The 51,455-nt window shown below is 72.5% G+C and carries 47 protein-coding genes and 1 pseudogene; 23 read left to right on the forward strand and 25 right to left on the reverse strand.

Features of this window, described 5'->3' with window-relative positions:
• Positions 1-256 precede the first annotated feature (256 nt).
• From rbsK to AAT21_RS04275, 5 genes are all read right to left on the reverse strand, one after another.
• Positions 257-1,192: a ribokinase gene (gene rbsK / locus AAT21_RS04255; protein ID WP_046775294.1), complete on the reverse strand. Its 936-nt coding sequence runs from the start codon at positions 1,190-1,192 to the stop codon at positions 257-259.
• Positions 1,189-2,724: an ADP-ribosylglycohydrolase family protein gene (locus AAT21_RS04260; protein WP_079025417.1), complete on the reverse strand. Its 1,536-nt coding sequence runs from the start codon at positions 2,722-2,724 to the stop codon at positions 1,189-1,191. Before AAT21_RS04260 ends, rbsK begins: the two co-directional genes overlap by 4 nt.
• Positions 2,721-3,866: an ADP-ribosylglycohydrolase family protein gene (locus tag AAT21_RS04265; protein WP_046775295.1), complete on the reverse strand. Its 1,146-nt coding sequence runs from the start codon at positions 3,864-3,866 to the stop codon at positions 2,721-2,723. The genes AAT21_RS04260 and AAT21_RS04265 overlap by 4 nt, the downstream gene beginning before the upstream one ends.
• A gap of 7 nt (positions 3,867-3,873) precedes the next feature.
• On the reverse strand, positions 3,874-5,244 hold the full coding sequence (locus tag AAT21_RS04270; RefSeq protein WP_235438691.1) for an ADP-ribosylglycohydrolase family protein: 1,371 nt from the start codon (positions 5,242-5,244) through the stop codon (positions 3,874-3,876).
• 305 nt (positions 5,245-5,549) lie between these two features.
• Positions 5,550-6,545, reverse strand: coding sequence for an ADP-ribosylglycohydrolase family protein (locus tag AAT21_RS04275; protein WP_046775296.1), 996 nt, complete (start codon positions 6,543-6,545; stop codon positions 5,550-5,552).
• A 273-nt stretch (positions 6,546-6,818) separates the two neighbouring features.
• Here AAT21_RS04275 and AAT21_RS04280 point away from each other — a divergent pair, with 273 nt between their 5' ends.
• The 5 genes from AAT21_RS04280 (at position 6,819) to AAT21_RS04300 (ending at position 15,226) form a co-directional block, all read left to right on the forward strand.
• Positions 6,819-7,550 carry a VIT1/CCC1 transporter family protein gene (locus AAT21_RS04280; RefSeq protein ID WP_046775297.1) on the forward strand — a complete coding sequence of 244 codons (732 nt, stop codon included), beginning with the start codon at positions 6,819-6,821 and terminating at the stop codon, positions 7,548-7,550.
• Between the two features lie 427 nt (positions 7,551-7,977).
• Complete coding sequence (gltB, locus tag AAT21_RS04285) at positions 7,978-12,534, forward strand: glutamate synthase large subunit (RefSeq protein ID WP_167350557.1); 4,557 nt, start codon at positions 7,978-7,980, stop codon at positions 12,532-12,534.
• Entirely contained in the window at positions 12,527-13,987 is a 1,461-nt protein-coding gene (locus AAT21_RS04290) for a glutamate synthase subunit beta (RefSeq protein ID WP_046775299.1), read from the forward strand. Before gltB ends, AAT21_RS04290 begins: the two co-directional genes overlap by 8 nt.
• A 217-nt stretch (positions 13,988-14,204) precedes the next feature.
• Positions 14,205-15,044, forward strand: coding sequence for a helix-turn-helix domain-containing protein (locus AAT21_RS04295; protein WP_046775300.1), 840 nt, complete (start codon positions 14,205-14,207; stop codon positions 15,042-15,044).
• Positions 15,029-15,226, forward strand: a complete 198-nt coding sequence (locus AAT21_RS04300; RefSeq protein WP_046775301.1) for a DUF397 domain-containing protein — start codon at positions 15,029-15,031, stop codon at positions 15,224-15,226. Before AAT21_RS04295 ends, AAT21_RS04300 begins: the two co-directional genes overlap by 16 nt.
• A gap of 40 nt (positions 15,227-15,266) precedes the next feature.
• Here the strand turns inward: AAT21_RS04300 and AAT21_RS04305 are convergent, their stop codons facing one another.
• The 9 genes from AAT21_RS04305 to AAT21_RS04340 form a co-directional block, all read right to left on the reverse strand.
• The gene (locus AAT21_RS04305) at positions 15,267-16,496 is read right to left on the reverse strand and encodes a hypothetical protein (protein WP_046775302.1); all 1,230 of its coding nucleotides are present in this window, start codon (positions 16,494-16,496) and stop codon (positions 15,267-15,269) included.
• Between the two features lie 58 nt (positions 16,497-16,554).
• Positions 16,555-16,803: a hypothetical protein gene (locus tag AAT21_RS37350; protein WP_157879621.1), complete on the reverse strand. Its 249-nt coding sequence runs from the start codon at positions 16,801-16,803 to the stop codon at positions 16,555-16,557.
• Positions 16,804-17,003: 200 nt separating this feature from the next.
• Entirely contained in the window at positions 17,004-17,720 is a 717-nt protein-coding gene (locus AAT21_RS04310) for a sulfite exporter TauE/SafE family protein (RefSeq protein WP_046775303.1), read from the reverse strand.
• Between the two features lie 167 nt (positions 17,721-17,887).
• The gene (locus tag AAT21_RS04315; protein ID WP_046775304.1) at positions 17,888-18,670 is read right to left on the reverse strand and encodes a GntR family transcriptional regulator; all 783 of its coding nucleotides are present in this window, start codon (positions 18,668-18,670) and stop codon (positions 17,888-17,890) included.
• A complete protein-coding gene (locus tag AAT21_RS04320; RefSeq protein WP_046775602.1) occupies positions 18,667-19,209 on the reverse strand; it encodes a GntR family transcriptional regulator in 543 nt (180 codons plus the stop codon). Before AAT21_RS04320 ends, AAT21_RS04315 begins: the two co-directional genes overlap by 4 nt.
• 156 nt (positions 19,210-19,365) lie before the next feature.
• The gene (locus tag AAT21_RS34330; protein ID WP_052757634.1) at positions 19,366-20,064 is read right to left on the reverse strand and encodes a DUF4232 domain-containing protein; all 699 of its coding nucleotides are present in this window, start codon (positions 20,062-20,064) and stop codon (positions 19,366-19,368) included.
• 193 nt (positions 20,065-20,257) lie between these two features.
• The gene (locus AAT21_RS04330) at positions 20,258-20,776 is read right to left on the reverse strand and encodes a pyridoxamine 5'-phosphate oxidase family protein (RefSeq protein WP_046775305.1); all 519 of its coding nucleotides are present in this window, start codon (positions 20,774-20,776) and stop codon (positions 20,258-20,260) included.
• Between the two features lie 35 nt (positions 20,777-20,811).
• Positions 20,812-21,540, reverse strand: coding sequence for a vWA domain-containing protein (locus tag AAT21_RS04335; protein ID WP_046775306.1), 729 nt, complete (start codon positions 21,538-21,540; stop codon positions 20,812-20,814).
• Between the two features lie 34 nt (positions 21,541-21,574).
• On the reverse strand, positions 21,575-22,978 hold the full coding sequence (locus AAT21_RS04340) for a hypothetical protein (RefSeq protein WP_157879622.1): 1,404 nt from the start codon (positions 22,976-22,978) through the stop codon (positions 21,575-21,577).
• A 179-nt stretch (positions 22,979-23,157) separates the two neighbouring features.
• Here AAT21_RS04340 and AAT21_RS04345 point away from each other — a divergent pair, with 179 nt between their 5' ends.
• The 3 genes from AAT21_RS04345 (at position 23,158) to AAT21_RS04355 (ending at position 24,788) form a co-directional block, all read left to right on the forward strand.
• Positions 23,158-23,358, forward strand: coding sequence for a hypothetical protein (locus tag AAT21_RS04345; protein ID WP_157879623.1), 201 nt, complete (start codon positions 23,158-23,160; stop codon positions 23,356-23,358).
• An 84-nt stretch (positions 23,359-23,442) separates the two neighbouring features.
• The gene (locus tag AAT21_RS04350; RefSeq protein ID WP_046775309.1) at positions 23,443-24,177 is read left to right on the forward strand and encodes a glucose 1-dehydrogenase; all 735 of its coding nucleotides are present in this window, start codon (positions 23,443-23,445) and stop codon (positions 24,175-24,177) included.
• A 59-nt stretch (positions 24,178-24,236) separates the two neighbouring features.
• Entirely contained in the window at positions 24,237-24,788 is a 552-nt protein-coding gene (locus tag AAT21_RS04355) for a hypothetical protein (RefSeq protein ID WP_157879624.1), read from the forward strand.
• Positions 24,789-24,832: 44 nt separating this feature from the next.
• Here AAT21_RS04355 and AAT21_RS04360 read toward each other — a convergent pair whose 3' ends face one another.
• The gene (locus AAT21_RS04360) at positions 24,833-25,309 is read right to left on the reverse strand and encodes a hypothetical protein (RefSeq protein ID WP_046775311.1); all 477 of its coding nucleotides are present in this window, start codon (positions 25,307-25,309) and stop codon (positions 24,833-24,835) included.
• Between the two features lie 68 nt (positions 25,310-25,377).
• Here AAT21_RS04360 and AAT21_RS04365 point away from each other — a divergent pair, with 68 nt between their 5' ends.
• Complete coding sequence (locus AAT21_RS04365) at positions 25,378-26,106, forward strand: class I SAM-dependent methyltransferase (RefSeq protein WP_046775312.1); 729 nt, start codon at positions 25,378-25,380, stop codon at positions 26,104-26,106.
• Here AAT21_RS04365 and AAT21_RS04370 read toward each other — a convergent pair.
• Together AAT21_RS04370 and AAT21_RS04375 are read right to left on the reverse strand one after the other, a co-directional pair.
• Complete coding sequence (locus tag AAT21_RS04370) at positions 26,093-27,088, reverse strand: acyl-CoA dehydrogenase family protein (protein WP_046775313.1); 996 nt, start codon at positions 27,086-27,088, stop codon at positions 26,093-26,095. The genes AAT21_RS04365 and AAT21_RS04370 overlap by 14 nt on opposite strands.
• Entirely contained in the window at positions 27,088-28,233 is a 1,146-nt protein-coding gene (locus AAT21_RS04375; RefSeq protein WP_046775314.1) for an acyl-CoA dehydrogenase family protein, read from the reverse strand. The genes AAT21_RS04370 and AAT21_RS04375 overlap by 1 nt, the downstream gene beginning before the upstream one ends.
• Before the next feature lie 218 nt (positions 28,234-28,451).
• Between AAT21_RS04375 and AAT21_RS04380 the strand changes: the two are divergent.
• From AAT21_RS04380 to AAT21_RS04390, 3 genes and pseudogenes are all read left to right on the forward strand, one after another.
• Positions 28,452-29,185: pseudogene (locus AAT21_RS04380) on the forward strand (SDR family oxidoreductase); the annotation flags it as partial.
• A 102-nt stretch (positions 29,186-29,287) separates the two neighbouring features.
• The gene (locus AAT21_RS04385; RefSeq protein WP_046775316.1) at positions 29,288-29,878 is read left to right on the forward strand and encodes a TetR/AcrR family transcriptional regulator; all 591 of its coding nucleotides are present in this window, start codon (positions 29,288-29,290) and stop codon (positions 29,876-29,878) included.
• A gap of 25 nt (positions 29,879-29,903) precedes the next feature.
• Positions 29,904-31,061 (forward strand): acetyl-CoA C-acetyltransferase, encoded by a 1,158-nt coding sequence (locus AAT21_RS04390; RefSeq protein WP_046775317.1) that lies wholly within the window; start codon positions 29,904-29,906, stop codon positions 31,059-31,061.
• A 29-nt stretch (positions 31,062-31,090) separates the two neighbouring features.
• Here AAT21_RS04390 and AAT21_RS04395 read toward each other — a convergent pair whose 3' ends face one another.
• Positions 31,091-31,732 (reverse strand): SIMPL domain-containing protein, encoded by a 642-nt coding sequence (locus AAT21_RS04395; RefSeq protein ID WP_046775318.1) that lies wholly within the window; start codon positions 31,730-31,732, stop codon positions 31,091-31,093.
• Between the two features lie 238 nt (positions 31,733-31,970).
• Between AAT21_RS04395 and AAT21_RS04400 the strand changes: the two genes are divergently transcribed.
• Together AAT21_RS04400 and AAT21_RS04405 are read left to right on the forward strand one after the other, a co-directional pair.
• Positions 31,971-32,174 carry a cold-shock protein gene (locus AAT21_RS04400; RefSeq protein ID WP_008743912.1) on the forward strand — a complete coding sequence of 68 codons (204 nt, stop codon included), beginning with the start codon at positions 31,971-31,973 and terminating at the stop codon, positions 32,172-32,174.
• Positions 32,175-32,275: 101 nt separating this feature from the next.
• Positions 32,276-33,955: a DEAD/DEAH box helicase gene (locus tag AAT21_RS04405; RefSeq protein ID WP_046775319.1), complete on the forward strand. Its 1,680-nt coding sequence runs from the start codon at positions 32,276-32,278 to the stop codon at positions 33,953-33,955.
• A gap of 61 nt (positions 33,956-34,016) precedes the next feature.
• On the opposite strand, the gene AAT21_RS04410 is transcribed toward AAT21_RS04405, so the two are convergent.
• The 5 genes from AAT21_RS04410 to AAT21_RS04430 form a co-directional block, all read right to left on the reverse strand.
• Positions 34,017-34,958, reverse strand: coding sequence for a tyrosine-protein phosphatase (locus AAT21_RS04410; protein WP_046775320.1), 942 nt, complete (start codon positions 34,956-34,958; stop codon positions 34,017-34,019).
• 29 nt (positions 34,959-34,987) lie between these two features.
• Entirely contained in the window at positions 34,988-36,079 is a 1,092-nt protein-coding gene (locus AAT21_RS04415; RefSeq protein ID WP_046775321.1) for an NAD(P)H-dependent flavin oxidoreductase, read from the reverse strand.
• A gap of 4 nt (positions 36,080-36,083) precedes the next feature.
• A complete protein-coding gene (locus AAT21_RS04420) occupies positions 36,084-36,782 on the reverse strand; it encodes a CoA-transferase subunit beta (protein WP_046775604.1) in 699 nt (232 codons plus the stop codon).
• A 119-nt stretch (positions 36,783-36,901) separates the two neighbouring features.
• Positions 36,902-37,753 (reverse strand): CoA transferase subunit A, encoded by an 852-nt coding sequence (locus tag AAT21_RS04425; RefSeq protein WP_046775322.1) that lies wholly within the window; start codon positions 37,751-37,753, stop codon positions 36,902-36,904.
• Entirely contained in the window at positions 37,750-38,499 is a 750-nt protein-coding gene (locus tag AAT21_RS04430) for an enoyl-CoA hydratase family protein (RefSeq protein ID WP_046775323.1), read from the reverse strand. Before AAT21_RS04430 ends, AAT21_RS04425 begins: the two co-directional genes overlap by 4 nt.
• Before the next feature lie 56 nt (positions 38,500-38,555).
• Here AAT21_RS04430 and AAT21_RS04435 point away from each other — a divergent pair, with 56 nt between their 5' ends.
• Both AAT21_RS04435 and AAT21_RS04440 read left to right on the forward strand, forming a co-directional pair.
• Entirely contained in the window at positions 38,556-39,320 is a 765-nt protein-coding gene (locus tag AAT21_RS04435; protein ID WP_046775324.1) for an SDR family oxidoreductase, read from the forward strand.
• A gap of 1 nt (position 39,321) precedes the next feature.
• On the forward strand, positions 39,322-40,233 hold the full coding sequence (locus AAT21_RS04440; protein ID WP_046775325.1) for an SDR family oxidoreductase: 912 nt from the start codon (positions 39,322-39,324) through the stop codon (positions 40,231-40,233).
• A gap of 464 nt (positions 40,234-40,697) precedes the next feature.
• On the opposite strand, the gene AAT21_RS04445 is transcribed toward AAT21_RS04440, so the two are convergent.
• Complete coding sequence (locus AAT21_RS04445) at positions 40,698-41,375, reverse strand: HAD family acid phosphatase (protein WP_046775326.1); 678 nt, start codon at positions 41,373-41,375, stop codon at positions 40,698-40,700.
• A gap of 142 nt (positions 41,376-41,517) precedes the next feature.
• Complete coding sequence (locus AAT21_RS04450) at positions 41,518-42,411, reverse strand: zinc ribbon domain-containing protein (RefSeq protein ID WP_046775327.1); 894 nt, start codon at positions 42,409-42,411, stop codon at positions 41,518-41,520.
• Between the two features lie 172 nt (positions 42,412-42,583).
• Here AAT21_RS04450 and AAT21_RS04455 point away from each other — a divergent pair, with 172 nt between their 5' ends.
• The 7 genes from AAT21_RS04455 to AAT21_RS38295 form a co-directional block, all read left to right on the forward strand.
• Complete coding sequence (locus AAT21_RS04455; RefSeq protein ID WP_030963933.1) at positions 42,584-43,336, forward strand: S1 family peptidase; 753 nt, start codon at positions 42,584-42,586, stop codon at positions 43,334-43,336.
• A gap of 163 nt (positions 43,337-43,499) precedes the next feature.
• Entirely contained in the window at positions 43,500-43,673 is a 174-nt protein-coding gene (locus tag AAT21_RS35140; protein WP_107081193.1) for a response regulator, read from the forward strand.
• Between the two features lie 264 nt (positions 43,674-43,937).
• Complete coding sequence (locus AAT21_RS04465; RefSeq protein ID WP_046775605.1) at positions 43,938-44,297, forward strand: chorismate mutase; 360 nt, start codon at positions 43,938-43,940, stop codon at positions 44,295-44,297.
• 37 nt (positions 44,298-44,334) lie between these two features.
• A complete protein-coding gene (pepN, locus tag AAT21_RS04470; protein WP_046775329.1) occupies positions 44,335-46,851 on the forward strand; it encodes an aminopeptidase N in 2,517 nt (838 codons plus the stop codon).
• Between the two features lie 580 nt (positions 46,852-47,431).
• Positions 47,432-48,817 (forward strand): pyridoxal phosphate-dependent decarboxylase family protein, encoded by a 1,386-nt coding sequence (locus tag AAT21_RS04475; RefSeq protein ID WP_046775330.1) that lies wholly within the window; start codon positions 47,432-47,434, stop codon positions 48,815-48,817.
• On the forward strand, positions 48,814-50,223 hold the full coding sequence (locus AAT21_RS04480) for a lysine N(6)-hydroxylase/L-ornithine N(5)-oxygenase family protein (protein WP_046775331.1): 1,410 nt from the start codon (positions 48,814-48,816) through the stop codon (positions 50,221-50,223). Before AAT21_RS04475 ends, AAT21_RS04480 begins: the two co-directional genes overlap by 4 nt.
• Before the next feature lie 101 nt (positions 50,224-50,324).
• On the forward strand, positions 50,325-51,455 hold a 1,131-nt coding region (locus tag AAT21_RS38295), incomplete at its 3' end, for a peptidase M16 family protein (protein WP_459543212.1).

Raw genomic sequence — 51,455 nt, forward strand, 5'->3', positions numbered from 1 at the left:
ACGTGGTCGGCCCCGGGCGAGCCGGAAGGCGCGGCTGTGGTGCGTTCGGGGTTCTGCGGGGATCGCTCCGGTACGTGGTCGGCCTTGGGGGAGGCTGATGGTGCGGCTGTGGTGCGTTCGGGGTCCTGCGGGGATCGCTCCGGTACGCGGTCGGCCCCGGGGGAGGCGGAAGGTGCGGCTGTGGTGCGTTCGGCGTTGTGCGGGGATCGCCCCGGCACACTCCCGGCCCCAGCGGAGCCGGAAGGCGTGGCGGGGGTCATGAGGCGGCTCCGGTGTCGGGGCGGTGGTTCGCCTGCCAGCCGGCCAGGGCGAAGGCGTCGGTCTCGGCGCGGGTCGGCATCGAGTCCTGGGCGCCGTGGCGCTGCACGGAGAGCGCGGCCGCCGCCGAGGCCCAGCGCAGCGCCTCCGGCATCGGGCGGCCCTCGCCCAGGGCCACGGCCAGCGCGCCGACGAAGGTGTCCCCGGCCGCGGTGGTGTCCACGGCCCGGACCCGGGGCGCGGGCACGTTCAGCGGGTCCCGGCCGCGTGCCGCGTAGAGGACTCCGGCCGCGCCGAGGGTGATCACCACCTCCGGCACGGTGGCCAGCAGTGCCTCGGCGGCCTGCCGGGGGTCGGTCAGGCCGGTCAGGGCGGCCGCCTCGTGCTCGTTGGGCACGAGGAGGTCGGTGGCGGCGAGGAGTTCCGCGGGCAGCGGTTGGACGGGGGCCGGGGTGAGTACCGTACGGACGCCGTGCGCGCGGGCCGCGCGGGCTCCGGCGAGTACGGCGGGCAGGGGCAGTTCGAGCTGGAGGAGCAGGGCGCCGGCGGCGGCGATCCGGGCCTCGTCGCCCGCTTCCAGGGCGGTGACGCTGCCGTTCGCACCGGGGATGACGACGATGCGGTTGCCGCCCTCGTCGTCCACGGTGATGTGTGCGGTGCCGCTGGCGCCCTCGACGGTGCGCAGGGCCGCCGTCTCGACCCCGGCGGCGGTGAGCGCGGAGCGCAGCCGTACGCCGAACTCGTCGGCCCCGACCGCGCCGATCATCACCACCTTCCCGCCGGAGCGGGCGGCGGCGACGGCCTGGTTGGCGCCCTTGCCGCCCGGGACGGTCCGGAACGCGCGGCCGGTGACCGTCTCCCCGGGGAGGGGGGCCTTGGGGACGTAGGCGACGAGGTCCATGTTGGTGCTGCCGAGCACGGCGATGGCCGTCATGAGCGTGCTGCCTCCTGTGCGGTGAGGTGGGCGAGGGTGTCGAAGCCGATGCCGTCGAAGCCGGGGACGGTGGTGGCGAGGCGGTTCTTGAGGGGGGCGGTCCAGCGGTGCGGGATCCGCTGCGGCGAGCCGGTGAGCAGTCCGGCGAGGGCTCCGGCGGTGGCTCCGTTGGAGTCGGTGTCCCAGCCGCCGGAGACGGCACGGCAGACGGAGCGGGTGAAGTCGCCGTCGGCGTGGGCCAGGGCGGCGGCGATCAGGGCGGTGTTCGGGACGGCGTGGACCCAGTGGTAGTGCCCGTAGCGGGCGTGCAGCCGGTCGACGACGAGGTCGAAGTCGGTTTCGTCGGCGGCCGTGCGCAGTCCGAAGCGGACGGCTTCGGCGAGGCGGGAGCGGGGCGGTACGGCGGCCAGGCCGGTGCGCAGCGCCGTGTGCACGTCGGCGCGGCCGGTGGCGGCCTCGGCGGTGGCGGCGGCGACGAAGAGGGCGGCGTAGACGCCGTTGCCGGTGTGGGTCAGGGCGGCGTCCCGGTACGCCTGGGCCGCGGCGGAGGGCGGGTCGCCGGGGTTGGTCCAGCCGTGGACGTCGGCCCGGATGAGGGCGCCGATCCACTCGCGGAAGGGGTTGTGGTGGGTGGCGGTGGCGGGGGGTTCCAGCCCGAGGAGGAGGTTGCGGTAGGCGATCCGCTCGGCGGTGAACGTACGCCCGGCGGGCAGCTCGTCGAGCCACAGGCGGGCGACGTCGCTGGTGGTGAAGGCCTTGCCGTGGCGCTGGAGCAGGAGGAGGCCCAGGAGGGGGTAGTTGAGGTCGTCGTCCTCGGGCATGCCGTCGATGTTCTCGGCGAGTGAGGTGGGGGCGGAGCGGCGGTTCCACGGGTGGGCGGCCAGCAGGGCGGGCGGGACGCCGCGGGCGCTGAACCAGTCGTCCAGCGGCCAGTTGCCGGCGGCGCGGGCGAGGGCGCGGATCCCGTCGAGCGGCAGCTTCTCGACGGGCTTGCCGAGCAGACACCCGACGGCCCGCCCGACCCATGCGGCCTCCAGCCGCTCCCGCAACCCACCCTGGCCGCCGGCCACACGGCCGGTACCGGTGTGGCCGCGGGCGGGCTGTGCCTCGGGCGCGGCTTGTAGGCGGGCCTGCGGGACGTGGTCCGCGGGCGGGGTGGAGGCTGTGCCGGGGAGGGGGGTCGCCTGCGGGCAGGCCGCGACGATGGCTGTCCAGGAGGTGGGCTCGTCGGCGCACAACGGGGAGGGGAGGCGGGCCAGTTCGTCCAGCAGGCGCGTCGCCAGCGCACGCAGGTGCGGGGGCGCCGGGGCGGCGGAGGCCCCGGCGCGCTCGGGCGCCGGGTGGCCGCCCGCGGCGGACCAGGCCCGCAGGGCGGGACCCGGGTCCCGGCCGTCCTCGGCCGCCTGGCGCAGCTCGTGCCCGACGAGATCCTCGGGCTGCGCCCAGGTCAGGCGTACGCGGCCGGCCGGTCCGGGGCCGGGGGCGTCAGGTCCGGGCTTCGGCGGGCCCGGGGCCGGGGTGGTGGGGGTCATCGGGGGGTTGCGATCTTGGTGAAGGCCGATTCGTGGGTGCGGCGGCGGGCGCGGTCGAGGGCGAAGATCTCCCGGGCCACGGTGGCCAGCGCGACGGCGGGGGCGTGCAGGTCGAGGCGGCTGGCCTCGGCGACCTGCTTCGCCCAGACCGCCGGGACCACGGCCTCGCCGCCCAGGGCCCCGGCGACCGCCCCGGCCATGGTGGCGATGGAGTCGCAGTCCCGCCCGTAGTTGACCGCGCCGAGCACGGCCGCGTCGTACCGTCCGTCCGCCACGAGCAGCATCCCGAGCGCGATCGGCAGCTCCTCGACGGCGTGGAGCCGGGACGGGCGGCGGGCGTCCAGTGACGGGCTGCGGTAGTCCGGGCCGACCGAGTCGTACGGGGCCACCGCCGCCCGCAGCGGGGCCAGCGCCGACTCGAAGTCCCGGTATCCGGCGGCCACTTCGCAGACGGCCGAGATCGCCGCGCGCGTGCCGTCCTTGGCCAGGGACAGGGCCGCCTCCACCACCGAGGCGGCCGTCGCCCCCGGTACGCACGCCGCCGCCACGGCCGCCGCGAACACGCCCGCCGCCTCCCGTCCGTACGACGACTGGTGCGCGCCGGCGATGTCGAGGGCCTCCGCGTAGGCGCCCGCCGGGTTGCCCGCGTTGGCGATGCCCACGGGAGCCATGTACATGGCCGCGCCGCAGTTGACGATGTTGCCGGTGCCGGCCTCGCGCGGGTCCGCGTGCGCGTAGTGCAGGCGGGTCACCATCCACTTCTCCGCGAGGAAGATCCGCTGCAACGGCAGTGCCTCGGCCTCCAGTTCGGGGATCCAGCGGGGGACGGTCATCAGGTCGGGCACCAGGTGCTCGGCGACGGCGTACGCGTCGAGGTGGTCGCGTACGGCCTCGTAGACCCGTACCAGCGCGTGCGTCATCAGGGTGTCGTCCGTGACGTGTCCGTCGCCTTTGTGGTACGGGGCGATGGGACGGGCGGTGCGCCAGTTCTCGTGCCACGGGCCGACGATGCCGTGGACGCGGCCGCCGTGCCGTTCGACGATCTGGTCCGGGGTCCAGCCCTCGACCGGGCCGCCGAGCGCGTCGCCGACCGCGGCGCCGACGAGGGCTCCGCAGGCCCGGTCCTCCAACGTGAGCGTCATGTCCGAATCATCCCTTGGGTGAGGTGAGTTCCGTGTGCGCGAGGAGCGCGGCGAGTTCCACGAGGTCGGTGCCGGCGAGGCGGGGGAGGGCGCAGCCGGAGAGGGTGCGGCAGGCCTCGCGCCAGGCGGCGGGGATCGAGTCGCCGCCGCCGATCGCGCCGGTGAGCGCGCCGGCGAGGGCGGGGGCGGAGTCCGCGACGCGGGACAGGCAGGCGGCGGCCGGTACGGCCTCGGCCGCCCTGCCGCGGGCGGCGGTCGCGAGGGCGAGGGCCACGGGGACGGTCTCGGCGGCGGCGATGCCGTAGCTGTACACGTGGTCCACGATTTCGTGTTCGAGGGTCGGGACGATGGCGAACGCGCCGCCGTCGGCGTGGGCGCGGGCCAGTCCGACGGCGTGCCGGGCGTTGCGGCCGATCTCGGTGGCCTCCGGGAGCAGGGCGAGCGCGGCGTCGACGGCCGCGTCGACGTCGGCGGTGGTGAGGGCGGTGGCGACGGCGGCCGCCATGGCGCGGGCGCCGTGCACGCCGTCGCCGTCCTGGGTGTAGCGGGCGTCGAACTCGGCGAGGTCGGCGGCGGCCTTCGCGTCGCCGGGGTGGACGACGGCGAGGACGCAGGCGCGGACGCAGGCGGCGTCGTCGAAGTAGTGCGGGTTGTCGTGGCCGGTGGCGGGCGGTCGCAGGCCGGTGGCGAGATTGCCGAGGCCGGCGCGGACGGAGATCCGGGCGCGGAGGGGGAGCACGGCGGACTCGACCTCGGGGGCGCGTTCCGCGGCGGCGGCGACCTCGGAGGCGAGGGCGTTCCAGGCGAGGTCGATGGCGGCGCGCATGCGGCGGGAACGGGAGAGGTCGCTGAGGAGTACACCGGCGGCGGTGAGGACGGACTCGGCGACGAAGGCCGCCCATTCGGCGTCGTCGGACGGGCCGAGGCGCAGCGGCTCGGGGGGCTGGTTGAGGGCGATGGGGACGGGGAGGGTGGTGGTGGCGTTCTGCTCGGCGAAGGTGTCGAGCTCGCGGGTGAGGCGGCGGGTCCACTCGGGCATCCGGCTGGCGCGGTGGCGGGCCGCGGGCCAGCCGGCCGCGTCGCCTGCGGCGAGCCCGAGGAGGAGCCCCTCGATGGGACGCCGGTCCGCGACGTCCGGTCCGGTCCGCGCCTCGCCGGGCTGCGCTGCGGCCCGGATCACGGTCCGCAGCGGGGCGGCCGCGCCCCGGCCCGGCCCGGCCGCCACCCCGGCCCGCGCCCCGGCCGCTTCCGCCGCCCGGCCACCCGGCACGCCCTGCGGCCGGCCCTCGGTCCGGGCCCCCGCCGCCACGGCCTGCGGCCCGCGGTCCGGCGTTGCCGCGTCCGCCGCGGGCCCTGGCGCTCCGGGTTCTTGGTCCATGCCGTTGCCCGGCCCCTGCTCCGCGAGGGCCGTTCTCGGGTCGGCCGGAAGCGGCTGCAGCTGTGCCGCCGCCCCGAGGGCCGCCGTGACGGCCTGCGGCCGGGCCTCCGGCCCGCGGTCCGGGGCGGTCGGGGCGCCGCCTTCCGCCGGGCCCGCCGGGGCGGGCAGCGGCCAGGCCCCCGGGTCATGGTCCGCCGCGGCCGGGCCCGCCGCCGCGTCCGCAGGGGCAGGCCGCGGCGGACCGTTCGGTGCGCGCTCCGCGGGGGCCGTGGCGGACGGGGTGGTTTCGTCGGGGGAGTGGACGGTCATCGGGGGGCCTCGTATTCCGGGGTGAGGAGGTCCGCGATGTCCAGGACGTGGTAGCCCCGCATCGACGGGAGGCAGCTGCCGCGCACCGGGCCGATGGCCGAGCCCCACGCGGTGGGGATCGCCGCGGCCCCCGACATCGCCCCGGCCAGGGCGCCCGCCACCGCGGCCGTGGTGTCGGCGTCGCGGCCCATGTTCACGGCGGTGAGGACGGAGGAGGCGAAGTCCCCGGCGGAGGCGGCGAAGGCGCCGAAGGCGAGGCCCACCGCCTCCGGGGCCAGGTCCGTCCACGGGTAGCCGCCGATGACCACCGCCGAGCGCACCGCCCGCTCCCCGCGCGGGGCGGCGGTGACCGCCCGGCGCAGGGAGCGGGCCGTCCACGAGTCGGACGGGATCACCGAGAGCGCGGCGGAGACCACGGACGCCGGGCTGCCGCCCGCCATGGCCGCCGCCACGCCCGCCGCGACCGCCTGGCCGCCGTAGATGCCCTCGCCGTCGTGGCTGACCGTGCCGTCGATGGCGACGAGCCGTGCCGCCTCGGCGGGCCGTCCCGCCGCGAAGACGCCGAACGGCGCGGCCCGCATGGCCAGGCCGTCCGACCAGGCGTGCCGGTGCTGGGCGGAGATGGGCGCCGCCAGGCCCCGGCGGAGGTTCTCCAGCGTGCCGCGCTCCGAGAAGCCGGCACCCCGGAAGGGGCCTTCGTCGAGGTCCGCGATCCAGTGGTGCCAGGCCCGTTCGACGTGGGAGACGGTGAGCGCCGAGCCGTGGCGGGCCAGGAGCAGCCCCGAGAAGATCGCGTACTCGGTGTCGTCCGTACCGGCCGGGTCCTCCGACACGAAGCCCTCGATGCGGCCCCATTTCGCCCGGATCTGCGACGGCTTCATGTTCTCCGCGGGGGCGCCGAGCGCGTCGCCCACCGCGAGCCCCAGAAGAGCGCCCCTGGCCCGTTCGAGGAGGACCTGCGGATTGCACGCGATCAGCTTCACCGGCTCCATTGGCGCGCCTCTCCCCCTTGGACGGGGCTCATCGATGGGGCTCATCATGAGCCCTTGGGGGATTTGTGCCATGTCATGCGGTTTGTCGCGCGCCGCGAAACACCCCGGGCACTCCGGCGTCACCCGGTCGCCGAGGCGCAAAACCGCAGGTAAGTACGGCCTTCCTTGCTGGCGGCCCGCAAAAATCGTGCGTAGTTTCGAGACGTTCAGGGGGAGCGGAACGCGTCATGGCGTCCGTTCGCACCAATGGGGAGATAAGGGGAGGTACCACGCATGTCCATCATCGACATCGAAGCGCCGCTGCACACCGCGCACCGCGACAACCACACCCACCGTGACGTCAGCGGTGGATGGCTGCGGCCGGCCGTCTTCGGCGCGATGGACGGGCTCGTCTCCAACCTCGCCCTCATGACCGGCGTGGCCGGCGGCGCCGTCGCCCCGCAGACGGTCGTCATCACGGGCCTCGCCGGACTCGCCGCCGGAGCCTTCTCGATGGCCGCCGGTGAGTACACCTCCGTGGCCTCGCAGCGCGAGCTGGTCCTCGCCGAACTCGACATCGAGCGGCAGCAGCTGCGCAAGCACCCCGTCGACGAGATGAAGGAGCTGGCCGAGCTCTACGTCTCCCGCGGCGTCGAGCCGGCGCTCGCCCGCGAGGTCGCCATGCAGCTGTCCCGCGATCCCGAGCAGGCGCTGGAGATCCACGCCCGCGAGGAGCTCGGCATCGACCCCGACGACCTGCCGTCGCCGCTGGTCGCCGCCGTCTCGTCCTTCGGCTCCTTCGCGCTGGGCGCGCTGCTGCCCGTACTGCCCTACCTGCTCGGCGCCACGGCCCTGTGGCCCGCGGTGCTGCTCGCGCTGGCCGGGCTCTTCGCCTGCGGCGCGGTCGTCGCCCGGGTCACCGCCCGGTCCTGGTGGTACAGCGGCCTGCGCCAGCTGCTCCTCGGTGGCGCGGCGGCCGGTGTGACGTACATCCTGGGAACCTGGATCGGCGCAGCCATAGGCTGACCGCCCCCGGAGTGAGACACTATGCAGTACGCAACATAAGTAGTCCGTTACTCGGCGGTTTCGAATCCGTGTCCGCCGGGCATCACTCCAGGACTCCGGGCGGGCAACGATGCTCGCCCTGTACCGGGACCTTCGCCTCACGCACGACGCGGGGATGCGCGGGAACACGCCGGGATCGCCCAGCGCCACCCCGCGATCCGCCCGTAGGGCGGCGCGGAAGTCCCCTCTTTCTGCCTCGCGCAGTGTCCGCATGCTGGAATGGCGTATCCGCTTCTCGGGATTGTCGTCATCATGTAATCTGCACGAAATTTCGCAGAGGGCCAACGTCGTCCCTCGGCTATGCACATATGCCACGACGACGACGGGAGAGCCGATGCGTTCCGCATCCACGCACTCCGCGACCGGCCTGAACACCGCCTGGTCGCCCATGGACGGTCGCCCCGCCCAGCAGGGCATGTACGACCCGCGCAACGAGAAGGACGCCTGCGGCGTCGGATTCGTGGCGAACCTCACCGGCGAGGCCACCCACACCCTCGTTGAGCAGGCCCTGACCGTTCTGCGGAACCTCGAGCACCGTGGCGCCACCGGCTCCGAGCCGGACTCCGGCGACGGCGCGGGAATCCTGTCCCAGGTGCCGGACGCCTTCCTGCGCGAGGTCGCCGGATTCGAGCTCCCCGAGGCCGGCGCGTACGCCGTCGGCATCGCCTTCCTCCCCGCCGACGGCACCGCACAGGCCGTCGCCGCGGAGCAGATCGAGGCCATCGCCGCCGAGGAGAACCTCACGGTCCTCGGCTGGCGCGAGGTCCCGGTCACCCCCGACCTGCTCGGCAACGGCGCCCGCGCCACCATGCCCGCCTTCCGCCAGCTGTTCGTCAGCAACGGCAGCACCGGCATCGAGCTGGACCGCAAGGCGTTCGTGCTGCGCAAGCGCGCCGAGCGCGAGGCCGGCGTGTACTTCCCGTCGCTCTCCGCCCGCACCATCGTCTACAAGGGCATGCTGACCACCGGCCAGCTGGAGCCCTTCTTCCCGGACCTCTCCGACCGCCGCTTCGCCTCGGCGCTCGCCCTGGTCCACTCGCGCTTCTCCACCAACACCTTCCCGTCCTGGCCGCTCGCCCACCCGTACCGCTTCGTCGCGCACAACGGCGAGATCAACACGGTCAAGGGCAACCGGAACTGGATGAAGGCCCGCGAGTCCCAGCTCGCGTCCACCGTCTTCGGCGAGGGCGCGCTCGACCGCATCTTCCCGATCTGCACCCCGGACGCCTCCGACTCGGCCTCCTTCGACGAGGTCCTGGAGCTGCTCCACCTCGGCGGCCGGTCGCTGCCGCACAGCGTGCTGATGATGATCCCGGAGGCGTGGGAGAACCACACCTCCATGGACCCGGCCCGCCGCGCCTTCTACCAGTACCACTCCACGCTGATGGAGCCCTGGGACGGCCCCGCCTGCGTCACCTTCACCGACGGCACCCAGGTCGGCGCGGTCCTCGACCGCAACGGCCTGCGCCCCGGCCGCTACTGGGTCACCGACGACGGCCTCGTCGTCCTCGGCTCCGAGGTCGGCGTCCTCGACATCGACCCGGCCAAGGTCGTCCGCAAGGGCCGCCTGCAGCCCGGCAAGATGTTCCTCGTCGACACCGCACAGAAGCGGATCGTCGAGGACGACGAGATCAAGAACGAGCTCGCCTCCGCCGCCCCGTACGCCGAATGGCTGGAGACCGGCGAGATCGAGCTGACGGACCTGCCCGAGCGCGAGCACATCGTGCACACGCACGCCTCCGTCACCCGCCGCCAGCAGACCTTCGGCTACACCGAGGAAGAGCTGCGCGTCATCCTCGCGCCGATGGCCCGTACCGGCGGCGAGCCCCTCGGCTCCATGGGCACGGACTCCCCGATCGCGGCCCTGTCCGAGCGCCCCCGGCTGCTCTTCGACTACTTCACCCAGCTGTTCGCGCAGGTCACCAACCCGCCGCTGGACGCCATCCGCGAGGAGCTCGTCACCTCGCTGCTGTCCTCGATCGGCCCGCAGTCCAACCTGCTGGAGCCGACCGCCGCGTCCTGCCGCAGCGTCACCCTGCCCTTCCCGGTGATCGACAACGACGAGCTGGCCAAGCTCATCCACATCAACGCCGACGGCGACATGCCGGGCATGAAGGCCGCCACCCTGTCGGGCCTCTACCGGGTCTCCGGCGGCGGCGACGCACTCGCCGCGCGCATCGAGGAGATCCGTGCCGAGGCCGACGCGGCCATCGCGAGCGGCGCCCGCCTGATCGTCCTCTCGGACCGCCACTCGGACGCCGAGCACGCGCCGATCCCGTCGCTGCTGCTCACCGCCGCCGTGCACCACCACCTCATCGCCACCAAGCAGCGCACCCAGGTGGGCCTGCTCGTCGAGGCCGGCGACGTCCGCGAGGTCCACCACGTCGCCCTGCTCATCGGCTACGGCGCCGCCGCGGTCAACCCGTACCTCGCCATGGAGTCCGTCGAGGACCTGCTGCGCGCCGGTACGTTCATCGAGGGCATCGAGCCCGAGAAGGCCATCAAGAACCTGATCTACGCGCTCGGCAAGGGCGTCCTGAAGGTCATGTCCAAGATGGGCATCTCCACCGTCGCCTCCTACCGCGGCGCCCAGGTCTTCGAGGCCGTCGGCCTGAACGACGAGTTCGTCGAAACCTACTTCAACGGCACCGCCACCAAGATCGGCGGCGCCGGCCTGGACGTCATCGCCAAGGAGGTGGCCGCCCGCCACGCCAAGGCGTACCCGGCCTCCGGCGTCACCGCCACGCACCGCGCGCTGGACATCGGCGGCGAGTACCAGTGGCGCCGCGAGGGCGAGCCGCACCTGTTCGACCCGGAGACGGTCTTCCGCCTCCAGCACGCCACCCGCAACCGCCGGTACGACATCTTCCGGCAGTACACGGACCGCGTGAACGAGCAGTCCGAGCGCCTGATGACGCTCCGCGGCCTCTTCGCCCTCAAGACGAATGAGAACGGCAAGAGCGACCGCCCCTCGATCTCCGTCGACGAGGTCGAGCCGGTCTCCGAGATCGTCAAGCGCTTCTCCACCGGCGCCATGTCGTACGGCTCCATCTCCAAGGAGGCGCACGAGACCCTCGCCATCGCCATGAACCAGCTGGGCGCCAAGTCCAACACCGGTGAGGGCGGCGAGGACCCGGACCGCCTCTACGACCCGGCGCGCCGCTCCTCCATCAAGCAGGTCGCCTCCGGCCGCTTCGGTGTCACGAGCGAGTACCTGGTCAACGCGGACGACATCCAGATCAAGATGGCGCAGGGCGCCAAGCCCGGCGAGGGCGGCCAGCTGCCCGGCCACAAGGTCTACCCGTGGGTCGCCAAGACGCGTCACTCGACGCCCGGCGTCGGCCTGATCTCCCCGCCGCCGCACCACGACATCTACTCCATCGAGGACCTCGCCCAGCTCATCCACGACCTCAAGAACGCCAACCCGGTCGCCCGCATCCACGTGAAGCTGGTCTCCGAAGTCGGCGTCGGCACGGTCGCGGCGGGCGTCTCCAAGGCCCACGCGGACGTCGTCCTGATCTCCGGCCACGACGGCGGTACGGGCGCCTCCCCGCTCACCTCGCTCAAGCACGCGGGCGGCCCCTGGGAGCTCGGCCTCGCCGAGACCCAGCAGACCCTGCTGCTCAACGGCCTGCGCGACCGCATCGTCGTCCAGACCGACGGCCAGCTCAAGACCGGCCGCGACGTCGTCATCGCCGCGCTGCTCGGCGCCGAGGAGTTCGGTTTCGCGACCGCGCCGCTCGTCGTCTCCGGCTGCGTCATGATGCGCGTCTGCCACCTGGACACCTGCCCGGTCGGCATCGCCACCCAGAACCCGGTCCTGCGGGACCGCTTCTCCGGCAAGCCCGAGTTCGTCGTGAACTTCTTCGAGTTCATCGCGGAGGAGGTGCGCGAGCTCCTCGCCGAGCTGGGCTTCCGTACGATCGAGGAGGCCGTCGGCCACGCCGAGCTCCTCGACACCACCAAGGCCGTCTCGCACTGGAAGGCGCAGGGTCTCGACCTGGAGCCGCTCTTCTACGTGCCCGAGCTGCCCGAGGGCGCGGTCCGCCACGCCCTGATCGAGCAGGACCACGGTCTGGAGAAGGCCCTCGACAACGAGCTGATCGAGCTCGCGGCCGACGCGCTGAACGCCGAGACCGCGGAGGCGGCCCAGCCGGTCCGTGCCCAGGTCGCCATCCGGAACATCAACCGGACCGTCGGCACGATGCTCGGCCACCACGTCACCAAGAAGTTCGGCGGTGCGGGCCTGCCCGACAACACCATCGACCTCACCTTCACCGGCTCGGCCGGCCAGTCCTTCGGCGCCTTCGTCCCGAAGGGCATCACCCTCCGCCTGGAGGGCGACGCCAACGACTACGTCGGCAAGGGCCTCTCCGGCGGCCGCATCGTGGTCCGCCCGGACCGCGGCGCCGACCACCTCGCCGAGTACTCCACCATCGCCGGCAACACCATCGGCTACGGAGCCACCGGCGGCGAGATGTTCCTGCGCGGCCGCACCGGCGAACGCTTCTGCGTCCGCAACTCCGGTGCCCTGGTCGTCTCGGAGGGCGTGGGCGACCACGGCTGCGAGTACATGACCGGCGGCACGGCGGTCGTCCTGGGCGAGACGGGCCGCAACTTCGCGGCCGGCATGTCGGGTGGCGTCGCGTACGTCATCGACCTCGACCCGAACAACGTCAACGTCGGCAACGCGGGCGCGGTCGAGGCCCTGTCCGACACCGACAAGCAGTGGCTGCACGATGTGGTGCGCCGCCACGAGGAGGAGACCGGCTCGACCGTGGCCGCGAAGCTCCTGGCCGACTGGTCCACCGCGGTGGACCGCTTCAGCAAGATCATCCCGACCACGTACAAGGCAGTGCTCGCCGCCAAGGACGCCGCTGAGCTCGCCGGACTCTCGGAATCCGAGACCACGGAGAAGATGATGGAGGCGGCGACCCATGGCTGACCCGAAGGGCTTCCTCACCACCACCCGCGAGACCGCCTGCTCCCGTCCCGTCGCCGACCGGCTGAAGGACTGGAACGAGGTCTACGTCCCGGGCTCGCTGCTGCCGATCATCAGCAAGCAGGCCGGCCGCTGCATGGACTGCGGCATCCCGTTCTGCCACAACGGCTGCCCGCTGGGGAACCTGATCCCCGAGTGGAACGACTACGCCTACCGCGACGACTGGGCGGCGGCGTCGGAGCGGCTGCACGCGACGAACAACTTCCCGGAGTTCACGGGCCGCCTGTGCCCGGCCCCGTGCGAGTCGGCGTGCGTGCTCGGCATCAACCAGCCGGCCGTCACCATCAAGAACGTCGAGGTCTCGATCATCGACAAGGCGTGGGACAACGGGGACGTCACCCCGCAGGCCCCCGAGCGCCTGTCCGGCAAGACCGTCGCCGTGATCGGCTCGGGCCCGGCCGGCCTGGCCGCCGCCCAGCAGCTGACCCGGGCCGGCCACACCGTGGTCGTGTACGAGCGCGCCGACCGCATCGGCGGCCTGCTGCGCTACGGCATCCCCGAGTTCAAGATGGAGAAGGTGCACATCAACCGCCGCATCGAGCAGATGCGCGCGGAGGGAACCAAGTTCCGTACGGGCATCGAGGTCGGCCGCGACATCACCGCCACCGACCTGCGCAAGCGGTTCGACGCGGTGGTCGTCGCGGCCGGTGCCACCGTCTCGCGCGACCTGCCGGTCCCGGGCCGCGAGCTGGGCGGCATCCACTTCGCGATGGAGTACCTGCCGCTCGCGAACAAGGTCCAGGAGGGCGACTTCCTGGCCCCGCCGATCACGGCCGAGGGCAAGCACGTGGTCGTCATCGGCGGCGGCGACACCGGCGCGGACTGCGTGGGCACCGCCCACCGCCAGGGCGCGGCCTCGGTCACGCAGCTGGAGATCATGCCGAAGCCGGGCGAGGAGCGCAGCGCCAACCAGCCGTGGCCGACCTTCCCGATGCTCTACAAGGTCACCTCGGCCCACGAGGAGGGCGGCGAGCGGGTCTACTCCGTCTCCACCACCCACTTCGAGGGCGACGAGGACGGCAACGTCAAGGCCCTCCACCTGGTCGAGGTCGAGTTCGTCGACGGCAAGCTCGTCCAGAAGCCCGGCACCGAGCGCGTCCTCCCCGCGCAGCTGGTGACCCTGGCGATGGGCTTCACGGGCACCGACCAGGCGAACGGCCTGGTCCAGCAGTTCGGCGTCGAGCTGGACGCCCGCGGCAACATCGACCGCGACGCCTCCTACGCGACCAACGTCGACGGCGTCTTCGTCGCCGGCGACGCGGGCCGCGGCCAGTCGCTCATCGTCTGGGCCATCGCGGAGGGCCGCTCGGCCGCCCGCGGCGTGGACCGCTTCCTGACCGGCAGCAGCACTCTCCCGTACCCGGTCAAGCCGACGGACCGCTCGCTGACGGTGTAGCCACCGGCAGCACGCCCGCCCGCGAAGGGCGGGACCCCTCATACGGTCCGTACAACGGCGTACGGAACACCCGGCACCGCGCCCGCCACGTCCCCGACCAGGGGTGGCGGGCGCCGTGGCGTTTCCCGGTCGTATGAATGCGTTCCGCTGCCCCGGCGTCGTGGTGAGGGCTACGCTGCTGCCCGCCAAGGGGACCGTAGGAGCGGGGAGTTGTCGCATGGCCAAGCCGAAGGGTGAGGGTGGCGCGGCGCAGACGCCGGAGGAGTTCGCCCGCGAGGAGCTGCGGCGTCACCGGGAAGCGGCGGGGCTGACCCAGGCCGCGCTGGGCGAGCGGATCTTCGCCACCGGATCCTACGTCGGGCAGATGGAGGGCGGTCAGCGCCGTCTGCGCCCCGAGATCGCGGTACTCATCGACCGCGAGCTGGGTACGGGGGACTACTTCTACCGGTTGGCGAAGGCGTTCAAGTCCAGGTACGTCGAGTACTTCGCTGCGGCGGCCGAACTGGAAACCCGGGCGACGGCCATGTACGAGTACGGCTCCAGCCTGGTGCTGGGCCTCCTCCAGACGGAGGATTACGCGCGCGCGGTGATCAGGGGAGGCAATCCCACCGTGCCCGAGGAGTACGTCGAGTCCTTGGTCGCGTCCCGTATGGAGCGCCAGCGCCTCCTTGACGACCCCGTAACCCCTGAACTGTGGTTCGTCCTGCACGAGGCGGTTCTGCGGACGCAGGTGGGAGGGCCCACTGTCATGGATGCCCAACTGCGGCACATCGCCGCCCGCGTCCGCGACAACAGGATCGTCGTGCAGGTGGTCCCGTTTTCCGTCGGAGCCCAGGGCACTCTGGGCTCGCTGGTCAGCATCATGCAGTTTGTCGACGCGCCCGACGTGGTTTACACGGAAGGCCCCCGGGTGGGGCACTTGATCGACTATCCGGCCCTGGTCCAGCGCCACTGGAAGCTCTACGATCTTGCGAGGGCCGCTGCGCTGGCACCGGCGGCATCCTTGGCCTTGATCGAGTCGGTGGCGGAGGAGTACGCGAAATGCGCGCAGACCTGAACGGCCTGTCCTGGCGGACGTCCTCGTACTCCAACTCCGACGGCGCCAACTGCGTCGAGGTGGCCGACGACCTCCCCGGCATCGTTCCCGTCCGCGACAGCAAGCAGGCCGACACCGGGCCGGTCCTGGTGTTCCCGGCCGCTGCCTGGTCCTCGTTCATCGGCGCGGTCAAGAAGGGCTGACGTACAGCGGTTCTTCGTACCCGTCGGGCGGGACGCGTCGTCAGCCGATGCCGAAGTGCACGTACTGCGGCTCGATGTGGCGCCGGGTGGTGCCGCCCTGGAGGGTGTAGCCCGAGGCCACCCATTCCGAGGTGTTCGGGTGGTGCCGACGGCAGCTGAGGTAGTCGCCCCACGCTTCGTCGGGCGGCCCGTCGGTCCCGGCGCGGGCGACGGTCAGGCGCCATTCGCCGCCGTCGCGGAAGCCGACGACGTGCGAGGGGTGCCGGGGGCCGCCGCCGAGCATCAGCGACACCCCGACCACCCCTGCCGCGTTCGGGCAGGCCGCGGGATAGGCGAAGGCCGACTCCGTGTTCCAGATGTCGGGCTCCTCCACCATCAGTTGGGTGGTGACGTCGACGACCGCTGCCTTGACGTACGGCACGGGCCGCTCGGGCCTTGGGCCGGCGGTCCAGAGGAAGCCCGCACGGGTCCCGGTGATCCAGCCGCCCGTGATCCGCGGGTCGACCGGGCGTCCGAGCCAGTTCGACCCGTCCGGCCCCCGCGAGATGTATGGACCCGCACTCCACGGGCCGGGCTGGACGTCGAACGAGCCCACCGTGTTGGAGGAGTCCGGCCAGCCGTGGACGCGCAGCTTCGTCCCCGCCGTGTGGCCGGCGAAGAACATGCTGTCCGATGCCCCCTGGGTGAGCCGCAGGGACCCGACGCTGGTCGTCGTGAACGACTGGTGCGTCAGATCGGCGCCCGCGCGCAGCATGTCGAGCGGCATCTTGAAGGCCACCGCGGCCTGCCACCGGTTCCTCGGCTCTGTATGGTCGAACAGGTTGAACGTGAGGTACAGGTGGTTGCTGCTGACCGCTGCGTCGGGGTAGTCGAACCACCGGTCGGTCCACGCGGGATTGACGTCACGGGGGCTGATGTCCCACCAGTGCCATGTGCTCGGGGTCGCTCCAGGAGCGACGGCGACCCGGAAGACGTTGTTCCCGCCCGGGACGGCGAGGTACTGGAGGATCCAGATCCAGATGTCCCGATCGGGTTCGTAGAGGGTGACCTGGTCGCAGCAGAACCCGTCGGCGGCCGGGGGAAGCAGGGTGAAGGGGTCCACCTGTGTCCAGCTCTTGCCGTTGGTGGTGCTGCTGCTGGCAAACCAGTTGCCGGTGACGAAGATATTGCTGTTGGCCGTCGCGACGGTCGTCTCGTTGATGGTGCTTGTCCGCTGGCCAGTGGCCTTGTCTACGAGGCCGATGTTCTGGATGAGGCTGACGTTCGCCATGGCTTGTGCGCTCCTTGGAGAGCTGCGGCGGAGAGCCCGCGTTCACGGACCTCGGTGACTACTCGTCGGGCACGGTCTCCGGCGCTTGGTCTGGTGTGGGGCCCATGGGCTTGCGTGGGCGCTGGGTGAACTTCTTCTCTCGCGCGTCGAGCTGCTTGACCGTCGGCGGCTTCGGCTTCTTCGCGCCCGTGTCGCCCTGTGGCGCCGGCTCATCCGGGCCTGGGAGGGACTGGGCTGCTCCGGCATGGGAGAGCTTGGCATCCTGCGCCCTGTACTCGGGGCCGGTGCCGCGGTTCACATTCGACATGTTTCATCCCCTTGATCGCGCTGTTCTCCGATGGATTTCTCGGCAGATCGATTTCCCCCAACCGCTGTCATACCCATTGGGTGTCTCGTGTGGAGAGATGTCAAGTGCATGCAGTACTGGTGGAAGTCGATCCGTTTCCCCTTCATATGTCACTCGTTCAAACTCCCGGGTGAGTGAGGGAATGGGGGAGAGGTTCGATCTCACAGACCGGCCAGCAGTCGTCCGGCGTAGCCGGCCATCACGGTCCAGAACAGCCCCGTGTATCCGCGCTCGCCGATCCTTGTGTTGAAGCGCCGCCCGAGAAACGTCGCGGCGAACATCAGGGGCACGCACACCAGGGCAACGAGGTAGTCACTGCCTGTCAGTAGCGATGCCTCCGTCCAGACGGCCGTCTTGGTGGCGTCGCCGGCGAGCGAGGCCAGGGACAGCGCGCCGACCAGGTGGAAGCGGTCGAGGTCGAGTCCGCGGACGGCAAGCCCCTTCAAGGGGCCCGAGGTGCCGCTGAATCCTGACGTCGCGCCCGCGGCGAAGGCCATGACGGGTGAGCTCAGCCGCCGGGAGCGCTTGAAGCCGAGTGACTCGATCAGGAATGCTGCGACGAAGCTGACGATGACCGCCAGCGTCACTGCGCGCTCGGGTGCGAGAATCAGGAGTTTCGCACCCAGGAATGTGCCGGCTGCCACCAGCAATACGATGACGGTTGCCTTCCGGTACGGAAGTGTTTTCCGGTAGGCGAAAACCTTGACCAGATTGTTCGCGGCAAGGAGGAGGGCCGCCAGCGCCACTCCGGACTTGGTTCCGAGGAGCAGGGCCAGAGTGGGAACGAGAATCAGGCTTCCCCCGAACCCTGCCGACGCGGAAAGCGTGAACGCGGCCACCACCGCCAGAAGGACAACCGGAAGCAGATGTGGCTCCATCGGTGCTCCTCAGTTGCTCATACCCTTCCACGATCCTGCGCCCGACCGGGATCTGCCACCGGGCGTGTGGCGGGCCGGTGGCACCGGGACCGGTCACATGCAACACCCGGCACGGCGCCCGCCACGTCCCCGACCAGGGGTGGCGGGCGCCGTGGCGTGTTCGGGGGTCAGGCGTCGGGCGTGAACTCGTAGGACAGCTCGTAGAGGTGGCCCGCCTTCACCATGACGGTGACTTCGATGGGCCGGTCGCCGTCGCCGTACACCGTGCGGAGCGTCCGCAGGACGGGCAGGTCGCCGGGCAGCCGCAGTGCCGCGTACTGCTCCTGGGTGGCGATGCGGGCCGAGACCCGGTCCACGCTACGGCGGGGCGGGTGGCCGAGTTCCGGCAGCAGGGTGGGTGTGCCGCCCCTGATCCTGCGGGGTTCGGCGAGTGCGGTGCCGCGGGCGATGTCCACGGGATAGTACGAGCTCACCAGCTCCGCCGGTTCACCGTCGATGCTGATCAACTGGCGGCGGCAGACGGCCGGACCGCCCTCCGGCAGACGGAGCGCCGTACTCACGTCGCCGGTCACCCGGACCTCGGCGACGGACAGCAGCGTGCTGCGCGCGGCAGGGTGCCCCTCCGCCATCTCGGCCAGCCACGGGTGGGCGGCACCGGCCGGGGCCGGGGAGAGCGAGCGCTCCGGGTGTACGGTCCGCTGCCGGTTCTCGCGTACGGTCACCGCCGCTCCGGCTCGCCCCACGGCCAGACCCTCGGCCTTGAGCAGGTGCACCGCCTTCTGGATGGTGGCGTTGGACGCGTCGAAGCGGGTCTTCAACTGTGCCGTCGACGGCAGATTGCCCCCTGCGGCGAGATCGCCGTTCATGATCTCCTCGCGGAGATCGGCCGCGATGCGGGCGTGGAGCGGCCGCGGGTCGCCGCCGTCGGCTTCATGGCTGGGCACGGTCATCCGATCCTGATCTCGTACTGCAACTGCTGGCGTCCGGAGGGCATGAGCATCACGTCGGCCTGGAACGCCCGATCCGCCGCGTCGTACGTGGTGCGGGCCAGCTGGAGCACCGGTTCGCCCGCGCCGAGGCGGAGTTGCTCGCGCTCCTCGGCGGTCGGCGGACGGGCCGTGACGTTCTCGACGACCCGTACGCCGGTGTGCCCGAGGGCCGCCAGCAGGGTCACGGCGCCGCCGGAAATCTTCGCCGTCGCGGCCAGCGCGGTACCCGCGGCGATCTCCACGGGGTAGTACGTGTCGGTCAGTTCGGTCGGTTCGCCGTCGAGCTCGATGACCCTGCGGCGGACCACCACGGGGCTGCCCTCCGCCAGGCCGAGCATCGAGGCGACACCGGCCGTGGCCGCCGCCTCGCCCGCGTGCACGATGCGCTGGGTGCCCCGGTGCCCCGCCCCGGCGGCCTCCTCGGCCCACGCGTCCCCCGCCCCTGCCGCGCGGGGAGCCAGGTACGGCATCGACGTGCTGGTCCACCCGCTGCCACTCACGATGACTCCCACCCGTCCCGATTCCCGCTGTCCGTACCCACGTTAGGCGAATCCGGCGACGGAACCCGTGTCATTCCCGTCCGTCCGTCGGACAGGCGCGACGCTACCCGGCGGTACTGACACCCGCCTGAGTACGCGTACTCAGGCGGGCACGGATCAGCGGTTGAACAGCGGTGACGCCGCGTTCTCCGAGGTGCTCTGCCAGTACGTCACGCGTGCCTTGTCGTCCATGTACACGCCGCCGGAGGGCAGTTGGAGGAGCGTTCCCTCCCCCGTGTCCTCCTCGGGGCTCTGGCCGTGCGGGGCGAGCGCGAGGTCGGTCGTGCGCGTGCCGGCTCCCTTGCCGCCCTGCCGGGCGAGCAGGCCCGCGTAGGCCTCCTTGCCGGGGCCGAGGACCACCGGGGTCTCGGGCTTGCTGTTTTCGAAGACGGCCACCAGCCGGCCGTGCCCGTCCTTGACCCGGAGCACCGGGTAGGTGGTCAGCAGACAGGCCCTGGGGCCCGTGTTGACCACCGTGAGCAGGAGCTTCGAGTCGTCCTTCGCCGGCGGGACGGCCCACTCGACGGACACGTGCGCGTACTCGTCGGAGCAGTTGTTGTTCTTGCCCACTGGTTCGCCCTCCGCCTCGCCGGGCCGGGGCACGGGGGAGGCGGTGGCCGAAGGGGAGGGGGAGGGCGCCCCGGAGGCGGCTCCCGGCGTGGAACCGGAGGGCTTCGGAGCCGCCGTGGCGCCCGCCTTGTCATCGGCTCCGGGCCCGCAGGCCGTGGTCGTCGCGAGGAGCGTGGCGGCCGTCAGGCTCAGGAACGCGAGCGTCCGGGTACGCCCGGCTGTCGTGCGGTGGCGGTAGGTGTGCATCACGATCCCCCGTGGCGGCTCTGCTGGGTGTCCGGCCGGTCGACCGGCCGGCCGGCTGACATGGTTCAGCCCGGTGCGGTCAGAATGCCCGGCGGGGCATCGGATTCACGCCGCCCGGGGGATCGTTACAGGTCGCGCATCCGAACGCCACGCTCCCGTCACCCGTCATCGGTCACCCGTCACCCGATACCCGTCATCCGGCCGCCGGCGCCGGGTCCTCGCGCGGCGGTTCGTCGTCGTTGCCGCGGCGCTGGGTGCGCAGCCCGTGCTCCGGGAGCCACGTCCGTACCACCAGGTCGTCGCCCTCGACGCCGATGTGGACGACCTCCGTCAGGTCCGCGTAGAAGAGGTGGAAGGGGTGCGGGGTCTCCGTCTCCTCCGCGTACCGGTGCAGCTCCGGCGGGTCGACGAGCTCCACCGCGCGCCCGGAGATCCGTACGTCCCCGTCCGGCATGGTCTCGCCCGCGCCCGGATTGGTGTGCAGGGCGAAACGCGGGTCGCGCTGGAGATCCCTGGCCTTCATCGAGCCGGGCATCATCCCGAGCCACAGCTCCCCGCCCCGGATGTCGACATTCAGCCCCGCCACCCGGGGAGAGCCGTCCTTGCGCAGAGTGGCCAGGACGTGGTGCGGGTACTGCGCGAAGCGGGCCCGGACGGCCGCCGCGAAATCCGGTTCCGCCTTCTCGAAGACTGCCCAGCTGGTGTGCGTCATACGTCCATGAAAGCGCGGGCACCGGCGGGCCGGGGTCAGGCGCGCACGATGCCCGCACTGCGGGCCGCCGCCAGCCAGGCCGGGAACTCGCCGACGAGACGGTCGTACAGTTCGCCGTCCGGCACCGCGCGGGGGTCCTCACCGGCGTGGAAGTAGCCCGCGTTGTCCACGGCCCGCTTCGCGGGCACGGGCAGCTCGTCCAGCCGGCGCAGGAAGTCGAACTGCGTGCTGCGGGTGTTGCCGAAGCCGACGAACTGCCAGAAGAGCGGCAGCCGGGCTGCCTTGCACAGGTACTTCTCGGCCGCGAGCTTGTTGATCGGCCCGCCGTCGGTCTGGAAGACGACGAGGGCGGGTGCCGTGGAGCCCGAGTCGAGGTAGTGGTCGATCACCGCGTCCATCGCCGCGTGGTAGGCGGTCTTGCCCATGTGGCCGAGGCGGGACGCGATCTCGGTGACCCGGCCCTCGTGTCCGGCCAGGGAGATCTCCTCCACCGCGTCGACCTCGGTGGAGAAGAAGACCACCGGTACGCGGGCGTCGTCGTCCAGGTGCGCGGACAGTCCCAGCACCCGGTCCGCGAGGGCCTGCACGCTGCCGTCCTGGTAGTACGGGCGCATCGATCCGGAGTAGTCCAGGACCAGGTAGACGGCGGCACGTCCGCCCTCCATGCCGTGCTTGCGCAGGGATATCCCGGCGCTCTTGTAGAGGTTCACGAGGGCCGGAGCCGACTCCTCGACCTTGCGGAGGCTGATGGCGCTGCTCGTCATGGGGCGAGGGTACGGGGCTGGCCGCGGGCCCCGGTCACTTCGGGCGGCGCACCTGGGCCTCCCTGAGGAGTTGCGGGTACGGCGTCTGGGCCATGGAGCCGCGCACGAATGCCAGACCGTACCGATCCGCGGCCCGCCTCTGCTCCGTGGGGTCGTTCAGATTGAAGACCTTCTTCTCGCCCGGGCTTGCGACATCCACGTAGACGACCGGCCTGCTGCGGTACAACCACCAAACGGTCACACGCTCCCGGCCGCGAGTCATGTTCAGGAGTTCGCTGCTCTGGGAGATGTTCGACTGGTATCGGAAGTAGTCCTTATTGACCGGCGTGGGCCCCGGGGGCTCGTCGTCCTTTCCCTCCTTTTTCAGCTTTCCCCGCCACTTCCCGGACCTGCCATAATCGGCGTCCATGGTCATCCTGTCCTGCCTGAAGGCGTAGGCCGATATCTGGGCCGTGACCGCCTCGTAGTCGAGCTTCAGGGGATCTTTTATTTCGACGACCACGTCCTCTGTGATCTCCTCCTCGGGGTTCAGTTCCCGCCCCGGCGGTTTGATCAACTCGCCAGGTTTGATCAGTTTGAACCTGTCCTTCGGGTCACTCGCGAGCTTTACATGGATCCAGTAGATGCTGCCGAGGATGTGAACCGGAACCTCGCCGGAGTTCTTCAGGCGCATACGGACCCGCACGAACATCTTCGTCCCGTCTTGGTTCAGGCTCGGCAAGCCGATCTCTGACACGCCCTGCACCAGGGGGCGCGATACGGAGGGAAGGTAGACCTGGGTGTACGCCAGGTTGGTGACGACCAGGAGGGTGGAAACGATTGCCCCGACGGCGATGCGGCCGGGGTTGTGCAACACCTTCCAGACCCGGCGGCGGCAGAGCACCCACAGACTCCATGAGGAACAGAGCACGAGGCCTATGTAGAGCGCCAGACACTGGGGGTCCGACGGCGTTTCCCTGTTGGCCACGTACATGAGAAGCAGCACCGCTCCGACGAAGAACTCGACCATTGCGCCGAACAGCAGAGCCGGACCCGAGTGCCTCGTCTTGCGCTTCCGCCAATAGTCGAAAACCGCCACGAAGGCGATCAGTTCCATCATGGCCATGAAAAGGAAGAAGAATCCCGTCACCCGGCCGGCGAAGGTCAGGGCGTCGAACGAGTCTTTTAAGCCTATCCAGGTGCATATTGCGGCGGTGGCCAGGAAACCGACGGCCATGGCGGCGCCGGTGATCCGTCGACCCCAACTTTGAGCCGGCCAGGCGGTGCCGTCTCCGCCGCGCCATTCGATTTCGTACTCGGAGGTCACGCCGGCGCGATGCAGGACCCTCTGCAGTTCGCGGGGGCTCCACACCTTGCCTGTGGGCTTGCCGTCCACCACGACTTTCCGCAGGCCGACATCGTCCGGTGGTCCTACGACCACATTGGGTTTGTTCTCCATGGCGTCAGCCTGCGCCCGCACTCGGCTGAACGCCGCTGGGGCACGTTTCCCAGGAGTGCCTCCCGTGCAACGCAGGGGACACAGCCGTCACCCGAATGGAGTAGCAGGGCGCTCACCCGGACCTGTGCGGGGCGAGGCTGGAGGTGACCGTGTCGCTCGTCCCTGTATCGGAGATTCTGATGCGTACACGACTTCTAGAGATCATCGCCGCCGTGGTCCTGACCGTGGTCGGCGCCCTGGCTCCTGCGGCGCAGGCTGCCGCCGTGCCCGCCATAGACGGCGACACGTGCATGCGAGGCAAGGGGACTGTGGAGTACGAATCCACCAGGGATTCGTGGATCTGTGTCGACGGCAAGTACGACGGCGAGCCGATCGACTGACCCCGCCCATGCCCATGGACCCCTTTCCCCCGAGGGATACGACTGCTAGAGATATGACTGGTAGTCATACGGGGGAGGGGCTCCATGGGGCGTGCCGGGCTCGACGGGAAGGTTGTCGTCATCACCGGCGCCGGGCGCGGCCAGGGGGCCGCCGGGGCCCGGCTTTTCGCGGAGGCCGGGGCGCGGGTCGTGGTCACCGACGTACGGCAGGACGAGGGCCGGGCCGTCGCCGCCGAGCTCGGGGATGACGGGCTGTACGTACGCCACGACGTCGCCGACCCGGCGAGCTGGGCGGCGGTGGTCACCGCGTCGGTCCGGGCCTTCGGCACGGTCTCCGCGCTGGTCAACAACGCCGCCCAGTGGCGCACCGCCCACGTGGAGGAGCAGCGGCTCGACGACTTCGAGGCCCTGCTGCGCGTCAACCTGCTGGGGCCCTTCCTCGGCATCCAGGCGGTCGCCCCCGTGCTGCGGGCGGCCGGCGGCGGCTCGGTCGTCAACGTCTCCTCCACCGCCGGGCTGGTCGGGATCCCGGGCCACGCGGCCTACGCATCCAGCAAGTTCGGGCTGCGCGGACTGACCCGGTCGGCGGCGCTCGATCTCGCCGGGGACCGGATCCGGGTGAACTCGGTGCACCCCGGGGCCATCGACACCCCGATGGTGGCCGGAGCGGTCGAGGGCCGGGACTTCTCGCACCTGCCCCTGGGCAGGATCGGGCGGCCCGAGGAGGTCGCGGAGCTCGTGCTCTTCCTCTGCTCGGACGCGTCCTCGTACGTGACGGGCGCCGAGTTCACGGTCGACGGCGGGATGACCACCGCCTGACCACTGCCTGACCCGCACCTCACACCCCCGCACCCCCGCACCCCGGGCATCATGGGGCCATGGCTGATCGAATACGGCGACTGCCCGGCGCGTTCCTGCGCAACTGCCTGCTTCTGGCAGTGGAGTTGGGTGCGATCTGGCTGCTGCGCGGCCCGGAGGGGCTCTGGGTCCCCGTCCTGCTGGCCGTCTTCGTCGCCGGTGCGGCCGTACCGCACGGCACCGACGCCGAGTTCGTGGCCCGCACCGCCGTGGCGCTCACCGCCGTCGGGATCGCGGTGCTCGGCGGGGTCACCTGGGACCGGCACGTCCTGCACGACCGGGGCCGGGAGGAGACCGCGGTGGTCGCGCAGCGAACGATGGTGGAGGACGGTGCGGGCCTGTCCCCGTCGCTGCGCCTGCGCACCGAGGCGGGCCGCGACCTGCCCGGCCCGGTCACCCGCGACCTCGCGGTCGGCGCACGGCTGACGGTGACGGTGGATCCCGACGGGCCGGCCTGGGCCCCGGGCGGCCGCCCGGACCGGCCGCTGTGGCAGGCGGCCGGCACCGGCGCCCTCCTCCTGCTCCAGACCGCGCTCCTGGTCCGGTTCTCCCTGCGCCGCTCCCGGAGCTGACGACGCGACGGCGCAGTGGCCCCGCCGACCCGCCGACCCGCCGGCTAGTGCTTGATCTTGTAGGAGCAGCCCTTGGCGTTCGTGACGCCGTCGCTCTCCGCGACCACCTTGCCGTCGACCTTGATGGTGCAGGGGGCCTGCTGGAGCTTGCCGTCGGCGCCCGTGATCGTGCCCGGGACCACGCTCACCAGGTAGCCCACCTTCTGCTCCGCGGCGGTCAGTTCGGCGGTCCCCGACTTCGTCCACGGCAGGGTCTGCTGTTCGAAGCCGCTGCCGATGCCGCTGTACATGACGGCCGTCTTCCCCGTGCCGCCGACCTCCAGGGTCACCTCGTGCTTGGCGCCCCCGCCCGAGCCGGCCGGGGCCGACGAGGGGCCGCCCTGGCCCTGCTGCTGGGAGGCCGCGGGCTGCGGCTGCTGCTTCCCGCCCTCCGGGGCGGGCTTCGGGTCCGCGCTCCCGCAGCCGGTGAGCAGCAGCGCCGCCGCGGCGCACAGCGTCATGGCGGTGATGGTCCTGCGCATGTCCTGATACCTCGATCTTGTTGCCTGGTACGTGTGATCGAAAACGTGTGATCGAGAACAATGGACGCATGACGACACGTGCCCGTTCCTTCGACGCCGCAGCCGCTTCCTACGCCGCCCACCGGCCCGGCTACCCGCCGGCCCTCCTCGACGCCGTCGAGGAGCTCGCCGGGCGCCCGCTCGCCGGGGCACGCGTGGCGGACGTGGGCGCGGGCACCGGGATCGCCACCGCCCTGCTGCACGAGCGCGGCGCAGAGGTCCTCGCCGTGGAACCCGGGGACGGGATGGCCGCCCAGCTGCGCAGGGCGCACCCCCGGATCCCGGTCGTGCGCGGGGACGGGGACCGACTGCCGCTGGCCACCGGCGCGTTCGACCTCCTCACCTACGCCCAGGCCTGGCACTGGACCGACCCCGCCCGCTCGGTCCCCGAGGTCCGCCGTGTGCTGCGCCCCGGCGGCGCGCTCTGCATCTGGTGGAACGACGCGGACCTCACCGTGCCCTGGATCGCCGAGCAGGAGGCGCGCCTGGCGCAGTTCTTCGGGGCGGCCGAGGGCAACGGTTTCCGTACGCTGCCCCGCGGGCTCGGCGGGTTCACCACCCGCTCCGTGCGCTGGTCCCGGCGCATCCCGCTGGACGCGCACCTCGCCAACCTCACCAGCCACTCCGCCTTCCTGATGCTGGGCGAGGCCGGCACGCGTGAATACGTCGCAGCGGAACGGGAGCGGCTGGCCCCGCACTTCCCCGACGGCACGGTCGAGGAGAGGTACGTGACCGGCCTCCACGTCACCCGGGTGTGACCGGCCGCAGGACCTCCGCCCGGCAGGCCGACGGCGTGCCCCAGGCGTCCCGCAGCGGGCGTGCCTTGCGCAGCCACAGCGACAGGTCCAGCTCCTCGGTGTAGCCGACCGCGCCGTGGAGCCGGAGCGCCGTCATGGCCGCGCGGTACGCCGCCTCGCCGCAGCGCAGTTTCGCCGCGGCCACGTCGCCGGGGGCCGTCGACAGCGCCGCCGCCCACAGCAGCGGGCGGGCGAACTCAAGGGCCAGGAGGGTGTCCGCCAGCCGGTGCTTGACCGCCTGGAAGGAGCCGATCGGCGCCCCGAACTGCGTGCGCTGCTTCACGTACCCGACCGTCCGTGCCAGCAGGGCCTCGCCGACGCCCAGGCACTGGGCCGCCGTCAGCAGCCGCGCCCAGCGTCCGGTCACGGCGGCCGCCCGCGTCACCGCGGGTCCCGCCGCGAGGAGTTCGCCACCGGCCGCCGCGGGCCGCGACAGCCGCCGGGCGGGGTCCGTCGACCGCAGCACCTCCCCGGGGGCGGCCAGCCGCAGCTCGCCCGCATCCGACACGGCGAAGCAGTGCGCCGCCGCGTCCGCGTCCAGGGCGTACGGGCCTCCGCCGCTCCCGCCCGGCAGGGTCAGCGTGGCCCAGGCCTCGCCCGCGACCAGGCCCGGCAGGAACCGCTTGGCGAGCGCCTCGTCCCCCAGCTCGGACAACAGCACCGACACGGCGGCGCTCTCCACCACCGGCCCGGGCATCCCCGCCCGGCCCAGCTCCACGAAGCCGAGCGACAGCTCCGGCGCGAGCAGCCCGGCCCCCTCGTACGCCTCGGGTGCGGCCAGCGCGAACAGACCCGTCGCCGCCAGCCGGGAGCGCAGCTCGTGGCCGGGCCCGTGCTCGCCGTCCGACCAGGCCCGTACCACCGCCGGGACCTGCGCCGAGCCCAGCAGGGAGCGCAGCGTACGGGCGAAGTCCGACTGCTCGTCGGTCGGCAGGAAACGCATCAGCGGCGGCCCTTCGGCAGGCCGAGCAGCCGCTCGGCGATGATGTCGCGCTGGATCTCGTTCGTCCCCGCGTAGACCGGCCCGGCCAGCGAGAAGATCCACGGCTCGGCCCACTCCCCGTCCGCGCGTTCCGCGTCCGCGCCGAGCAGGTCCAGCGCCGTCTCGTGCAGGGCGATGTCGTACTCCGACCAGAACACCTTGTTCAGGCTGGACTCGGCGCCGGCCGCCCCGCCCGCGGCGAACCGGGCGGCGGCGGCCCAGGTGAACAGCTCGTAGGCGCGCGCCCCGACCACCGCGTCGGCCACCCGGTCGCGCAGTGCCGTGTCGGCCGGTTCCCCCTGCGCGTGCCACAGCGCGGTCAGCCGGCCGGCCGCCGCCAGGAACCGGCCGGGGGAGCGCAGGGTCAGCCCGCGTTCGTTGCCGGTGGTCGACATCGCGATCCGCCAGCCCTGCCCGGGCTCCCCGATCACGTCCTGGTCCGGTACGAAAACCTCGTCGAGGAAGATTTCCGCGAAGGCGGGCTTGCCGTCGAGGCGGCCGATGGGCCGCACCGTGACCCCGGGCGCCCGCAGGTCGAACATCAGGTACGTCAGCCCCTGGTGGGGTTTCGGGGTGTCCGGGCCGGTGCGGAAGATACCGAAGGCCCGGTCGGCGAAGGCCGCCCGCGAGGACCAGGTCTTCTGCCCGGACAGCAGCCAGCCGCCCTCCGTCCGGACCGCCCGCGAGGTCAGCGAGGCCAGGTCGGAGCCCGCCTCCGGCTCGGACCAGGCCTGTGCCCAGATGACCTCGCCGCTCGCCATCGGCGGCAGCACGCGCGCCCGCTGCTCGGCCGTGGCGTGGTCGAGGAGGGTCGGTGCGAGGAGGCTGATGCCGTTCTGCGAGACCCGGCCGGGTGCACCGGCCGCCCAGTACTCCTCCTCGAAGACCAGCCAGTGCACGAGGTCGACGCCCCGGCCGCCGTACTCCTCGGGCCAGGACACCACCGACCAGCGGTCCGCGTGCAGCCGGGCCTCCCACGCGCGGTGCGCGGCGAAGCCCTCTCGGGTCTCCAGCGAGGGCAGCGGGGAGGAAGGGACGTGGTCGGCCAGCCAGGCGCGCGCCTCGGCCCGGAAGGCCGCCGTCTCCGCCGTCTCGGTCAGGTCCATCGGGTGCCCGCCTCCTCGAACGCCGTCACTTCCCTAACAAGTGTTTGGTAGGTTAACGTACGGCCATGAGCAGCGTCGAGGAGTTCGCATGAACGAGCCCCGGTACACCCCCGGCCACCACCTGCTGCAGGACCGCACCGCCGTCATCACCGCCGCCGCCGGGGCCGGCATCGGCGGGGCCACCGCCCGCCGCTTCCTGGAGGAGGGCGCCCGCGTCNCCGCCGTCATCACCGCCGCCGCCGGGGCCGGCATCGGCGGGGCCACCGCCCGCCGCTTCCTGGAGGAGGGCGCCCGCGTCGTCATCAGCGACGCCCACGCCCGCCGGCTGAAGGAGACCGAGGACGCGCTCACCGCCGAGTTCGGGGCCGGCCGCGTCACCTCGCTGCCCTGCGACGTCACCGACGAGGACCAGGTCCGGGCCCTGTTCTCGCTCGCCGAACAGACCCACGGCCGGCTCGACGTCGTCGTCAACAACGCCGGACTCGGCGGCACCGCGGCCCTCGTCGACATGACCGACGACCAGTGGACCCGCGTCCTCGACGTCACCCTGAACGGCACCTTCCGCTGCACCCGCGCGGCCCTGCGCTCCTTCAGGGCCTCCGGCACGGGCGGAGTCGTCGTCAACAACGCCTCCGTCGTCGGCTGGCGCGCCCAGACCGGTCAGGCCCACTACGCCGCCGCCAAGGCCGGGGTCATGGCGCTGACCCGCTGCGCGGCCCTGGAGGCCGCGGAGTTCGGCGTACGCGTCAACGCGGTCGCCCCCAGCCTGGCCATGCACCCGCACCTGGTGAAGGTCACCAGCGAGGAGCTCCTCGCCGAACTCACCGCCCGCGAGGCCTTCGGCCGGTACGCCGAGCCCTGGGAGGTCGCCAACGTCATCGTCTTCCTGGCCAGCGGCTATTCGTCGTACATGACGGGCGAGACGGTGTCCGTCAGCAGCCAGCACCCGTAGCCCGACAATGGACGCGTGCCCACGAACAAGCCCGCAGCCCAGCCCCCAGCCCGGTCGGCAGTCCCCTCGGCAGCCCGGTCGGCAGCCAAGAAGAAGCCGCAGGTGACGCCCTCGCCCGAGCGGCGCCGTGAACTCCTCGACACCGCCGCCGAAGTCTTCGCCGCCCAGGGCTACGACGCCACCACCGTCCGCAAGATCGCCGACGCCGCCGGGATGCTCGCCGGCAGCCTCTACTACCACTTCGATTCCAAGGAATCGATGCTCGACGAGATCCTCTCCGCCTTCCTGGCCGAGCTGTGGGACGGCTACGACGCCGTCCTCGCCGCCGGACTCGGCCCCAGGGAGACCATCGAGGCCCTCGTCACCGAGTCCTTCCGCGAGATCGACCGGCACCGCGCCGCCGTCGCGATCTACCAGAAGGAAGCCCGCACCCTCTCCGCCCAGCCCCGCTTCCACTACCTGTCCGACTCGCAGGTGAAGTTCGAGAAGGCCTGGCTGGGGACGCTGGAACGCGGGGTCGCCGCCGAGGTCTTCCGCGCCGACCTCGACATCCGCCTCACCTACCGCTTCGTGCGCGACACGGTGTGGGTGGCGGCCTCCTGGTACCGGCCGGGCGGACAGCACAGCCCCGACGAGATCGCCCGCCAGTACCTGTCGATGGTCCTGGACGGAATCGCCCTGCGCCCCACCTGACAGACCCGACGTCCGAGGAGTCCCGATGCCCGAGGCCTACATAGTCGACGCCGTACGCACCCCCGTGGGACGGCGCGGAGGCGGCCTGTCCGCCGTCCACCCGGCCGACCTCGGCGCCCACGTCCTGAAGGAACTGGTGGCACGGTCCGGGGTGGACCCGGCCGCCGTGGAGGACGTGGTCCTCGGCTGCCTCGACACCGTCGGACCGCAGGCCGGGGACATCGCCCGCACCGCGTGGCTCGCCGCCGGCCTGCCCGAGGAGGTCCCCGGCGTCACCGTCGACCGCCAGTGCGGCTCCTCCCAGCAGGCCGTGCACTTCGCCGCGCAGGGCGTGCTCTCCGGCACCCAGGACCTCGTGGTCGCCGGCGGCACCCAGAACATGTCGATGATCCCGATCGCCTTCGCCTCACGGCAGGCGGCCGAACCCCTCGGCCTCACCGAGGGCCCCTACGCGGGCTCCGCCGGCTGGCGCGCCCGGTACGGCGACGCCCCCGTCAACCAGTTCCACGGCGCCCAGCTCATCGCGCGGAAGTGGGGGATCTCGCGCCGCGACATGGAGGAGTACGCGCTCCGCTCCCACCGGCGGGCCGTGCGCGCCGCCGACGAGGGCCGCTTCGACCGCGAGATCGTGGCCCACGGCGACGTCACCGCGGACGAGGGCCCGCGCCGGGACACCACGCCGGAGAAGATGGCGGCCCTGAAACCGGTCGTCGAGGGCGGCACCATCACCGCCGCGGTCTCCTCCCAGGTCTCCGACGGCGCGGCGGCCATGCTGATCGCCTCCGAGCGGGCGGTGCGTGAACACGGCCTGCGGCCGCGGGCCCGCATCCACCACCTGTCGGTCCGCGGCGAGGACCCCATCCGCATGCTGTCCGCGCCCATCCCGGCGACGGCGTACGCGCTGAAGAAGGCCGGCATGACCCTCGCCGACATCGACCTGGTGGAGATCAACGAGGCCTTCGCGCCGGTCGTGCTGGCCTGGCTGAAGGAGACCGGGGCCGACCCGGAACGCGTCAACGTCAACGGCGGCGCCATCGCGCTCGGCCACCCGCTGGGTGCCACCGGGGTCCGGCTGATGACCACCCTCCTGCACGAACTGGAGCGTACCGGCGGCCGGTTCGGCCTCCAGACGATGTGCGAGGGCGGCGGCCAGGCCAACGTGACGATCATCGAACGCCTGTAGCCGCCGGCCGGCCGCCCCCGCGGCGGATGTCAGGAGGCGGGCAGCAGGGCGAACCCGAGGAGGACCGCGGCGTCGACGCGCACCGAGCCCGGCGAGAGCGTGCCGTCGTGCTCGTGGTCCGCGCGCCCGGAACTGCGGCCGTGGCCGCCGACCGACTCGGGGTTCACGTCCTCGATGTGGATCACCGTCCCCAGCTCGATCCCGCAGGCCTCCGCGTACACCTCGGCCTTGCGGCGGGCGGCCTCGACCGCGCGGGCCCGCGCCTCGTCGCGCATCGCGGGCTTGTCCCGGACCTCGAAGCGGACGTCGTCGACCCGGTTCGCACCCGCCGTGACGGCGTCCTCGATCAGCAGCTCGAGCCGGTCGAGCGCCTCCGTCTGCACCGTGTACTTCGCCTCGCAGCTGTAGCCGAGGAAGGTCCGCTCCGCGCCGTACCCGCTGTACTGCGAGGTCAGCCGGAGCCGGGAGCCGGAGACGTCCGCGTCCGGTATCCCGTGCTCCCGCAGGGTCTCCCGCAGCCGGGCCACCGCCGCCCCCGCCTCGGCGAAGGCCACCTTCGGTGTCGGGGCGAGGAGGTCGACCGCGAGGTCCACGAAGGCGAGACTGGGTTCGGCGGACACGCTGCCCGCGCCGAGCACACTGAGCCCCCAGGGCTCTCTGATCGCTGCCATCCCATGATCAAACCAGGCGGAGGGGCCCACCACCAGGGACTTCCGATACCACGGTGGGCGGAGGTCACACCTGCCCGCCCACACCTCGGCACGGAGGTGTGCTAGCTTAGGGAGCGTTGCAGTTGTGGTACCCATGAACTTTATGTGCGCCTGACGGGAATGTTCCTCAGGCGCTTTTATTGTTTTTTTGCCGGAATCTCCGGATGGGGCCCTTTGCCGCCTATTCAGGAGATTTAAAATGGCACTTGGCACCGTGAAGTGGTTCAACTCGGAAAAGGGCTTCGGCTTCATCGAGCAGGACGGCGGCGGCCCGGACGTCTTCGCCCACTACTCGAACATCGCCACCCAGGGCTTCCGTGAGCTCACCGAGGGCCAGCGCGTGTCCTTCGACGTGACGCAGGGCCAGAAGGGCCCCCAGGCGGAGAACATCCTCCCCGCCTAATTCCTTCAGCATGCCGGGGTCCGCACCGAGAGGTGCGGGCCCCGGCTTGTCTGCTGTCTCGACTTTTGTTTTACCTGCCGGTTTCAGGAGGGCTTTCTCGCATGACCAGCTCCAGCTCCGCACGACCCAGCCGCCGCCCCAACCGGGGACGAGGAGCGGCCCAGGGACGTCCGAAGGCTGGCGCGGGACGGCAGAAGTCCGCCCCGCCCGCCCCCCGCCCGCAGGAATTCACCATGCCCGAGCCGGCCGTCCCGGCACTGCCGCCGGTCGCCGCGTTCGAGGACATGGACATGCCCGAGGCGCTGCTGAAGACCCTCGCGGCCCAGGGCGTCACCGAGCCGTTCCCGATCCAGGCCGCGACCCTGCCGAACTCGCTGGCCGGCCGTGACCTCCTCGGCCGCGGCCGCACCGGCTCCGGCAAGACGCTGGCCTTCGGCCTGGCGCTGCTGGCCCGCACCGCCGGCCGCCGCGCGCAGCCGAAGGCGCCGCTCGCGATGGTCCTCGTACCGACCCGCGAGCTCGCACAGCAGGTGACCGACTCGCTGAGCCCGTACGCCACGGCCGTCAACCTGCGCATCGCCACCGTCGTCGGCGGCATGTCGATCAACCGGCAGTCCGGCGCGCTGCGCCGCGGGGCCGAGGTGCTCGTCGCCACCCCCGGCCGTCTGAAGGACCTCATCGACCGCGGTGACGCGGACCTCTCGCAGGTGTCGATCACCGTCCTCGACGAGGCCGACCAGATGACCGACATGGGCTTCATGCCGCAGGTCACCGCGCTGCTCAAGCAGGTCGAGGCGGGCGGCCAGACCATGCTGTTCTCGGCGACCCTCGACAAGAACATCGACAAGCTCGTCAAGATGTTCCTGAGCGACCCGGTCGGCCACTCCGTCGACCCGTCGGCCGGTGCGGTCACCACCATGGAGCACCACGTCCTGTACGTCATGGACGAGACCGACAAGAAGGCCGTGGCGACGCGCATAGCCGCCCGCGACGGCCGGGTGATCATGTTCGTGGACACCAAGCGCGGCGTGGACCGCATGGTCAAGAAGCTCCTGGCGGAGGGCGTGCGCGCCTCCGGCCTGCACGGCGGCCGCTCGCAGCCGCAGCGCAACCGCACCCTGGACTGGTTCAAGACGGGCGAGGTCACCGCGCTGATCGCCACCAACGTGGCGGCCCGCGGCATCCACATCGACGACCTCGACCTCGTCGTCAACGTGGACCCGCCGACCGACCACAAGGACTACCTGCACCGCGGCGGCCGTACCGCCCGCGCGGGTGAATCCGGCAGCGTGGTCACGCTGGTGCTGCCCGACCAGAAGCGGGACATGACGCGGCTGATGTCAGACGCCGGGATCTCCCCGCGCACCGCGCAGATCAAGTCCTCCGACGAGGAGCTGGCCCGGCTCACCGGCGCCAAGGAGCCCTCGGGCGTCCCGGTGGTGCTGGAGGTGCCGCAGCAGCCCGTGCCGAAGGCGCGCAGCGGCTCCGGTTCGGGCTCCGGCTCGCGCCGCCGCTCGGGCGGCCCGCGTACCGGCTCCGCCACGGGCGGCGCCCCGGCGGCCGGCGGCGGCCGCAGCCGTCGTTCCGGCGGCGGCTCCGGGCAGGCCCCGGCGGCCTCCGGCGCGGGCCAGGCCCGCCGCGGCGGCCAGGGCGGTCAGGGCGGCTCGGCCGGCGGCTCCGGCGAGCGCGGCCGACGCGGTACGGGCGGCGGCGGCGCCGCGGCGGCCTCCGCGCGCAGCCGGGTCGGCACCGGCGGACAGGGCCGCCGCCGCACGGTCTGACCGGAACCCCACGGCGTACGACGACGGGCAGTGCTTCGCGCACTGCCCGTCGTCGTATCCGCTACCGGACCAGCCTGCTCTGCAGCTTCGCCAGCGTCCGCAGGTCCAGGCCGAGGCCCTGCGTCAGGTAGCCGTAGAAGCTGCCGTAATCGGCCTCCATCTGCGCCGTCGCCGAGTCCAGGTAGTCCTGGCGGACCTCCTGGAGCGGGATCAGCAGGTCCGGGTTCTGCATCCGGCCCGACTGCTTCAGACCCGCCCGCACCCTGGCGTCGTAGGCGGCACGGAAGGTGTTCGACGCCAGGTAGTCGCCCTCGGCGCTCTCCTCGGGCACGGCGAGGGCCCGCAGCAGCACGTAACTCACCCACCCGGTCCGGTCCTTGCCGGACGTGCAGTGGTACAGGACCGGCCCCTGCCGGCCGTCCGCGAGGTCCCGCAGGGTCGCCGCGAACTGCGCCCGGTTCTCGGGGCTCGTCACGAACGTGCGGTAGATGTCGCGCATGTAGGCCTCGGCGCGGCCGCCACCGAGCATCTGCTCCTGGGTGACGGGGTCCCCGCTGCCGATCGCCGCGACGAGCGTCCCGTAGAGGCCGAGGTCGCTGACCGGGCGTGCGGTGGGGGAGAGCCCGGCGGGCAGCCGGTCGGCGCCGTCGTACTGGACCTCCATCGGGATGCGGAAGTCGATGACCTTGGTGAGGCCGAGACCGGAGACGGTGGTGACGTCGGCGTCGGTCAGCTTGCCCAGTGCGTCGGAGCGGTAGACGAGTCCCTGGCGGACCTGGCCGCCGGTCCAGGTGCGGTAACCGCCGAGGTCGCGGACGTTGACGGCGCCCTGGAGGACGATCTGGCGAATCGATTCGGACTGCTGCTGGTGCCGGGAGACGACCCCGGCTGCGGGCGCCGCCGCCGCGTGCGCGGCGGTCGGCAGTGCGGCGGTCGGCAGGGCGGCGAGGGCGAAGGCGGCGACGGCCGCCGCGGCCCCTCTGCGGATTCTGACACGGCTCATGGGAGCGGCTCCTGTGACGGAGAAGGGGATCACCCTGGTGGTGGCAGGGTGCCGGGCGCGTGCGCTCCGTGCGGCCCGTGGAGACGGTCCAGCACGCAGTGGGCCTCGGCCATGACGCGGGAGACGAGCTCCGCACAGGACGGAAGATCGTCGATCACCCCCGCAACCTGGCCCGATGCCATGACGCCGAGGTCCGTACGGCCCTCGACCATGGACGCCTTGAGGAGCATGGGAGTGTTCGCGGCCAGCAGGACCTGGCTCCAGGACAGGTCCTTGCCGTGTTTCATCGCCAGGCCGTCGCGGACCATCTGCGGCCAGCCCAGGCCGGACAGCTTCCGGAAGCCCGCCGCGTGCCGGACCGCCCGGACCAGCGCCCGGGCCCGCCCGGCCCGCTCCAGGGAGTCGACCAGCTCCGTACGGAGCATGCGGTGCGGGAGCCCGTCGACGGCCGTGGTGACGGTGACGTCCCGGACCGTCGCCCTCAGGTATTCGGCCTTCACCGCGTCCGGCACGGTCGAGTCCGAGGTCAGCAGGAACCGCGTGCCCATCGCGATGCCCGCCGCCCCGTACGCCAGGGCCGCGACCAGACCGCGGCCGTCGGCGAAGCCGCCCGCCGCGACCACCGGGATGTCCACGGCGTCCACAACCTGCGGCAGCAGCACGGTGGTGGCCACGTCACCGGTGTGGCCGCCGCCCTCGCCGCCCTGCACGATCACCGCGTCGGCGCCCCAGGCCGCCACCTTCTCGGCGTGCCGCCGGGCCCCGACCGACGGGATGACGACCACGCCCGCGTCCTTCAGCCGGGCGACCAGCTCCCGGGAGGGCGCGAGCGCGAAGGAGGCGACCTTCACCCCCTCGTCGATGATCAGCCGGACGCGCTCGGGCGCGTCCCCGGCGTCCGCGCGCAGGTTGACCCCGAAGGGGGTCCCCTCCGGGACGCGGGAGCGGACCTCGCGGACCGCCGACCGCAGCTGGTCCGTGGTCATCGTCGCCGAGGCCAGGATGCCCAGGGCGCCGGCGCGCGCCGCGGCCGACACCAGACGGGGCCCGGCGACCCAGCCCATGCCCGTCTGCACGAGGGGGTGCTCGACCCCGACCAGCTTCGTGAACGCCGTCTCCACCGGATCAGCCCCGCACTTCCCGGTCGCGCAGCCCCCTCGGATCGATGACCTCGCGGATCAGCCGCAGTTCGTACGCGGTCGGCTCCCGCGTGTACGGGACCTCCTCGGGCAGCGCCAGCTCGAAGCCCGTCGCCGACCGGACCTCCTCGACGGTGACCCCCGGGTGCACGGAGGCCAGCCGCATCGCGTTCCCGGGGCCGGCGAAGTCGAGGACGGCGAGGTCGCTGACCACCCGGGGCAGCCGGTGGAAGCGGGTCACCCCGGCCTCGGCGGCCCGGTCGTAGCCCACCCCGCTGACCATGTCGACACGCTCGACGAAGACCCGGGTCGAATGCCTGGGGATCCAGTAACTCACCGGATTGTTCACGGTGTTGACGGGTGCGCCGCGCACCCCGAGCAGCTGCCGGGTCGGCCGCTCCCAGTCCCCGATACAGGAGATGTTCTGATTGCCGAACCGGTCGATCTGGCTCGCGCCCATCATCACGTGCCGCCTGCCGCCGGTGACCATGGTCAGGTGCCGCCGGTAGGGCAGCCAGCCCTCGGGCGTGCCGTCCAGCCCGACGAGCGTGGCCTCGCCGTCCGTCAGCAGCAGGTCGGGGGAGAAGGTCCGCTTCGCGAGCCGGGCCCCGAAGGAGGGGATCAGGCCCATCGGGCTGGCGAGCACCTCGCCGTCGCCCCGCCAGGCCTCGGCGCACGCGACCACGCAGTACTCGGCACGGGTGGGGCCGGTGTTGCCGGTGCCGGTGCCGGTGCCGGTGCCCGTGCCGGTGCCGGTGCCGGTGCCGGTGCCGCTGCCGGTGTCTCCGGTGCCCGTCGTCGGGGTCACTGCTGCTCCTCGTGCCAGGTCCGGACGGCCGACTGGTAGTCGTGCTCGGTCGCCCCGGACAGGAAGCGGGCCGAGAACTCGGGCCAGGGGGTGCTCGCGTAGAGCTTCTGGAATGCCTCGTCGCGGCCGTAGTCGGGGGCGCAGGAGGTGAAGTGCGCGCCGTTCGGGGTCTCCACCACCCCGGTGACGGAGTGCCGGCTGACCAGGAGGGACTGCGGCGGGCCGCCCTTGGCGAGCTCGGCGGTCTCCACGAGCTGCTCGCAGGAGACATAGGCGGCGTCGGCGGCCTCGCAGAACAGGTCGTCGAAGTACGGGTCCGGGCCCAGGTACTGGGCGTTGCCGAGGCGGTCGGCGCGGTTGAGGTGGACCAGGGCGGCGTCCATCCGCAGGGCGGGGACGGCGACGAGCTTCTCGCCGTCGCCGTAGGGCGAGGTCACCGTGCGCAGTTCCGGGTTGACCCGCATCACGTCCGAGCCCAGGCCGGCACGGACGGGGAGGAAGGGCAGCCGGTTGGCGGCGGCGTGCAGACCCCACATGAACATGGCCTCGTCGTACTCGGTGAGGGCGAAGGCGGCGCGTTCCCGGGCGGCCCGGAAGTGCGGCTCCAGGGCGATGGAGTCGAGGGTGGCGAAGGGGGCGACGAGCCGGCGGACACGGCCCGCGGCGGCCAGCAGGCCGACATCGGGGCCGCCGTACGAGATCACGGTGAGATCGGTGATCTCGGACCGGAGCAGCGCTCTGACCAGCGCCATCGGCTTGCGCCGGGACCCCCAGCCGCCGATCCCCAGAGTCATCCCGCTGCGCAGCTGCCCGACCACCTCGTCGACGGTCATGGACTTGTCGCTCATGCGCGCTCTTCCTTCCCGAAGGTGTCACGGACCCGGTCGGCGACCCCGCTGAGGTTGGCCTCGAAGGTGAAGCCCTGCTCGAAGCGGTAGCTGCGGCGCACGTCCACGGGGTCGATGCCGTTGATGGCAGCCTTCGCCAGCCGGATCAGATACCCGTCCTTCTGCGCGATCTCGGCGGCCAGCTCCAGGGCGGCGCCGCGCAGCGCTCCGGGCGGGACCACCTGCCAGACCGAGCCGTGGGCGTGCAGTTCGGCGGCGGTCGCGGTGCGCGAGGTGTAGTAGAGGGCGCGCATTAGGTGCTGGGGGACCAGCCGGGCCAGGTGGGTGGCGGCGCCCAGCGCGCCGCGGTCGAGCTCGGGCAGGCCGAAGACGGCGTCCTCGGAGGCGACGATCGCGTCGGCGTTGCCGGCCAGGCCGATCCCGCCGCCCAGGCAGAAGCCGTTCACGGCCGCGACGACGGGTACCTCGCACTCGTAGACGGCGGCGAACGCCTCGTAGCAGCCCCGGTTGGCGCCGATGAGGGCCGCGTGGCCGGTGTCCCGCTGCATCTCCTTGATGTCGACGCCCGCGTTGAAGCCGCGGCCCTCGGCGGCGAGGACCACGCACCGGACCTCGGGGTCGCGGCCCGCGGCCCGCAGGGTGTCGGCGAGGTCGTACCAGCCCTGCACGGGCAGCGCGTTGACGGGCGGGAAGTCGACCGTGACCAGTGCGACGCCCTTGTCCGGGCGGGAGGTGGAGACACCCATGAGAGGATCAGCTACCTTTCCACCAAACATTTGTTAGGTGAGGAAGGTAGCAGCCGATGGAGCTCGACGGGAGGGTTGTCGTCGTCACCGGCGGAACCAGGGGCGTCGGCGCCGGGATCGCCCGGTCGTTCCTCGCGGCCGGCGCGGAGGTCGTCGTGTGTGCCCGCCGGCCCCCGGACGAACCGGTCTCGGCGGACGGCCGCGAGGCGTCCTTCACCGCGCTCGACCTGCGCGACACCGGCGCCGTACGGGACTTCTTCGACGCGGTCGCCGGCCGGTACGGACGGCTCGACTGCCTGGTCAACAACGCGGGCGGGACCCCGTACCGGCTGCTCGGCGAGGGCGGCGCCGAACGCCACGCACGGGTCGTCGAGCTCAACCTGCTTGCCCCGATGACGGCCTCACTGGCGGCCCACCCCTGGCTCAGACGGACCCGCGGCTCGGTCGTGATGATCGGCAGCGTCAGCGGGACCCGCCCTTCACCGGGGACGGCGGCCTACGGGGCGGCCAAGGCCGGGCTGGAGAACCTCGCCCGGTCCATGGCCGTCGAATGGGCGCCCGAGGTACGGGTGAACTCGCTGATCCTCGGCATGGTGCGGACCGAACTCGCGCACCTGCACTACGGGGACGAGGCCGGGATCGAAGCGGTCGGGGCGACCGTCCCGCTGGGGCGGCTCGCCGAACCGGCCGACGTGGGTGACGTGGCGGTCTTCCTCGCCTCCGACCGGGCGCGGTACGTGAGCGGAGCCGGCCTGCTGGTGCACGGCGGCGGGGAGCGGCCGGCGTTCCTGGATGCGGCAACTGTCAACAAGGAGAGCTGAGATGGCGGGACTGTGCGAGGGCCGGGTCGTGATCGTGACGGGCGCGGGGCGGGGGCTGGGCAGGGCCCACGCGCTGGCCTTCGCCGCGGAAGGCGCGAAGGTCGTCGTCAACGACCTCGGCGTGGGACTGGACGGGCTGCCCGGACCGGAGAGCCCGGCGGCGCGGGTGGTCCGCGAGATCGAGGCGCGCGGCGGCGAAGCCGTCGTGCACGGCGGGGACATCGCGACCCAGCGGGGCGCGGACTCCCTGGTGGAGGCCGCCCTCGACGCCTACGGGCGCCTCGACACGCTGGTCAACAACGCCGGCTTCCTGCGCGACCGGATGCTGGTGAACCTGGACGAGGACGACTGGGATGCGGTCGTAAGGGTCCACCTGAAGGGGCACTTCCTGCCCCTGCGGTCGGCGGCCGCATGGTGGCGTACGGAGGCGAAGGCGGGCCGCGCCGTGGCCGCCCGGGTGGTCAACACCTCCTCCGGGGCGGGGCTGCTGGGCTCCGTCGGACAGGGCAACTACAGCGCGGCGAAGGCGGGCATCCTCGGCCTGACCCTGGTCGCGGCGGCCGAGATGGGCCCGTACGGGGTCCAGGTCAACGCGATCGCCCCGGCCGCGCGGACCCGCATGACCGAACGGACCTTCGCGCAGACCATGGCCGCCCCCGAAGACGGCGGCTTCGACGCCATGGCCCCCGGGAACGTCTCACCGCTCGTGGTCTGGCTCGGCGCGGACGCCTCGGCCGGGGTCACCGGGCGGGTCTTCGAGACCGAGGGCGGCCGGATCACCGTGATGGAGGGCTGGCGGCCGGGCCCCACCGCCGACCACGGTGCCCGCCGGACCCCGGCCGAGGCGGGCGAAACGGCGGTCGAACTCCTGGCCGAGGCACAGGCCCCACTGCCGGTGTACGGGGCGCGCTAGGGGGTGTCCGGTGCCCATGGGGCCTCCCCGGGCCCGCAGGGCCGAGGGGAAGCATCGCAGGGCGGAGGGGCGCCCGTGTACCGGACGTACTCGTCGCGCCCCGGCAACGCGGCGAGGTGCGGTGCCGGGCGACGCGGGCCAGGCGGGACCTCGACGACAGGGCACAGGGGCGGCGCGGCGTCCGGAGCGCGGCGGGCCCCGCCCTGCGGTGCACCCCTGGGCCCGACGGCCCGGCAGCGCCAGGGCGCCGCCCGCCGCCGGAGCCGCCCGCGAAGGCCGGAAACGGAAGCGGGCCCGGCCCCCTGGCGAGGGGTCGGGTCCGAGTCTTCGTCGGTGCGTTGAGGTATGACTACCCGCTGGGTCCACCCGCTGAACCGCAGTCAGGCCATCATGTTGTGCGGACGGCCTGCGCGCAGGCCGTCCGCACAGGCCGTGAACGAGGGGAACGGGTGGTTCCCCGTGCGTCAGGAGAGCTTGCCGTCGTAGTCCGGGAGCTTGACCGTCCGCTCCGCGTGACCGCCGACCAGGTCGGTCGGGCTGTTCCCGATGTTGGCGATGATCGTGTAGCCGCGCGCCTCGATCTCCGCGCGCTTGGCCGTCTTGTACTTGCTGACCTCCTCGAAGAGGTCGGGCAGATCGCGGACGTAGAGCCCCGACACCGGGTAGCCGACGGCCTTGAGGTTGTACTCGGTGAGGGAGTGGATGATCCCGGGGCGGGCCGTGACGAAGAAGACGGCGACGCCGCGCGCGTGGGCGTACTGGGTCAGCGCGCGGACCTTGGCGATCGCGGGGGTCGGGTAGGTCCAGAACCAGTGGAAGTCCGTCTCCAGCGAGGTGTTGTCGATGTCGAGGACGAGGGCGGGCTTCTCGCCGGCGGGCGAGTTCGCGATGCGCTGCTCGATGGCGGGGCGGGCCGCGTCGACGATGGCGGCCACCTCGCGCTGCCAGGTGGCGTAGTCGATGCCGAGTATCGCCGCGTTCCCGCCCGGCGCGGACGTGCTCGCCGCGGCGGTGACGGGCGCGGCTGCGGCGACGGGGGCCGCCTGGGCGGCGGTGGCCGGAACGAGCGTCAGGACGGCGGCCGCAGCGGCCACCCCGACGGCGGCGGTACGGGTCGTTCGGGTACGGCGGAAAATGAGCATGTGGGGGCGCTCCTCGGACACGAATTGGCAGGGACGTGACCAGAGTTGGCGAGAACCGCACCCGTGTCTACTGGCCGGTAGGAAACTTTTTGCGACCGACCGGTGAATGATCAAGCCATATGCGTGCGGACCGGGACACCCGCTACGTGTCGCAGTCCAGCACCGTGCCGCACAGGCCGCACCGCGCCCGCAGCCGTCCGCCCGCCGGCACCCGCACCCACTGCGCGCACACCGGGCACGGGAAAGCGACCCGCAGCCCCGGGCCGGAGGCCTCGGGCTCGAAGCGGTACGCCGCACCGGCCGGGGCGGCCCCGCCGCGCCGCGCCCTCGCGTACCGCCGCCGCGCCAGCGGGCCGGCCGCGGCGAGCGGCGCCCGCCGGTGGTCCCGGGCCGCCGGCGCGCTCCCGCGCACGTAGGCCTCGTACGCCTGGGGACTGGTGAACCAGGCGGACGGGTCCTCGCCGAACAGCGCGGCCCGCTTGGCCAGGACGTAGCCGAACTCCTCCGGCGTCAGGTAGCCGAACCTCTGGTGGGTGAGCGCGTCCTCCCGGTAGGCGTCCAGGAGCAGCCAGCCCACCCCCAGGTAGGCGGCGGCGGTGTCGGTGAGGATCTCGTTCTCCGCCGGATCGGGGAAGGCCAGATCCAGCCGGTGCAGCAGCACATGGGTGATCTCGTGCGACAGCGCCGCCGCCAGGTCCCGCCGGTGGGTGCGGAACCGGTCGTTGACCTCGATGAAGTACTCCGGACCCGCGGCCAGTTCCACCACGGCTGCCTCCTCCATCGGCCGGAACGCGACCACCGTGCGCACATCGGGCAGCCGCAGCGCGCGCACGACCGCCGAGGCGACCCGCTGCGCTCCCAGGTGCAGGTCGTCGGAGGCGTCGAAGGCCGCGTCGGCAGGGGAGAGGCTCGTGGCGTAGGCGCGGACCCCGTCGGCCGACATGCGCCGGAACAGCGCGGTGATCGATGCGCGCACGGTCGCCAGGTGCGGAAATCCGTGCTCGATGGCCCCGCCCCGCCCGCCGTTCTTCTCCATCCGGTGCCCCTTTACCGCAATACCTGTCGCTCCGGCGGGAGTTGGCCGAAACTGCCTTCTTGTTGGCCGCCATCCTCCTGATGTGTCATGGACCCGTCATTCCCCGATGACGCGCACGGCCCAACCCCCCACGAAAGGCAGTGTGTTGACTGTGACCAGCCTTGTGCGATTCATGAAGCGCACCCTCGCCGTCGGCGCCGTCGCCCTCGCGGCCGTCAGCCTCCAGCCCGGCACCGCCACCGCCGGCACCGCCCCCGTCGTCGGCGGCACCCGAGCCGCCCAGGGCGAGTTCCCCTTCATGGTGCGCCTCTCCATGGGCTGCGGCGGCGCCCTCTACACCCAGCAGATCGTCCTCACCGCCGCCCACTGCGTCAGCGGCTCCGGCAACAACACCTCCATCACCGCCACCGCCGGAGTCGTCGACCTCAACAGCACCAGCGCCATCAAGGTCAAATCCACCAAGGTCCTGCGCGCCCCCGGCTACAACGGCACCGGCAAGGACTGGGCCCTGATCAAGCTCGCCAAGCCCATCAACCTGCCCACCCTCAAGATCGCCGAGACCAAGGCCTACGACAACGGCACCTTCACCGTCGCCGGCTGGGGCGCCACCCGCGAAGGCGGCGGCCAGCAGCGCTACCTCATGAAGGCCACCGTCCCCTTCGTCTCCGACGCCGACTGCAACGCCGCCTACAGCGACCTCGTCCCCGGCGAGGAAATCTGCGCCGGCTACCTCGACCAGGGCGGCGTCGACACCTGCCAGGGCGACTCCGGCGGCCCCATGTTCCGCCGCGACAACGCCGGAGCCTGGATCCAGGTCGGCATCGTCAGCTGGGGCATCGGCTGCGCCCGCCCCGACTACCCGGGCGTCTACACCGAGGTCTCCACCTTCGCCGCCCAGATCAAGAGCGCCGCGGCGACCCTGTAGTCCCCCCACCGCCTCGTCCTTCCGGCCGGCCGCGAACCGGCCGGAAGGACGAGGCGCACCCGCGTCCGCCCCCGTCACGCGGACCCACGTACCGCAGGACCGGCACACCGCCGCCCAGGCCTCGCGACACCCACCCGACGGCCCGACCCTCCCCGACATCCGCATGCCGAAGCTCGACAGCCTCGACGTCACCCGCCGCCCCTCCGCAAGCAACCGGCCACGCATCGTCATCGTCACCACCTCCGACCTCGACGAATACGTCCACGCAGCGCTCCGCGGCACAGCGTCCGGCTTCTTCCTGAAGGACGCGAGCCCGGCCATGCAGGTTGAGGCGTAGGCGACGGGCCGGCCGGTTCGTCCTCGAAGCCCGGCCTGGAGGTCCGCCTCGCAGACGACGCCGGCCGACCAGCCCGGCTCTCCGAGAACGCCCGCGGCGGCCACGGCCTCGCCGGCACCGCCGAGCACGCCCAGGCCCTCGGCGGCCTCCCCACCGCCGGCCCCCGCCCCGGAGACGGCCGCCGTCCTCCCCCTGACCCGACCCCGTCTCACAGGCCGACTACCCCCGCGACCTGCGGGCCGGCGCCACGTATTCTCGACAACCATGAACATCAGCGACCTCGACAACGGCACGGGCGACGGCCACGACGCCACCCCCGACGGCATCGACGACAACGTCACCGCCGAACTCGCCCGCCTGCGCGACAGCATCGACAACATCGACGCCGCCGTCGTCCACATGCTCGCCGAACGCTTCAAATGCACCCAGCAGGTCGGCCACCTCAAGGCCCGCCACCAGCTGCCCCCCGCCGACCCCGGCCGCGAGGCCAGCCAGATCGCCCGGCTCCGCCAGCTCGCCGAGAACGCCAAGCTCGACCCCGCCTTCGCCGAGAAGCTCCTCAACTTCATCATCGCCGAGGTCATCCGCCACCACGAGACGATCGCCGCCGGCGAAGAGCAGTAGCCGGGGCTCCGGCCGCCCACTGCGGCAGCATGGCCCCATGTCCGCACTGAAGCGCAACGAAGCGCAGCTCCGAGCCCAGCTCCTCGACGTCCACCACTACGCCGTCACCCTCGACCTCACCGGCGACGACGACACCTTCGACTCCACCACCGTCATCCGGTTCACCGCCCGCACCACCGGCGACACCTTCGTGGAGCTGAAGCCGGACGTACTGCGCTCCGCGACCCTCGACGGCAACCCCCTCGACCCGGCCGCCCTCGAAGACAACCGGCTGCCGCTCACCGGCCTCACCCAGGGCCCCCACGAGCTGCACCTCGACACCCGCATGCGCTACTCCCGCACCGGCGAGGGCCTGCACCGCTTCACCGACCCCGCGGACGGCCAGACGTACGTCTACAGCCAGATGTTCCTCGACGACGTCCAAAGGGTCTTCCCCGCCTTCGACCAGCCCGACCTCAAGGCCGTCTTCGAGTTCACCGTCACCGCCCCCGCACACTGGACCGTCCTCGCCAACGGCATCACCACCCGCCTCGCCGACCGCCCCGCCACCGGCGACACCACCGCCGCCGGCATCTGGCAGTCCGCCCCCACCCCCGTCATCTCCACCTACCTCGCCGCCGTCGCCGCAGGCCCCTGGCACAGCGTGACCACCCAGCACGCCGGACTGCCCTTCGGCATCCACTGCCGCCAGTCCCTCGCACCCCACATGGACGCCGACGCCGACGAGATCCTCTCCATCACCAAGGCCTGCTTCGACCGCTACCAGGTCAAATTCACCGAGCCCTACCCCTTCGACTCCTACGACCAGGCCTTCGTCCCCGAATTCAACGCCGGCGCCATGGAGAACCCCGGCCTCGTCACCTTCCGCGACGAATTCATCTACCGCTCCGCCGTCACCGACACCGAACGCCAGTCCCGCGCCATGGTCATCGCCCACGAAATGGCCCACATGTGGTTCGGCGACCTCGTCACCCTCGCCTGGTTCGACGACATCTGGCTCAACGAGTCCTTCGCCGAATACATGGGCTACCAGACCCTCACCGAAGCCACCCGCTTCACCGACACCTGGACCGACTTCGGCGTCACCCGCAAGCCCTGGGGCTACGACGCCGACCAGCGCCCCTCCACCCATCCCGTCGCCCCCGACGACGTCCCCGACACCGCCTCCGCCCTCCTCAACTTCGACGGCATCTCCTACGCCAAGGGCGCCTCCGCCCTGCGCCAGCTCGTCGCCTGGCTCGGCGAGAAGGACTTCCTCGCCGGCATCAACACCCACTTCGCCCGCCACAAGTTCGCCAACGCCTCCCTCGCCGACTTCATCGACTCCCTCGCGGCCCACACCGAACGCGACGTCCGCGGCTGGGCCGACGCATGGCTGCGCACCACCGGCACCGACACCCTCACCCCCCGCATCGAGGCCCCCGAGGGCACCAACGGCTGGACCCTCACCGTCGACCGCACCGGCAGCCGCCCCCACCACATCGCCGTCGGCGTCTACGACCGCGACCCCGTCGACGGCCGCATCCTGGAACTGCGCGAACTCCTCGACCTCGACGTCCCCACCGACGAGATCATCTCGGCCGGCGGCGAACGCCCCGCACTGCTCCTCCTCAACGACGCCGACCTCACCTACGCCAAGATCCGCCTCGACGAAACCTCCCTCGAAACGGTCCTGCGCGGCCTCTCCGGCATCCCCGAGGCCCTCACCCGCGCCGTCGTCTGGAACTGCCTGCGCGACATGGTCCGCGACGGCGAACTCGACCCGCACGACTACCTGACCACCGCCGAGGCCCACCTCCCCGAGGAACACGACCTCGCCATCGTCCAAGGCGTCCTCACCTTCGCCCGCACCGAGGTCGCCGTCCGCTACGTCGCCCCCGAGGACCGCACCGCCGCACTCGGCACCCTCACCACCATCGCCCGCGACCTGCTCCGCCGCACCGAGGACGGCTCCGAACCCGGCATGCGGCTCACCGCCGTACGCACCCTCGTGGGCAGCGCCACCCAGCCCGACACCATCGCCGCCTGGCTCGCCGACGACACCGTCCCCGGCGGCCCCGCCCTCGACCCCGAACTGCGCTGGCGCATCCTCGGCCGCCTCGCCGTCCTCGGCGCCGTCGGCGACAACGAGATCGACGCCGCCCTCGCCGCCGACCCCAGCGCCACCGGCGAGGAAGGCGCCGCCCGCTGCCGCGCCGCCCTCCCCACCCCCGAGGCCAAGGCCGCCGCCTGGGACCGCCTCTTCCACGACGACACCCTGTCCAACTACCTCTTCAGCGCCACCGCCCAGGGCTTCTGGCAGCCCGAACAGGCCGACCTCACCGCCGAGTACGTCACCCGCTTCTACCCCGACGCCATCGCCCTCGGCGCCCGCCGCGGACCCGCCATCGGCGAGGCCGCGGGCCGCTACGCCTTCCCGGCGTACGCCGTCGACGAAGCCAACCTCAAGGCGGGCCGCGCCGCCCTCACCGACCCGGACCTCATCCCGCTCCTGCGCCGCAAGCTCGTGGACCAACTGGACGACCTGTCCCGAGCCCTGCGCGTCCGAGGCTGACCCTCACCCTGCGGGACCCCCTGCGGGGGGCTCGGCGGAACGGGGGGCCGGGGCCGGTGCCGGTCCGGGGCGCCACCCCGACCCCGGCACCGGCACCCCGCCTCCGGCAACGCCGACCCCGGCAGGGCCGCCCCCGGACCGGCAACCCGGCACCGGCACTCCGCCTGAGGCAGGGCTGACCCCGGCACCGGCACCCCGGCACCGGCACCGGCAATCCGGCACGGGCGACGCCGCCGCCCGCACCGGCCCCCCGCCTGCGGCAAGGCCGGCACCGGCCCCCCGCCTGCGGCAAGGCCGGCACCGGCCCCCCGCCTGCGGCAAGGCCGGCACCGGACCGGCAACCCGGCACCGGCACTCCGCCTGAGGCAGGGCTGACCCCGGGTGCGGCAAGGCCGACCCCGGCGCCCCGGCTGCGGCAAGGCCGGCACCGGCGCCCCGGCAACCCTGCGGCCGCTCAACCGCCCCGCCCACCCCGCCGCCGAGTGGGACAAACCCCGGCGGTTACCCCATTCGGGTCTGATCGTTGTACTGGTCGGGTGTCCCGCGCCGCACGGCACCCCGCCAGCCCCCGGAGGTCCCGTTGACAGCGCCGCACGGCAACCCGCTCGCCGGCGGAGCCACCGGCCCGCACGCCCTGCGCCCCCTCCTCGACACCGTCCTCGACGCCCTCCGCACCGGCGCGCAGGACCGTTCCGGCCGCCCCCTCCCCGCCGGCGGCCCCGCCACCGTCACCGCCCGCGTCCGCACCGCACTCGGCGACGTACTGCCCGACCACGGAACCGGCGACCACGAAGCCCTCCGCACCCTCGTCCACACCCTCGCCGCCGGCGCCGCAGACCCCGCCCACCCCCACTGCGCCGCCCACCTGCACTGCCCACCCCTCGCCGTCGCCGTCGCCGCCGACCTCGCCGCCGCCGCCCTCAACCCCTCCCTCGACTCCTGGGACCAGGCCCCCGCCGCCTCCGCCATCGAAGCCCTCCTCACCCGCGCCCTCGCCGCCGAGTTCCACGACACCCCCCACCCCGACGCCCTCATCACCACCGGCGGCACCGAAGCCAACCAACTCGCCCTGCTCCTCGCCCGCGAACGCCACGGCCCCCACCTCACCGTCCTGCACGGAGCCAACGCCCACCACTCCATCCCCCGCGCCGCCTGGCTCCTCGGCCTCCCCCCGGCCACCGAACTCCCCCCCCCCACCGGCCTCCTCGACCCCGCCACCCTCGCCGACGCCCTCGCCACCACCCCCGGCCCCACCCTCGTCACCGCCACCGCCGGCACCACCGACGCAGGCCTCATCGACCCCCTCCCCGCCATCGCCGACCTCTGCGACCAGCACGGCGCCGACCTCCACATCGACGCCGCATACGGCGGCCTCCTCGCCCTCAGCCCCCACCACCGGCACAAACTCACCGGACTCGGCCGCGCCCACTCCCTCACCATCGACCTGCACAAACTCGGCTGGCAGCCCGTCGCCGCAGGACTCCTCACCGTCCCCGACACCGCCCTCCTCGCCCCCCTCGCCCACCAGGCCGACTACCTCAACGCCACCGACGACACCGAAGCCGGACTCCCCGACCTCCTCGGCCGCTCCCTGCGCACCACCCGCCGCCCCGACGCCCTCAAGATCGCCACCACCCTCCGCTCACTCGGCCGCGACGGCCTTACCCACCTCATCGACCACACCTGCCACCTCGCACACCACCTCGCCCGACTCCTCGACGCCCACCCCCGCTTCGAACTCCACGCCCCACCCACCATCACCACCGTCCTCTTCCGGCCCACCCACGCCACCGACGACGACATCGCCACCCTGCGCCGCACCCTCCTCCACCAAGGCCGCGCCGTCCTCGGCCGCACCCACGCCGACGGCCGCCTCTGGCTCAAAGCCACCCTGCTCAACCCGCACACCACGGCGGGAGACCTGGACACCCTCATCGCCCTCCTGGAAGGCAGCACCCACCGATGACCGCCCAGCTCGATGCACCCCACGACCTCGTCGGAATCGGCATCGGACCGTCCAACCTGTCCCTCGCCGCCCTCGCCCACGGCCTCCCCCACCAAGGAGCCGGCGAACTCGCCACCGCCTTCTACGAGCAGCGCCGCGACTTCCGCTGGCACCCCGGCCTCCTCATCGACGGCACCACCCTCCAAGTCCCCTTCCTCGCCGACCTCGTCACCCTCGCCGACCCCGCCAGCCCCTGGAGCTTCCTCAGCTACCTCAAGCACAAGGAGCGGCTCTACCCCTTCTACTTCGCCGAGCAGTTCCACATCCACCGCGCCGAATACGACGCCTACTGCCGCTGGGTCGCCGGCCGCGTCCCCGGACTCCACTTCGGCCACCAGGTCGACGCCGTCCGCTGGAACCCCGAACGCGACCTCTTCGAAGTCGACTTCACCCAACTCGACCCCACCGGCGAAGCCGAAGCCCTCGGCCGCACCTACACCCGCAACCTCGCCCTCGGCATCGGCACCGCACCCCACATCCCCGAACCCCTGCGCCCCCTCGCCGAAGCCCCCACCGTTCCCGTCATCCACTCCGCCGACTACCTCGACAACCGCCAACGCATCATCGGCGCCGACCACGTCACCGTCATCGGCTCCGGCCAGTCCGGCGCTGAAGTCTTCCTTGACCTCCTCCGCGCCCGCCCCGCCGGCCGCGAACGCCTCACCTGGCTCGCCAGAACTCCCTCCTTCGCCCCCATGGAGTACTCAAAACTCGGCCTCGAACACTTCACCCCCGACTACACCCGCTACTTCCACTCCCTCCCCGAACCCGTACGCGACCACCTCGTCCCCGCCCAATGGCAACTCCACAAAGGCATCGACACCGCCACCATCGCCGCCATCCACGACGAGCTCTACCGCCGCACCCTCCACGGCGGCTGGCCCGACGCCGTCCTCACCCCCGGAGTCACCGTCCGCACCGCCGGACGCGTCGCCACCACCAAAGTCGAACTCCACCTCGAACACACCGAACAAGGCGCCCGCTCCCGCCTCACCACCGACGCCGTCGTCCTCGCCACCGGCTACCGCGAACGCCCCCTCACCCGCCTCCTCGCAGGCCTCGACCCCTACCTGCGCAAGGACTCCGCCGGCCGCCCCCGCATCGACGACCGCTACCGGATGATCCTCGACCCCTCCGTCACCGGCAGCATCTTCGTCCAGAACGGCGAACGCCACACCCACGGCGTCGGCGCCCCCGACCTCGGCCTCGCCGCCTGGCGCAGCGCCGCCATCCTCAACACCCTCACCGGCAAAGAGCCCTACCCCCAGCCCCCGCGCACCGCCTTCACCACCTTCGGCCTCGAACAGCCCGAGCACACCCGCCCCCGCCCCGCGGGCGAACTCCTCCCGCTCGTCGAGCACCCGTAGCAGGTGTCCTGTCGATCAGGCCGGACCGACAGGACACCCCCGGGCCCGATCCGGCGGCCCCCTCGGCCCACCACACCTGACCTGCGGCTATCGTCGCCGTCATGCAGCGAACCAGTGCCGACGGGGTCACCGTCCTGTGGGAGGCCGCCCCGGCCCCCGGCCCCCTCACCGCGGTCCTCTCCTTCGGCAGCGGGCTGCGGGACGAAACCGCCCCCACCCTCGGCGCCGCCCACCTCCTCGAAGCCCTCGTGACGACACACCTCGGCCGGCGGCCCCACGAGTTCACCAGCTCCGTCGAGGAGGAAGCGACCCACTTCGTGGCCAAGGGCACCCCCGAACAGGTCACCGGCTTCCTCCACACCGTCTGCAGCGCCCTCGGCGACCTGCCGACCCGGTACACGGAGCACGCCACCCGCCTCCTCGGCCTCCACCCGCCCCGCACCTGCGACCAGCGCGGCGCCGAGCCCCTCAGCGCCCGCTACGGACCCCACGGCCTCGGCCTCGTCCTGCACCACGACCCGGACATGTACACCCGGCTCACCCCCGACGCCGTCCGCGCCCATGCCGCCGCCCACTTCACCCGCGGCAACGCCGTCCTCGCCCTCGACGGCCCGCCGCCCGCCGGACTCGCCCTCCCGCTGCCCGACGGCCCCCGCCCCGACCGCCCCGCCCCCCGCCAGCGCGCCGGCGTACCCGGAACCTGGCAGCACCGCCTGGTCGACACCGTCTCCCTCCTGCTGACCTCACGCGCGCACGAACCCGCCGCCGTCGCCGCCTGCCACGTCCTGGCCCGGCGCGTCGAACACCTCACCCATGACACCCGTGGCATATCCGACGGCGTCACCCTCCACCGGTTCCTCCGCGACCGGCTGACCCTCGACCGCGTCCTCGTCCTGCGGCCCGTCGAAGGCCACGCCGAAGAAGCCGCCGACCTCCTCTGGAACGAAGCCCTGGACCTCGCCCGGCGGGGCCCCACCCGCCAGGAACTCGACGCCTTCACCGAGCACGCACGCGACGAACTCCACTGCCACGACGGACGCTGCGGCCACGACCGCTGGATGTCCCTCCAACGCGCCGTCGAAAGCGAACACTTCGGCATCCCCTACCACGACCGGGCCACCCTCCTCGCGCAGCACGCCGCCGTCACCCCGCAGGACGTCGCCGACCACCTGCAACGCGCCCTCACCGACGCCGTCCTCGTCGTACCGCCCCAGGTCTTCCCCCGGCCCGCC

It is taken from the genome of Streptomyces yangpuensis (assembly GCF_001005295.1).
GTDB lineage: Bacteria > Actinomycetota > Actinomycetes > Streptomycetales > Streptomycetaceae > Streptomyces > Streptomyces yangpuensis.

Excerpts from the sequence above, each read along its gene's own strand:
- rbsK (WP_046775294.1), bottom strand. The coding sequence starts at position 1,192 with ATGACGGCCATCGCCGTGCTCGGCAGCACCAACATGGACCTCGTCGCC.
- AAT21_RS04260 (WP_079025417.1), bottom strand. The coding sequence starts at position 2,724 with ATGACCCCCACCACCCCGGCCCCGGGCCCGCCGAAGCCCGGACCTGAC.
- AAT21_RS04265 (WP_046775295.1), bottom strand. The coding sequence starts at position 3,866 with ATGACGCTCACGTTGGAGGACCGGGCCTGCGGAGCCCTCGTCGGCGCC.
- AAT21_RS04270 (WP_235438691.1), bottom strand. The coding sequence starts at position 5,244 with ATGGACCAAGAACCCGGAGCGCCAGGGCCCGCGGCGGACGCGGCAACG.
- AAT21_RS04275 (WP_046775296.1), bottom strand. The coding sequence starts at position 6,545 with ATGGAGCCGGTGAAGCTGATCGCGTGCAATCCGCAGGTCCTCCTCGAA.
- AAT21_RS04280 (WP_046775297.1), top strand. The coding sequence starts at position 6,819 with ATGTCCATCATCGACATCGAAGCGCCGCTGCACACCGCGCACCGCGAC.
- gltB (WP_167350557.1), top strand. The coding sequence starts at position 7,978 with ATGGACGGTCGCCCCGCCCAGCAGGGCATGTACGACCCGCGCAACGAG.
- AAT21_RS04290 (WP_046775299.1), top strand. The coding sequence starts at position 12,527 with ATGGCTGACCCGAAGGGCTTCCTCACCACCACCCGCGAGACCGCCTGC.
- AAT21_RS04295 (WP_046775300.1), top strand. The coding sequence starts at position 14,205 with ATGGCCAAGCCGAAGGGTGAGGGTGGCGCGGCGCAGACGCCGGAGGAG.
- AAT21_RS04300 (WP_046775301.1), top strand. The coding sequence starts at position 15,029 with ATGCGCGCAGACCTGAACGGCCTGTCCTGGCGGACGTCCTCGTACTCC.
- AAT21_RS04305 (WP_046775302.1), bottom strand. The coding sequence starts at position 16,496 with ATGGCGAACGTCAGCCTCATCCAGAACATCGGCCTCGTAGACAAGGCC.
- AAT21_RS37350 (WP_157879621.1), bottom strand. The coding sequence starts at position 16,803 with ATGTCGAATGTGAACCGCGGCACCGGCCCCGAGTACAGGGCGCAGGAT.
- AAT21_RS04310 (WP_046775303.1), bottom strand. The coding sequence starts at position 17,720 with ATGGAGCCACATCTGCTTCCGGTTGTCCTTCTGGCGGTGGTGGCCGCG.
- AAT21_RS04315 (WP_046775304.1), bottom strand. The coding sequence starts at position 18,670 with ATGACCGTGCCCAGCCATGAAGCCGACGGCGGCGACCCGCGGCCGCTC.
- AAT21_RS34330 (WP_052757634.1), bottom strand. The coding sequence starts at position 20,064 with ATGCACACCTACCGCCACCGCACGACAGCCGGGCGTACCCGGACGCTC.
- AAT21_RS04330 (WP_046775305.1), bottom strand. The coding sequence starts at position 20,776 with ATGACGCACACCAGCTGGGCAGTCTTCGAGAAGGCGGAACCGGATTTC.
- AAT21_RS04335 (WP_046775306.1), bottom strand. The coding sequence starts at position 21,540 with ATGACGAGCAGCGCCATCAGCCTCCGCAAGGTCGAGGAGTCGGCTCCG.
- AAT21_RS04340 (WP_157879622.1), bottom strand. The coding sequence starts at position 22,978 with ATGGAGAACAAACCCAATGTGGTCGTAGGACCACCGGACGATGTCGGC.
- AAT21_RS04345 (WP_157879623.1), top strand. The coding sequence starts at position 23,158 with ATGCGTACACGACTTCTAGAGATCATCGCCGCCGTGGTCCTGACCGTG.
- AAT21_RS04350 (WP_046775309.1), top strand. The coding sequence starts at position 23,443 with ATGGGGCGTGCCGGGCTCGACGGGAAGGTTGTCGTCATCACCGGCGCC.
- AAT21_RS04355 (WP_157879624.1), top strand. The coding sequence starts at position 24,237 with ATGGCTGATCGAATACGGCGACTGCCCGGCGCGTTCCTGCGCAACTGC.
- AAT21_RS04360 (WP_046775311.1), bottom strand. The coding sequence starts at position 25,309 with ATGCGCAGGACCATCACCGCCATGACGCTGTGCGCCGCGGCGGCGCTG.
- AAT21_RS04365 (WP_046775312.1), top strand. The coding sequence starts at position 25,378 with ATGACGACACGTGCCCGTTCCTTCGACGCCGCAGCCGCTTCCTACGCC.
- AAT21_RS04370 (WP_046775313.1), bottom strand. The coding sequence starts at position 27,088 with ATGCGTTTCCTGCCGACCGACGAGCAGTCGGACTTCGCCCGTACGCTG.
- AAT21_RS04375 (WP_046775314.1), bottom strand. The coding sequence starts at position 28,233 with ATGGACCTGACCGAGACGGCGGAGACGGCGGCCTTCCGGGCCGAGGCG.
- AAT21_RS04390 (WP_046775317.1), top strand. The coding sequence starts at position 29,904 with ATGCCCGAGGCCTACATAGTCGACGCCGTACGCACCCCCGTGGGACGG.
- AAT21_RS04395 (WP_046775318.1), bottom strand. The coding sequence starts at position 31,732 with ATGGCAGCGATCAGAGAGCCCTGGGGGCTCAGTGTGCTCGGCGCGGGC.
- AAT21_RS04400 (WP_008743912.1), top strand. The coding sequence starts at position 31,971 with ATGGCACTTGGCACCGTGAAGTGGTTCAACTCGGAAAAGGGCTTCGGC.
- AAT21_RS04405 (WP_046775319.1), top strand. The coding sequence starts at position 32,276 with ATGACCAGCTCCAGCTCCGCACGACCCAGCCGCCGCCCCAACCGGGGA.
- AAT21_RS04410 (WP_046775320.1), bottom strand. The coding sequence starts at position 34,958 with ATGAGCCGTGTCAGAATCCGCAGAGGGGCCGCGGCGGCCGTCGCCGCC.
- AAT21_RS04425 (WP_046775322.1), bottom strand. The coding sequence starts at position 37,753 with ATGAGCGACAAGTCCATGACCGTCGACGAGGTGGTCGGGCAGCTGCGC.
- AAT21_RS04430 (WP_046775323.1), bottom strand. The coding sequence starts at position 38,499 with ATGGGTGTCTCCACCTCCCGCCCGGACAAGGGCGTCGCACTGGTCACG.
- AAT21_RS04435 (WP_046775324.1), top strand. The coding sequence starts at position 38,556 with ATGGAGCTCGACGGGAGGGTTGTCGTCGTCACCGGCGGAACCAGGGGC.
- AAT21_RS04440 (WP_046775325.1), top strand. The coding sequence starts at position 39,322 with ATGGCGGGACTGTGCGAGGGCCGGGTCGTGATCGTGACGGGCGCGGGG.
- AAT21_RS04445 (WP_046775326.1), bottom strand. The coding sequence starts at position 41,375 with ATGCTCATTTTCCGCCGTACCCGAACGACCCGTACCGCCGCCGTCGGG.
- AAT21_RS04450 (WP_046775327.1), bottom strand. The coding sequence starts at position 42,411 with ATGGAGAAGAACGGCGGGCGGGGCGGGGCCATCGAGCACGGATTTCCG.
- AAT21_RS04455 (WP_030963933.1), top strand. The coding sequence starts at position 42,584 with ATGAAGCGCACCCTCGCCGTCGGCGCCGTCGCCCTCGCGGCCGTCAGC.
- AAT21_RS35140 (WP_107081193.1), top strand. The coding sequence starts at position 43,500 with ATGCCGAAGCTCGACAGCCTCGACGTCACCCGCCGCCCCTCCGCAAGC.
- AAT21_RS04465 (WP_046775605.1), top strand. The coding sequence starts at position 43,938 with ATGAACATCAGCGACCTCGACAACGGCACGGGCGACGGCCACGACGCC.
- pepN (WP_046775329.1), top strand. The coding sequence starts at position 44,335 with ATGTCCGCACTGAAGCGCAACGAAGCGCAGCTCCGAGCCCAGCTCCTC.
- AAT21_RS04480 (WP_046775331.1), top strand. The coding sequence starts at position 48,814 with ATGACCGCCCAGCTCGATGCACCCCACGACCTCGTCGGAATCGGCATC.